Genomic DNA, 55,875 nt, shown 5'->3' on the forward strand with positions numbered 1-55,875 from the left:
CCTTTGTCAGTACAACAAAGGACTCCTCGTTTTTCTCGATCTCTGCAAAAGAAAAGTTCTTCTCAATGCCGCTCGCCGTAGTGATTGCCTGCTGGGCAGCTGCAAAATACTTTTGCTCCTCGGGAGTCAAGGCTGCACTGCTCGTTGATTCTGCCGGTGTAGAAAATGGTTTCATCCAGAAAAAACCGAGCAACAATCCGCAGGTGATCAGTCCTTTTGCCATCCATCCATAGTACATTCTTCGTTTGTTCACTTTTTGAAGTCTACCTCCTTTTTCTCGCACACCCTTTAATATTGCTTGGCTTCGTTCTCGGGAAAGGATTTGCTCCGGGAATTGATTTAATTCTTCCAGGATGATCTGCTCATCACGTGATGGCATCGTTCATCACCTCCGCAATCGAAACATGCATTTTGTTTTGACTCGCCTTCATCGCTCTATGCATCGTGAGATTAACCTTGGCTTCGCTCCAACCCAAAACCTCCGCCGTCTCCTTGCTCGATAACCCCTTGATCCCTCTGAGTATCAACACGTCCCGATATGAACGCTTTAACTGATTGATCATTTCATAGAGCAGACGTTTGTTTTCACTCAACTCCAGTGACTCTTCTGGTGTTTTGTCGTGTGAAACGAGATGCTGCAAGAAGATATCAGGCAACCAGCTGATTAGTTTTGTCTTGCGTCTTTCATCGATGGCTACGTTTCGTGCTATGGCAAACAGCCACGTTTTGGGATTTTCAACCGCTGTTTCCTGCATAGCTTTGAGGGCACGAATAAAGGTCTCTTGAACCAAATCGTCGATATCGGTTCGGCCCGTATAATAGACGAGAAATCGATATACATCCTGGCTGTATGTGAGAAACCATTGCTCAATTCGAGCGCCAGTATGATCATCCACTGGTGTTCCACCTCCTTGTCACTGAATAGACGGAAAAGCTGCTGACAATCTTTCACTTTCCTGATAAAAAAGTAGACACCCTAGTTGATCCTTCAGGTGTCTTAGCGAAATATCAATTGTTCCATACGAACGCTTCTTTGTTCAAGCTTACATATCTGATTTTTTTATTCTGAACGAATAAGAGGAAAAGAATAGCGCCAACAACACGATCAATCCACCTATCCAGCCTAAATTTTGAATGGCTGCGTACTTGATCACCACTCCGCCTAAACCTGCTCCCAATGTCATGCCAATATTCATCAATGCAGTATGGAAGCTCAGGACAATTTCTGAGGATTGTGGTTTTAAAGAAATCAAATAAGACTGGTTTGCGGGAGTTGTTGTCCATGCAGCGGCCCCCCAAATCATAATGGTAAGAAGCGCACCTAGGGTGGAAGCTGCCGTTGCCGTTAATGCGAATAACGCTACTGAATGGACGATTAAGCTAATGGAAATAGTTCGGACAGGTCCCCACTTATCCACTGCATACCCGCCAAAGCGAGAGCCGACGAAAGCAAATACACCTAGCACCAAAAGGGCAGAGCTAATCATTTCTATCGAAAAACCAGCCGAGGTGCTTAAAAACGGAGCAATATAAGTAAAAACCACGGTGTATCCGAGAATCCAAAATACGGTCGTGAGTAACCCGCTGATTACTTGCTTATCTTGGAGAAAAAGCAATTGTTGCTTGAAAGGAATTGGATTGTCACCGTGTGCTTTTGGAATAAATTTGTTTAACAGCATGAGATTGACGAGTGTGACGACAGCGATAATCAGGTAGACAAAGCGCCAGTCCATATATGCTGCTATTAACGTTCCAATGGGGACACCCAACACTAAAGAAACAGAAAATCCTGTAATTACGGTTGCGATTGCATTTCCTCGTTTTGCAGGTTGCGCAAGCTTGGCTGCGAAATTGGTTGCGACGACGATATACAGCCCACCACTCATAGCAAGGACAATACGTGAAAGCATGAGAACATGAAAATGAAAACTGAAAAGGGCAAGGATATTTCCCGCAATAAAAATAATCATAGAATAGAGCAATACTTTTTTTCTTTCAAATCTTGCAGTCAGCATCACTAGTACAAGTGCCCCAAACGCATACGATAAGGAAAAGACGGTGACTAATTGCCCTGCCATAGATATCGACACATTCAAATCAGTCGAGATGAGTTCCAAAATGCCGGATACAACAAATTCTGCGGTTCCAGTTACAAATGCCCCAAGAGCTAGTAAATATATGGCTATGCGATTCATACTCTCTTCTCCTTTTTCATCATCTTGCCCTCATTCTAAAACGTATGGTAACATGAGTAAAATTGATGTTTTTCATTTAGGAGATGAGTAAAAACTCATGACAATTGCTCGTTTCGAGGTTTTCACGAAAATTGTGGAGCTTGGAAGTTTTACGAGAGCCGCCGACCAGTTGAATATGACCCAATCAGCCGTGAGTCATGCGATCGCAAGTCTGGAGTCAGAATGGGGCGTTTCCTTGTTCATTCGGGACAGAAAAAAAGGAGTCCTTCTTACAGAAATAGGACACATGGCTTTGCCTCATATGCGAGAGATTTTGAATAGAATGGAGAAGATCAGTCAGGAGGTAGCTTTAGCATCAAAAATTGAAGTAGGAACGATACGAATCGGTACGTTCGCCAGTGCCTCAGCCTGTCTATTGCCAAAAATTCTTTCAAAATTTCAGAAGAGGCATCCCAAAATAGAGTTTAAGTTTTATGAAGGTACCTATGAGGAAATTACGGAGTGGCTAAAAACAGGAGTAGTCGACATTGGATTTGTTGTGGAACACAATTCACAAGCCGAGTTTGAAATGATTCCAATTAAGAAGGATAAAATGGTTGTAGCCTTTTCTGTCCATCATAAATTTAACGGACAAGAGAACATTTCAATTCAGGATTTAAAAGAGGAACCCTTTATTATGCCAACTGGAATGTATCAATCCCATGTGAATGAGATTTTTCAGGAAGCGAAGCTTAAGCCGTGTGTACGTTTTGAAGTACACGATTGTAACACCATTGCGAATATGGTAAAAGAAGGACTCGGGGTTACGATCGGCCCTGAATTATTTCTCAAATCACAGCCAAATATTCGAGTTGGGAATCTGAATGTATCGAACTGGAGAAATGTAGCGTTAGCCTGCCATTCCATTTCTGATGCTTCGCCTGCCGTAAAAGCGTTTCTTGCAGTGGCCAAGAGTGTTTTTGGGGACGAAGCATAGGCTCAGCAGGGGGAGTGGAAACTCTTTTCATCCCGAATAAAATAAGTAACCGCCAATTGAGCTTCCGACTCTGGCGGTTACTTGAGCATAAGTCTGCTTAATGACTTTAGTTTTTTTTTGCTAGGGGATTTACGTATTATCTCTAGCCCATAAAAGTGATTTGAATTTGCATGTTAAACCGATCGGTAACAACCCAGCCTGCTGGAATCTGTTGATTATACCTGATCCATAGCTTCGCTCCCTTTGGAGCTCTTTGAATACTCGTAATTTCAAATTTGTCAGTTGTACTATCTGTAATTACCCATCCTTGGGGCATGATTTGATTGTTCCGCACCCACAGTTTATCTCCGTAACCAGCGCCTTGCGTATAAATAATTTGAAGAGAAGTACCACTACCATCTATAACCGCCCATCCATCGGGAATCCGTTGGTTGTACTTGATCCAGAGGGTCGATCTGTACGTAGCTCCAATCACGCATGTAATTTCGAATTGGGTACTGTTACTGTCGGTAATCACCCAGCCTTGCGGGACCAGTTGATTGTTCTTGATCCACATTTTCGCTCCATAAGAAGAGCTCGCTGATAGGGATTGTTCGGTCGACTTCGAAAGCGTTGGTTCTGCAGCCTGAGTAGGGAGTACGAGAGACATCACAACGAAGAAAAGACCTAGACTTGAAGCCATACTTTTTTTAAGCATAAACAAACCACCTTTCTTTTAATTTCATCCAATATTTGTAATTTAAATCTGTTTTTGACAATTGTAAAGTGATAGTTTGGTTACAAAATCTATTTTCAATACTCTGTCACATAACGAACAAGACAAACAAAAAAGAGGGCACGAGTCCCTCTTGCGAATAACTAACGGTTATAGGCCAAAAAATTCTTTTGCCGTCTTGGTAGTAGCGCTGGCCACTTCCTCAGGGCTCAATCCCATGCACCCAGCGACCGCATGTAATATATGTCTCAGATACATGGGCTCATTCCGACCGTCCACAGGCTTTTCTTTCAAATCACGAGGGGTTAAAAATGGTGCGTCTGTTTCAATCATCAAACGATTCAAAGGAATCTTTTTGACAAGTTCCCGAAGATGTTTCCCACGTCGTTCATCACAAATCCATCCCGTAATCCCGATATGGAAGTCCATTTCTAAATAGGTCTCCAATTCGTTGGAGGTTCCGGTAAAACAGTGGACAACCGCACGATTGATTTTTGGGCGATGTTCTTTGAGAATCGAGACAAAATCAAGATGAGCATCGCGTTCATGCAAAAACAATGGCAGTTGAAGTTCTGTAGCCAGGGAGATTTGTTCAATAAACCACTTTCTTTGGATATCACGAGGGGAGAAGTCACGGTTATAATCCAGCCCGCATTCTCCAATCGCTACCACATGCGGAAGAGATGCCAGTTCTCTTAGTTTTTTGATAGTCGATTCATCACAGCTTTTTGCATCATGGGGATGAATACCTGCCGTAGTGTATAGCCTTCCTTTGGAGCGACTCGCATAGCGTGAGGCATCCATACTGTTTTTCAAGCTTGTCCCGGTCAAAATTAATGGGTAAATTCCTAGTTTTTCTGCTCTGGCAACGACCTCATCGCGATCTTGCTGAAAGGAGCGGTGCATCAGGTTAACGCCTATATCGATGATCTGTGTATCCAAGCGAATCAATCCTTCCTAATAAAGAGCGATTTTCACTAAAATTCCTATTTTTGGTTGTTTTTCAATATAGCTGATCGAGTTGTTATGTTCTATAGACGAAAAAATCCTCCCTGCGGTAACAGAGAGGACTCATCTTTTTCTATTTTCATGAATGAATGGCATCTAATGCTCGCCTTATTTTTCTTGCAAAAGCAAGAGGCCTATCAACTGCTTCCACATTTACATAAATCAAGCGGGGACGGTCGAATAACCATTCATTATGGATAGACGAGACTTTTATGCCTTGATTCCGAATGGCTGTAATGAACGGATTGACTTCTTTCTGCAAGAACGCAGCTCTTCCTATACAGAGTGCTTTGCCCGTTTTTTGATTGAGGGATTCGAACGAAAAAGAGGACGTCACGCGAAATCTTTTCCCCAAAATGGTCGCTTTTATTTGATTTCGATTGATGGTTGAGACGCATTTTCCGCCGGCAAAACCGGATTGCCCCCTGATTATTCTGGAGAACTGCTCACATAGCGAGACTTTTTTGGGCATTCCTCGTTTCCCCCCTGTTTTTGTTTATCGTATGAAGACAGGTACAGGATGGAAACGGATTATGGCCTACGGGGGCAAAATGAGTAAGGACAGAGCGTCAGAAGACGGCTCCATCCTTTTGCATATCACCCAAAGTGTAAGATTCTATTACTCAACCAAAAATCTGCTTATAAATCAGATCAGCATTCTCTTTCTTTACAAACTTTCGAACCTTGCCTTCTTTATCGATAAATGCCCAACGATAGCCCCATTGTGCATCTTCCTCTGGCGTTGGTTTGTACGCAAACACTCCTTTGTTTGAGCCTTTCCAATCAGAGTCGGGTCCATATTGATTGTATTGCATCAATGCATGTTCTTTATAAACGTACTTTCTAAGAGTCTGTTCTTTATCCAAAAAGGCCCATCGGTAACCCCATTGCGCTTCTTCCGCCGGTGTTGGTGTGTAAGGAAATACTCCTGCTGGATAAAGATTTAAATGACTTGTAGATTCACTTATCTTTGCTTCTGCTGCTGTAGGTGCTGTATAACTCACTACCCCTGTTGCTACCATTGTAGCCAGGAACATTGCGCTCATGGCTTTTTTGTTAATCATATGAATCCTCCTTTGTTCTTTGTTAGTAAATGTAAAATATTGGTCATATGTATAATATAATAGAAATAAAAGGGAATTAAAACAGATCAATCCATATTTTTGAATAAATCACACAGCTCATCTTTTAACATAGATCAGACATTCCCTATAAGGCAGAAAAAAGCTAAACTCCCGTTCGATCAAGGAAGTTTAGCTTTTTTTATCAAAATGATTTCTACTAAGTTCCTTCAAACGCGAAATCCATCATTCTATACTTTTTAGAGATTCAATCATATTGATTTTGGTTACTTTTCGCCACAGTAGCAGGTTAGATAGAACGGTAAGTAAGTAGGCTAAAATAACAGATGCTAACATGGAAGAGATATTTAATTGATCCGGGATTTGTTGATGGGTGCTGGACAGTGCTTTGACAATAATGGCGTATACGTAACTACTTAGCGGTAAAGCGACAATGACCGCAAACGTGGTTAGGATGATGTTTTCAAAAAAGATCAGTCTGTTTATTTTATTTTTTTGATAGCCTAACACCTTAAGTGTTGCAAGCTCACGATTCCTTTCATAAATGTTTATGGAAGAGATCGTATAGATGGCACCAAAGGAGAGGATGACAGCACAAATGATAAACATGATAAATACAAAACTGTTTTGATTCAAAATATATTGAGCTGATTTCTTTCGATCATCTTTATCTGAAATGCTATCTACATGTTGATCTTGGTCAAAGAAGGTACGAACGCTGAAAAGATCTGCCTCGCTATTTGCTTTAACGAAAAGCGAGGTTGGCGTGTAATCTATGCCAACGCTCTGTAAATAGGCTGGTGTGCTATAAAACGACGGATTTGAATACTGTGTAGATATTTGTAAAACCTTCATATCTACCGATTTATTTTGTAGCTCTGGTGCTGTGAAGCTTATTGTGATGGTATCGCCTTCTACAATATGATATTTGTCGGCGTAAGATTTGGGTACCAGTACACCATTATCTTCCAAAGATATCCGATTGTCATTTTCGTCAAAGAAATGAATGAGAGTATTCTCTTTTGAAGTAACAACGAAAGTGGCATTTTCTTTTACATCATCTTTGATGAATTCAACAGGAAAGGTGGATAAATCATAACTATTTTTAACACCGGAGGGGAGTTTTATCTGATCAGGCGTTGTTCCCACTGTATAATCTACTCGTAAATCATACGTATACACATCTTCAATCTGATTAGCGACTTTTAGCAAGGCTGCTTGCGTACCAAAAGCAGTGATCAGCAAAAGAGTGCTTACAAAAACACCAATTGAGCTCGCAAAAGCTTTTTGCTTATTTAAAAATATATTTCTCAATATGAGCTTGTAACTGTAGGAAAGACGACTCCATAGTCCCGGAATTCTTTCGATGAATAGTTTTTTCATCGTCTTTGGTGGTTTTGGACGCATAGCCTGTGCCGCACATTCTTTGAATAGGGTTCGACCACTTAAGTAACATGCCAGGACTCCAAAAGCGCTGGAGAAAATGATGGGAGGAATGATCGAATAAAAAGAAAGGGAGAATTGAATGCCAGGCAGCGAGTAGGCCCTTGCACTCGACGCAATTACGAATGGAATAAAGACAAGGTTGGCAATGACACAACCCAAAATAGAGCCAATTATACCGACTAGCACAGGGTATCCCATGTAATGAAGCATGATGTTTCTGTTTTGTACCCCCAACGCCTTCATAATACCTACTTGATTTCTTTGAGAATCGATTATCCGCGACATGGCAAGAAGTAGGATGATAGCTTCAATCAAAAAGAGAACGAAAGGGATAACCATACTCATCCATTTATTATTCTGTATCGTTTCATTTATTTTAGAATAACTGAAAGTCCGTTCTTTACTTACTTGGTTCACATAAGAAAGTTGTTTGGAGTGGAGTTCAATGGATTTACCTAATTTGTCAATATCGTAACCTTCTTTAGCATCAATCATGATTTCATTATAAGAAGAGCCATCTGCGATTTCAGGTATGGTCTCTTCGGCCATATAAGCAAATCCATAGGTTTTGTGGTCTTGTATTTCGTTCTTTTTTGCATGTTCGACATTCTCGCCTAAGCCGCTAATGATAAAGGTAAAATCTCTTTCATCCACACTTATATGGATTTGATCGCCGACTTGAAAATCATGTTCTTTTGCATACCGGGAATCTAGTAAAATCTCATTCTTTTTTGACGGGATTTTACCCGCTAGGATAGTTGGGGTGTTTATTTCGTTACTGGCAGGGAGGGAGTGGATTTTCAAAGAAGCTTTAGCATCTGTAAAGGCTTGCGTGGCATCAAAGGTATAACGTCCTTCTATTTTATTTATCCCTTCTATTTCGCTTAAATCAGCCAGATCATTTTGGGAGATTTGATTGTAATATACATGTAAGTCACTTAAATTATGTTCTGTAAAGTAAGCCTCCGTATAAGCACTAAGATTATTGCTGTAAGTTACCAGCCCCGCATAGAAAAAAGCTCCTACTGCAACAACCAAAGTAAAGGCTATAAATTGCCCGATCGACTGTTTTATATCCCTTATTAATTTATAAAGCAATTTCATATTTACCACTCAATCCCTTCAACACTTTGTTTTTCATGATTGATGGTAACGCTTTCAATCATTCCGCTTTTCACCTTAATAATTTTGTCAGCCATGGGAGCAATAGCAGAATTATGCGTGACCAAAACGACGCACTTTTTCGTTTCTTTGTTCAAATCCTGAAGAAGCTTTAAGACGGACTTACCTGTTACATAATCCAAAGCTCCGGTTGGTTCATCACAAAGTAAAAGCAAAGGATTTTTGGCAACAGCCCTCGCGATCGCAACCCTTTGTTGTTCTCCTCCAGAGAGCTGAGAAGGGAAGTTTTTGATTCGATTTTGTAATCCTACTTTATGTAAAATCTCTTTCGCATCCAGATGGTTCTTACATACTTCCGTGGCAAACTCAACATTTTCTAGCGCGTTTAAATTCGGAATCAAGTTATAGAATTGAAAGACAAAGCCAACTTTCTCACCGCGGTATTGTGTTAGTTTTTTCTCGTTGAATCTGGTTATTTCTTGATCACCAACAAATACCTGACCTGAGGTAGCCGTATCCATCCCGCCAAGCAAATTCAAAATCGTACTTTTACCAGCACCACTTGCGCCCAAAATAACGACGAATTCTCCTTCTGCTATGGAAAAATCAACACCATTCAGTGCCTTGATTGGTACTTCTCCGATTTTGTATTCTTTCGTTACTTGTTTAAATTCGATTAACGTTTTCACTTCTTACATCTCCTCGTATCTTATTTAGATACCATAATATACCAACCAAGAGTGGTTACATCCCGCAGCCGATGTATTTTGAACTCGGTCTCAAGAAGGAGTTTGCCGCCAGTGGCGATAATCGTTTGTCTGGTAAGGGTGTCGTTACACGTCCAGTATCGCCTGCAAGTTCGCCAAATATTACAAATAGCAGGGCGAAGCCGAATCTTTCACGAGTGAGTCCGGTCAGTCGTCTTTGGACATTCGACTTTCTCGCCAAAAAAAGAGTAGCCTCTAAAGGGCTACTTGTTTTGAATCAATCCGAATGTAGTTAAGCATAACGAGTCAACCAAGGGGATTAACACCTTACATGTTTCCGTTTGAAGCCAAGCTGGCCTTTACTTACTGCCTTTTGAATATTATCGAAAGCGTTTAGGAACTTGCTTTTTGCCTTGTCTTTCTGGACTTCTACCGGACCTACTTCCTTTGCGACTTCGATCGCCTTATCGTGGAGGGGCGAATAGGAAGTCCCCACGGTGTAAATAAAATTATTCATCGCGTATTTTGTTCGTTCGGGAGAATCGTGAATCTTATTTTTCACAGTTTCAAGCATGCTGGCAATTTTGCTTTCGGAAAATTCACGATCCGGGCGATTACCCAAAAGCCAGCAGTAACAACTCCAGCCCGCTGACATTCTGAGCTCTTCGCCGCTTGTGATCCATTGATCGGCAACTTCTTGTGCAATATCTGCTTCCGCTAAGGTTACTGCAACCACATAATCGGACAGCATATAAAAATAAGCCGTATCCATCCACCGATCAAAATCCGCCTTGGTCATTGCTTTTGGGTCTGCAATCACACCGGCAAAGTACATGGCGTCGTAGTTCCCAGTGGCGTAAAGCTGTTCTGCCAAAGGTTGATTGATCTTGATTTTTCTTGCCATGGGCTTCATAGCGCCTGTAGCCACGCCAAAAAGTGGTTCGTGAGCGCCATTGGATAGATAATTTTTCTTGGTTCGTTCCTTGCCGAGAGCTTCAAGCTCTTGCATGACCATTTCTAAATCCATCGTAGATCACTTCTTTCGTTGTTTTCTCTACTATAAATGATTGACTAAATTATTAGTGATTATTATAATAACCACCATAGAACTTAGGGGTTATTGTACTAATCACTAAAGATAAGTATTAAAGGTGGTGGTTTTCTTTGGATGAAATTTATAAAGAACTTCAGAAATTAGGATTTTCACAATATGAATGCAAAGCATATATCGGGCTTTTAAAGCAGTCTCCTATAACTGGCTATGAGATTAGTAAAAGATCTGGTGTACCTCGTTCCATGATTTATGAAGTATTAGGGAAATTATTAGATAAAGGAGCAGTTTATACGGTACCTTCTGAACCTCTGACCTACTCTCCTTTGCCAGCTAAAGAATTAATCACTCGATTGCGTAATTCCTTCGCGCAATCATTTGATTATCTCGAAAAAAATCTATCTGCATTAGAAAGTGAACAGCAAGTAGACGTGGTTCGACGCATTAGTAGTGATGAACTGGTTATCACAGAAATGGTTGACATGATAAACAAAGCCAGAGAAGAATTATGGTTATCGATTTGGCAACCACAGGTTTCTTATATAAAACAGGATGTAGATAAGCGGGTAAAAGAAGGTATCCCTGTATTTTCCATTTTGTTTGGAGCACCCGATACCGAGTTAGGTGTAACCACTCACCATGATTACATGTCTCCTAAAGTAGCAGAGGAACGTATGAGTGGTCGTTTAACCATTGTCTCCCGGGACAATGAAGAAGTATTAATAGCAAATTTCGCTCCAAATACCGCTGCATGGGCTATAAAAACACAAGACCCAGCACTTGTATTAGTAGCAATGGAGTACATCAGGCACGACATTATGTTTGCACAATTAGTTAAGGAAATTGGCCCCGAGAAAGCCGAAGCTGTCTGGATTAATCATCCTGACCTGTTCCAAGTGGTTACAGGAAAACGGTTCAAGTAATTTGAACCGTATTTTCTTTCACTTTTTCATAGTAGTTATGATAATAACTCCCTGAAAATAAATGAGATTAAGGAGGGATAAAATGGGTCTAGCGAATGACCAAATCGAAATCGTAGCAGATTCAAGAGATAAGGATACTTTTTGCCAAGGTATAAAGGATTGTGTCCCTACGTTGCTGGGGTATTTAAGTATTGGATTTGCTGCTGGTGTTATAGAAAGGACAGCGGGTCTTAGTATAGCTGAAATAGCCCTGATGTGTTTAATTCTTTATGCTGGCTCAGCCCAATTTATCGCTGCCGGAATGATGGTAGCAAGTAGTTCGATTACCACCATTATTATTACGATTTTCTTTGTTAATCTTCGGCATCTTTTACTTAGTGCAGCCCTAGCACCATATTTTCGGCATCTTTCTCCGCTTAGGAACATGCTAGTAGGGTCTCTACTTACCGATGAGTCGTTTGGTGTTGCTATCAATGAAGCTGCAAAAAAGAAATACATTAGTGAAAAATGGATGCACGGTCTAAATATAACAGCTTATCTAAACTGGTGCGTAGCCAATATAGCCGGAGCATTCTTGGGACAATGGATTTCAAGTCCTGAAAAATTAGGTTTGGATTTTGCTTTGACAGCGATGTTTATTGGACTTCTGGTACTTTCGATGTTAAGTCGAAGGAAAATCGCACGTGATGTGGTTGTTGCTATAATCGCAGTTGTTATTGCTGTGGGAACCAGTTCAATGTTGTCTGGCAGTATGGGAGTTATTGTTGCTACAATTTTTGCTTCAACGATAGGGATGGTGATGGAAAAATGGAAGTAAGATGGGATGTTTTTTTGATGATTGTAGGAACAGCTATTGTTACATTCATCCCTAGAGTCCTTCCTCTTATGGTACTTAGTCGTTTTCAATTACCAGAGTGGGCAGCACGATGGTTAAGCTATGTCCCCATATCTGTTATGGCTGCTCTAGTAGCTCAAGAGATATTTAAACATGGTGCAAAGATTTCTTTTTCTATAAATAACGTTGAACTTTTAGCAGCCATACCAACCTTTTTCATTGCGATAAAGACACGTAGTTTATTGGCAACTGTACTCGTAGGCATTATTGTCGTGATGGTTTTACGTTTTTTGTTTTCATCTTGATCGCTTCAAGTTGTTCATGTAATTCTGTTTTCTTTCCTGACCATAACTGTCAGTGAAGTTGTTTTACAATTCATTTGTACAAAACAATACAAGGAGGGAATTACTTTGAAGGAAGTGTTCATTTTTATAACGGATGGTTTTGCTGATTGGGAGGCCAGTTACGTCAGTTCGGAGCTAAACAAGCCAGGAACAGGATATCGTGTAAAGACAATCGCTATTGATCAGGAACCGAAAGTTTCGATGGGGGGAATGAGAGTCCTTCCAGATTATAGCGTAAAAGAATTCAATCCGAATTCCGATATCGCCATGTTGATCATACCTGGCGGAACGGGATGGAGAGAAGAAAAGAATCAGCAAGCAAAAGTAATGGTCGACTATTGTGTTAGCAAGGAAATTCCTGTCGCAGCCATCTGCGATGCCACCACTTTTTTGGGGAATCACGGATATTTGGACAATCATAAACATACAGGCAATACGTTACCTTATTTGAAGGAAGGAGCTCCGAATTACAGAGGAGATCAGCATTATGTAGATGGTCAGTCTGTCCGTGACGAGAATCTCATCACCGCGAATGGAAGCGGTGCGTTGGAGTTTTCAAGACACATCTTGGAGAGATTGGGGGTATTAGAAGGCGAGGAATTGAATCAATGGTACGAAATATTTAAAAAGGGCTACTTTCCCTCATAACTTGTTGGTTTGATAGGAAAGCACCAAAGCATATACGCTTGGGTGCTTTCCTATTGATTCAGATACGGAGTATTCAGTGAAACAATAATGGGAATAGCATTTGCCCGCTTCGCTTTCTCCCTCATACCCAAAAAAACTTTACTGCAATACATTGGTAAAGTATTAAGTTCCAGTTAAATGAACACCCGTTGTAACGCAACCTGATTGTGTATTGTCGGCAAATGAAACTTCACCTTCAAGAGTTATTGGTATTTTAATAATTAGATTTTTATTAAAAGAATCTAATTCAGCTTCTAGCTGACACTCTTTTCCCGTTTCTACACAATCAATGGAAGAATCTACAAGCAAGCGAGAGCTTAAATTGTAGGTAAGGGTTAAACAAACCGGTAGAGTTAAACCTTTAAGAATACAAGGCATTTTATCTTCACCTCCACTTTTAAATTCATAATAGGAAATGCAAATAGGAAAAGTTTGGAGACGGCAAATGTAGAGTAATGATAAAAATGTGTTAGTATCTACTCTAACCAGTATGAATCTGTTTACTTTTTTTGTTTTTTTATTTTTTGCACTAAGCCATTCAGCTTTTTCAAAGTATTTTTTATTTCATTGAGTTCATTTGTATGGTTTTCAACCATTTTTTTAATTTCTTCAAGTTCATCTGAATGTTTTGTTTTTAGCAAGTCGTTTAATGGTAATCGAATTGGCTCGTTTAGACTTTTCACTAACCGTTCCTGAAAATTATTTACGGAACTGTTCATATCCATGTAATTCCCCTCGCCTTTTTTAAAGTGATAAAATCTTATACGGACAATAACCCAAAAAGATATACTAACCTTGCTATTGAGTGTTTACTTAAGATTTATTCACTTTAGAGGGGAACGTTACAGCCATAAAAATATTAGTAGAATATCCCGTGTAGAGGGGTCACTGGTTTTCCAGTCCTCTCTCATCAAACCGTACGACCATGTCTTTAGGCGACCCAGTAGAGTAATGCATGCGGTGCTGTTACTTCCTTCAGCTTGGACTGCATCTTCTGGGCTGCCTTTTTAGATGGAAAGCTGCGTAAACTGTACAATGAAAAGGTAATCGACATTACACAATTCAGCGTAGAGAATGAGCATATTCAGGAGGAACAAGGTAGGCTTACTCAAAGAAAGAAATTGAATCCCTGCTTGAAACAAAAAAGACATGGAAGAACAACTCCTCCATGTCTTCAAAAAGCAAATAGCCCACCTTTATCTTTTGGGCATAAGAGAGACATTTAATCCTTTGTCTCTCTTAATTTTAGTAACACTGTACACTCCACATGCGCCGTATGCGGGAACATATCCACGGGCTGCACACTCACAAGCTCATACCGCTGCATCAGCTTCCCAACATCCTTTGCCAGCGTAGAAGGATTACAAGACACATACACAATCTTCTTCGGCTGCACATCCAACAAGGAGCGAATTAGCGCATCATCCAGCCCAGTCCGCGGCGGATCGACTACGACAACATCCGGTCGAGTCCCTTGTTTGGCCCATTTCGGCATTAACACCTCGGCACGACCCACATGAAAGCTGGCATTCGATGCTTGGTTACGCTCTGCATTGCGATTGGCATCCTCGACAGCCTCAGGAATCAGCTCGATTCCACGAACCTCGCGGGCATAAGGAGCGAGCCACAAGCCAATCGTTCCTGTACCACAATACAAATCGAGCACGAGCTCTTTTCCGGTCAGTCCAGCAGCCGTTTTCACCTGATTGTACAGCTTTTGCGTCTGCTCGGGATTCAATTGGAAGAAGGCGCGAGCCGACAAGTCGAAGGACAACTCACCCAGTTTTTCAGCGATGGAAGCCTTGCCCCACAACGATACTGTCTTGTCACCAAAAACAAGAGATGTTTTTTGCGTGTTTACATTTTGCGCGATTCCTACCAGCTCAGGTAGTCTCGTACGGAGCTCCAAAATTAGCTCTTTCACCCGTGGGATTTCTGGGGTAGCCGTTACAAGTGTTAATTGCGTTTCACCTGTAGCAAAAGCGACACGCGCTACGACCGTGCGGATGACGCCCGTCCGTTTTTTCTCGTCGTATACAGGAATTCCGAGCTCCTCGATGATTTGCTTGGCTGTTTGGACGATTTTCGTTGTCGCTTCATGCTGCACCTGACAGCCTTCCAAGTTAACGAGCTTGTGGCTGCCTGTTTGATACAGTCCAGCGATGAGCTTGCCTTTTTCTTTTCCCACCTGAAACTGTGCTTTATTTCGATAAGACCACGGATTATCCATACCAATCGTAGGGGCAACTGGTGGCTGATTCAGTCGAGCATACTTGCGCAGTGACTCTATGACGATTTCTTGCTTGCTCGCGAGCTGCGCGGCATAATCCATGTGCTGCAAGCTGCATCCGCCACACTCCGCATAGACCGGACAGGGAGGCTTCGTGCGAGATGCTGATTTTTCAACAACTCGTAAAAGACGCGCGGTCGCGTATTTTTCTCTTGCCTCGGTCACCTCTGCATGGACGACCTCGCCAGGGAGGGCACCCTCTACGAAAACGATTTTTCTTTTAAAATAGCCGATCCCTTCGCCATTAATGCCCAAGCTCTTGATCGTGAGCGTCATTTGTTGGCCAACACGGATGCTGGCGTCTTGTTCTTTTTTGTGCGTTGTCATCTGGTTCCGTTCTCCTCAAAACAATTCAGTATCTCCCTATTATAGTGCATTACGAAAGACGTTGCATGCATGTGGGAACTTCTCGGGTGCCTCTAATAGTCTCACAGATAATGGCAACTTCCTGTCCAGCTTTGTTTTTGTTATAATAGAGGTTGTTCAAAAAGTCGTCTTTTGATCACGAAGTAGTTCTGAGGGCTAATGCGACATCGAAAGAGGCGTTCACCTTCGAAGTCCGGTGCTCATGTAGGTTCCCCTACACTCCGCTCCTCCTTCTTCAGGTTCTCGCCACTTTCTCGGTGCTGAAAAGACGACTTTTTGAACTCGTATTAAATAGTGCGGAGAATAATGAGGGAGTTGTGACGCTAGATGCAAGATCTATTTGAAAAAATGAAAGAATATCTCAACATGGATACTGAGATTTCTTTTGACGAGTTTGATGGCTACTACAAAAAGGTAACTGCGTTTCTAAACGATAGCTGGGAGACGTTGAACGAGGAAGATACCATGCATATGCTGTTCATCCTCGACAACCTCAAGTCAAACGGTGAAGATCGCTCCAAGCGCAAAGTGAAGGAAGCGAAAAAATACGCAAAAATGGCGCAGCGCACTGAGATTTGGGCAAATGCACTGATTGGCCGTCTGCGTGAAGCTGGTTTGACAGACGAAGAAATCGGCAAGCGTTACGAAGCGATTTACGAAGCAGTATAGGATGTAGCAAATAGAAAAACGGGTACCGTTTTGAGTGCAATGGCTCGAAAGGGAACCCGTTTTTTTGTCGTGTGCCAGTACCTTTTTGGTAACTAACGTACGAAAAAGTGCATTCTTAACGAACCATTCCGTCCGAGTTAGAATGAAAACAGTTCTTGAAATCGTCTAGGATAACAAATAAGGAGGGCGTTCCCCAATGAGTAAAAAAGCATTGCTGATCATTCCGCCAGATCGTTTTAATGAGGATGAATTGAACCATCCGAAAGCAGAATTGGAGCAAGCAGGAGTCCAAGTGACAGTAGCTAGCACGAAAACGGGTGAAATTACAGGTGACAATGCAGGGAAGGCACAGGCTGAAGTCATCTTCACTGATGTTGCCGCTACCGATTACGATGTCGTGGCTGTAATCGGCGGGTCTGGAACCATCACGCACTTGTGGGAGAATGAGGAGCTTCAGGCGTATCTGAAAGATGCACATGATCAAAAAATTCTTGTCGCAGGCATTTGTGCGGGGTCAGTTGTGGTTGCGAAAACAGGTCTGCTCTCAGAACGAAAAGGGACCTGCTACCCTGTTGATGTGATGAAAAATGAACTGGCTGCCAACAACGTCGAGTATGTGGAGCAACATGTGGTTGCACACGATGATGTCATTACCAGTGATGGTCCAGATGGTGCCAAGGAATTTGGACAAAGTATGGTCCGCACTATCGGTTAAGCCCAAAGGCCTTCGGAGCATGTTATCCGAAGGTCTTTTGACGTGAGCTAGCTGGCCAAATAACAAGAAGATTGACAACTTGTGGGTTTCGGCGTAGAATGTTTAACTAATTCGAATAGTTCGTATGTATGAGCGTTGAAAAGGAAGAGTAGAAACAGTAAGCAGCGTGCAGAGAGCCATTCCCCGTGCTGAAAGAATGGCCGCCAGCCTGTTTTGAAAATCACCTTGGAGCATTGTCCTGGAAAATCAGCTTGTCTGGCTAGTGAGTATAGGACAACGAATTCGTCCTCGTTATCGGACGGGAGTTTCATAGTGAACTTCCTAAGTCTGTTTTTCGTGAGGAAGACAGAGAAGCTGAGTGGTACCGCGATGCCCTTGCCTCAGCCAGCCGTGCGCCAATTGTGCGTAGCTGGTTGGGCGGGGGCTTTTTTATTTGGCCTGCACGACAACAATAGAGAAGTTACTTAGGAGGAACATATATGCATACGGTCAGAGTGGAAGATATCGTAGTAGCCAATCACGCATTAAAAGACGTGGTGGAAAAGACGCCATTGCAAAAAAACAAAGTACTGTCAGAGCGCTACGGCTGCAACGTGTATTTGAAAAGAGAAGACTTACAAGTCGTTCGTTCCTTCAAGATCCGCGGTGCTTATCATTTTATGCGGAATCTTTCCACAATGGAGCGGGAGCGTGGTGTTGTCTGTGCGAGTGCGGGCAATCATGCACAGGGTGTAGCCTACTCATGTAACCATTTGCAAATTAAGGGCACGATCTTTATGCCAGCGACCACCCCACGTCAAAAAATATCGCAGGTCAAGCTGTTTGGCGGCTCCTATGTAGAAGTTGTATTGATCGGTGACACCTTCGATGATTCATTCGCAGAGGCGATGAAGTATTGCATCCAAGAAGATCGGACCTTTGTCCATCCCTTTGACGATCCATTGGTGGTAGCCGGACAAGGAACAGTCGGTTTGGAAATTATGAATGACATGGAAGAACCAGCTGATTTCGTCTTTATGAGTATCGGCGGAGGCGGATTGGCAGCGGGTGTGGGAACGTACGTAAAAGGCATCAGCCCGCACACACAGATCATTGGTGTGGAGCCGGCAGGAGCAGCTTCGATGCAAGCCGCTTTGGAACAAAAAGACGTCATTACCTTAGATGAAATTGACAAGTTCGTCGATGGAGCAGCCGTCAAGCAAGTGGGGCAGCTAACGATGAGTATTTGCCAGGAGTTACTGGATGACATCGTGCTGGTGCCAGAAGGCAAGGTGTGTACAACCATTTTGGAGTTGTATAACAGCAATGCCATCGTCGTAGAACCAGCAGGTGCCTTGTCGATTGCTGCTCTCGATTACTACCGGGATCAAATCGCCGGGAAAAACGTAGTGTGTGTCATCAGCGGTGGAAACAACGACATTGACCGGATGCAAGAGATCAAGGAACGTTCCCTGCTGCATGAGGGCTTGAAGCACTATTTTGTCATCAATTTCCCACAGCGTGCCGGAGCCTTGCGTGAGTTCATGGAAAAAGTATTGGGGCCACACGATGATATCACACGCTTTGAGTATACGAAAAAGAACAACAAAGAAAATGGACCAGCGCTGGTTGGTATTGAAATGAAATGCAAGGATGACTATCAGCCATTAGTCAGTCGGATGAAGCAGCACGGTATCCGCTATGTAGAGATTACGCATGATCCGTATTTGTTCAATCTGCTGATTTAGGCCATTGTGTTACAACAGATGTGGAATTTGCAAAAATGTATGAATACAGCGAAAAAAAGAGCAATTAGGAGAGAATGAGCGAGAGAGAAAGATAAATCGGCGTAATGTATTATAACAAACTTTTATAAAACAGATGCTGTTGTAATACAATACAGATAACAACACACGGGGGGTTTTAATCATGACGCCGATCACTACTTTCTTTCGCAATCTCGAAGCAAAATGCTGTGCTGCTTGCGGTCAGATGATCCACGAACAAGCGGAATCATATGCAACAGAATGCGTACCTTGCCAAGAGCAAGCATCCTTTGACGCTTACAAGTACTATCATCAAAAACGGTAAGCCAAACATGAATAGTGGATAAAACAGGTGTACCACATGGCATGAGCCATGGCAGGTATACCTTTTTTTTGCGTTTTAATTGTTCAATTGATCAAGAGCTTGGGCGAAACCTTAAAAACAAACAACATTACATTTAGTTTGCGTTATAACCAACAAAAAGTTAATTTGTTTGTTGTTTTATCTAAAAAATTATTGCGTAACGATGGAATCCAAGATAAACTATGCAGTAATTTCAGAAATGGAAAGAGGGAAAGAAAATGAAAATACCTACTACCTTAAAACATAAGCCTGTTGTTGTGTCGGAAAACTATGATCGGGTTGACGGTCGATTCGCTAGGAACACAGATGTCAAAGGGCTTTCTCTGGGGTTGACTCAGGGGAACGACAGAGGAAAAGTAAATATTTCTGCCAAGGTATGGAGATACACGGGAGAAGACTGGTCAAGTCAATCGGAGGAACTGCCTCTCCATCGTGTTCTTGATATGTCCATTTTGATTTGCCGGTCTTTGACACATTTTCGCGAAGCATACAGATATGAGCATTATTATGATCCGCAAAAACCCGTTATCGACCGGGTTGCCTTGCAAGGCGATGCTATGACTGTTGCGATATGTACGGACAATGAAAAACTTCATGAAGATATGAAGCTGTTCAGCCAAACGCTGAGTAACGATGATGAGATGATTGGCGAACGCCTACGTACATTGTCAAAAATATTAAAGGATATGGGGTATTGAAATGTTTGCGAATCGTTATGTACGCACAATTATCCTCTCCAGAGTGCTGCTGCATTTGGGGATATGGATCCGAAATTTTGCTGTTCTTCTCTTTGTGAGCGAATGGACAAATAATAATCCTGTCTATGTATCACTGATTTCAGTTGCGGAATTCGCTCCGATCTTTCTATTCGGTCTGATTGGCGGGACCTTTGCCGACCGATGGCTGCCGAAGCGGACAATGGTCTGGAGTGATCTACTGTCTGCTTTGTCCGTAGGAGCTGTACTACTGGTACTCATGAATGGTGGGTGGATGGCTCTTCTCATCGGAACGTTTATTTCCGCCAGCCTGTCTCAGTTTTCTCAGCCCTCGGCTATGAAGCTGTATAAGCAGCATGTGCCGGTTGAACAACTGCAGGGCGTGATGGCCATGTCCCAAACGCTTGTCGCTGTCTTTATGGTTTTGGGTCCGGTCGTCGGCACATTTATTTTCTTGCAGTTTGGGATTTTTGCCTCTCTCATTCTGACGGGTGTTCTGTTCTTAGGGTCTTCCCTTATTTTATCGACGCTTCCCCGTGACACAGTGGAGCCGAAGTCTGGCGATACCAATGGGTTTATAGAGGAATTGAAGGCCGGACTGCGCTATATCGGTTCTAATCAAGCATTACGAACACTCTGTTTGACTTTCTCAGCTGTTGGACTGGCGTCAGGGCTGACACAGCCGCTTCAGATCTTTCTTGTCATTGAGAATTTGGGACTGGATAAACAATTTCTGCAATGGTTGGTCATGACCAATGGGGCAGCTATGTTGATAGGCGGAGCGGTCATCATGGGAATAGCCAAAAAGGTGAAGCCGCAGCTGTTACTCATGGTTGGTTTGCTTTTCTCTGCCGTATGCACGATTGCAATTGGCGCTGCAACCATGATTTGGTTGATGATTGTTCTATTGGTGATCAGCGGTTTCTTTTTCCCTTTTATTCAAGGTGGTATTCAGACCCTGCTTGTACGCAATACAGAAGGGGCATTTATTGGTCGAGTATCAGGAACGATCACACCTGTATTTATGGGAATGATGGTGGTCGGTATGTTCATTTCCGGCTATCTGAAAGATACGTTCTCCTTGGCTGCGGTATATGTAGTGAGTGGTGTTTTGATTATGATCGGTGCGTCACTACTGCTCCCTCTTGTGGTTGAGAAGAAACGCAAAGATGTGGAGGAGAAAGGTCATGCTTGAAAACGAAACTTATGCTTTGTCACCGGAAAGACAGCTGACAGATGCAGAAAAAGTGCTCATCTGGAAAAAGCCATTCACTCATAAGGTCAGTGAAGAAGAACGCCGCATTAGTGAGGAAATCAAGCGCAACTGGAATCGCGGGGAAATGAAAATCGCCAATATTTTGTTGGAAGGTGATGCCGGGTCGGGTAAAACACAACTAGCAAAAGCATTATCGGCTAATTTCGGACTTCCGTATACGAAAGTGACTTGTTTTGCTGATATGGATAAATCGGATATTATTGGTGCTATTTTGCCGGTGATTTCTTCTGAACGTTTGGAAAAAATGGAGCCTGCGGAGCAAATCGCATGGAAAGCATTATATGAAAGTGAAGGGTTTCAAAGTATAACGGAAATTTTGACGCACGCGCTGGGGATTACACAGGAACAGGCAGCTTTAAAGATGAAGCAATTACTGAGGCTTGCAGCGGAAAACAACGATGGTGAAGCGGTGGAGTACCGATTTTACCCTTCGGAGATCGTCAGAGCCTATCAAAAGGGTTATCTCCTGGAAATCCAAGAACCAAATGTCATTCGTGATGCTGCTGTGTTAATGGCATTAAACTCTGCTTTGGAGCTGGATGGTAGCATCAATCTCCCCACAGAAATCATTCGCAGGCATCCAGACTTCATAGCGGTTATCACGACAAACCGCAGTTATGCAGGAACCAGACCATTAAACGAAGCGCTGCGCGACAGGGTTCAACATACGGAAAAGATGGACCTGCCGACGAAAGAAGTCATGATCGAACGTGTCATGGCCAAAACAGGTTTTCAGAATGAAAAGGTGCTAGGAATACTAGCAGATATGATTATCATTTTAGACAAAACAGCCCGGGCCAATGCGATCAAGGGCGTGGCTGGAATGCGTTCATTTTTCTACTGGGTAGATGCGATTGCCACAGGAGCTTCCGCAAAAGAATCTCTATATCATAAGGTCATCTACAAGATAACAACCGATTCGGAGGAAATAAAACTTTTGGAAGAAGCACTTAACAATCATGGTTTGTTTGCCAGCTTGGAAGAAGCCCAGATTGAAGGAAAAAAAAACGAAAATCTGACGATGCCATAGAGATCAGGACATGGGGAGATATAGACGACACTGGTTTTGACAAAGACAATCGTCTAGAGGAAAAGGGAATCGCATTGAAAAAATCTGCCGATAGTGACAATAGCTCTTCCCATGTCTCTGATGATTCTACCCATATGGACAGTTCAGGTTTAGGGGGAAATGGTTCTCCCAAATATCATCAGGCAAATCCGGAATCGTTGTCAGAGGAAGCAAAACAAAAGGAACGTGTTTTCCGTAAAAAGCTGAATCAAGATGCCAGAGAGGTTATTTCCCATTCTATTCATAAAAAAGTAAAGCTCATTGTTCATCGCCCAGACTACGATCAGGAAAATCAACAGGAATATGTCCGTCTAAGCAAGGGGCTCATGCCCATCGTACAAGAGATTGCCAGAAAGACACTTCCGTACTTGGAACATGAGGTGTCTTCTGAGTTTGCGAAGAATCGTTACTATGGCAGCAAATTTCAAGCTGACAGCGTTGCTTACAGGGATTACAGATATTTTGCCAAGAAACGTCCTCCAACTGAATCTCCGTCTCTTGTGGTTGGTCTAAGGTTGGATGAATCCGCATCGATGTCAGCTTATGGGAGATTAGAAGCAGCAAAACGAGCAGTAATCGCGGTGTATGAATATTGTCAACTTTGTCAGATTCCGATATTGATCTACGGGGATACTGCGGATGTATCCAAGTTGGAGCAAATGTCGATCTTTGCATATGCCGACTTTGATAAAGCGGATACCAATGATCGGTTCAGGTTCATGAGGATGCATGCCAGAAGTAATAATCGAGATGGAATGGCTCTTAGAATAATGGCAGAACGGTTAGCCGTCTCCCCCCAAAAGACAAAACTGTTGATTAGCATAAGTGACGGACAGCCTAAGGCAATGGACGATTATACGGGAAGTTATGCTGTGAAAGATATACAGCAGACCATACAGGAGTATGAGCGGAAAGGAATTACATTTCTTGCAGCCGCAATAGGTCAAGACAAGGATGTGATTAGTGAAATCTATGGGAAGGAAAGATTTTTGGATATTACTAATTTACATGAGTTTCCTGCAAGGCTAGTTCGGATCATCGCTCGGCATTTGTAGTGTTTCATGAATCACTTAATAGAAAAGGCTTCGAGTGTAATCACTGGAAGCCTTTTCTATTTCGCATGTCAGCGCAGTTTATCGGCGTGCTTTGCAGCTTCCTGCTTGACGTAATCAATCAGCCCCAATTGAAAGCCCTCCTGTGTAAGGAGACGTTTGGCTTCATACGTACTCGCATAGTAGGCTTGGACATGCGGATCGTTGTCCAGAACGTAACGACACGCCTGATCCAGAGACAACTCCTGGTACCAGTCTGCCTGTTTGATTTGGGCGACGAGATCCTCATAGGCCGGTTCTGGCTTTTTCCATGGATTCAAACGATGAATAATTTCACCAAGGATTGCAACAACGATTAGAATTCCGATTAAAAACATGGCTGTCACCTCAAAGGTTGGATCACTCTCATGGTACCACTCTCCTGAAGGCGCCGCCATGGGGAAGTCAGTCTGCTTGCAAAACAAGGAGAAAGCAGGCATGCTATATACTGTAAATAGAAAGGGCCCGATTACGTGGGAAAAGGAGGGCGCGAGATGTTTCATCCGCTTGTTTTTGACAATATCAGGGTTGTGCTGGAAGGTGCGGTATACGACCGAGACTTCGAAGGGGCAATCACGATTACGAGCCGTTCGGATGTCATGGATATGGCTACATTCCATCGACTATTTCAGATCGAGTTCAAGCTAGCTGATCAACATGATCATACTGCAGCTACCCGTGCTGTGATGCAGCTTCGTACCCAGTTAGCTGATATTGCAGCTGAGCAGCTAGAACAGCCGTTGACAGATCATATCGGATGTACGATTTGCATCCATTTTTACTTGCAGATGGAAAATTACAGAGATGTGCCCGCAGAAGCGAGAGAAATCACAGCGATTCTCAATGACATATGGGGGCAGCGTCCGTATATTACACAGAAGGTATCGGCAACGCTTGTGGAGCATCGAATCGATTGGCCACCGAAGGAAATAACCAATCAGGTGACGCTGGACTTTCATCGGAAAATTGATGAAGGTAATATCGATGACTTGAACGAATTAATCGATCATACGGTTCAGTCACTTCAAAAGCTGCAACTATACATGAATCAACAAGCGAAAAGGTAAGCGGATAGAACGGGGATTTACAAAAGGGCAGATGCGTATTATTATTTTGTTAACCTTATAATATTTTTAGTTAACAAAACGGAGGCTAATACGCATGAGAAACGAACGCTTGAGATGGCTATTGCTCTCTGCCATCTTTGCTGCAATGACAGCGGTATTGTCGCAGGTGACTATTCCCTTGCCGTTGATTCCGATTACCGCGCAGACGTTAGCAGTAGGGCTGACAGCGACCATTTTAGGAAGGCGATACGGAACACTGGCTTTGGTTATTTACGTTTTGCTCGGTGCAGTCGGATTGCCTGTATTCAGCGAGGCAAAAGGCGGATTGCAAATATTGGTCGGCAAATCCGGCGGGTACATATTCGGGTTTATTGCAACCGCTTATGTGACCGGACTTTACTTGGAGAAAACAAGATTCAACTTGAAAAATGCTATCATTGCCAATATCATTGGCATGTTTGTCACACTCGCTTTTGGTATGGTACAGCTCAAATACGTCATGGACATTCCATGGGATAAAGCTGTCGCTTTTGGTGTAACGCCTTTCCTCGTCGTAGGGGTTATCAAAGCAGTTCTGGCGTCTCTGATTGGCATCAAGGTACGCGAGCGACTGATTGCTTCTCGTCTGTTGCGCGCAGATCAACCTGTTACACGATAATCAAAATGTTCTCGTAAGCCATCCGAAGTTCGGGTGGCTTTTTTTCGCATAATCTCCTTATCGTGCCGGATACTATCAGTAGGATTTTGCATGTAAAAAGGAGGAGACGCATGAATATCACGCTCACCGGCCCAAAAGGCCTTCCGATCTCAGGGAACTTGATGGCATTTCGCCGATCGCCGCTTCAGTTCATCCGCGAGGCAGTAGAGGAGCATGGGGAAGTCGTCCATTTTCGCTTTGGTCCTTCCCGTCATGTTTACCTGTTAACGAATCCGGATCACATCAAAGAGGTTTTGGTCAGCAAGCAAGCGCATTTTCGTAAAGGGAAAGCACTACAGTCTGCGCGACCTGTCGTAGGGGATGGAATTCTCACCAGTGAGGGAAAAAAGCATCTGCGACAACGGAGGCTTATGCAGCCAGCTTTTCATCGAGAACGTATCGCCAGCTACGGAGAGGTGATGGTTCGGCAAGCAGTTGATCTCATGTCGGATTGGAAAACCGGGGAGCTGCGTGATATTCACTCGGACATGATGAAAGTAACCCTTGCGATCATTACGGAGACCATGTTCGGCAAAACCGTCAAGGAAGGTGCCGATCAAATTGGACATGCCATCGATGTCGGGTTGAAATACGTGGCGAACAAAAGCTCCTCTTTTATCGACATTCCTTTATCCGTACCTACCAAGAGCAATCGGGAGTTCCTAGAGTCGAGTGAGCTGCTGGATAAAACAATCTACTCCTTGATCGAGGCTCGTCGTAATAGTGAAGGAGAAGAGCACAAGGACTTGCTGGAGATGCTATTGGCTGCGCGTGATGAAGATGATGGGCAAGGAATGACAGACGAGCAGGTGCGCGACGAGGTCATGACCATTTTTGTAGCTGGGCATGAGACGACTGCGAATACCATGTCTTGGATTTTTTATTTACTGGCTACTTATCCCGAGGTAGAGAAAAAGCTGCATGACGAGCTATCAACAGTGCTGTGTGAAAAGCTGCCGACAGTCGAGGACCTTTCCCAGCTGAAGTATACGAATCTCATTGTACAGGAAACGCTGAGGCTCTATCCGGCAGCCTGGACGATTAATCGGGAAGTGGTAGAAGAGGTTGAGATCGGCGGTCACACGTACAAGCCTGGTGAAACACTGATGATGAGCCAATATGTCATGCACCGTAACCCATGCTATTATGAGCAGCCTGAGCAATTCATTCCAGAGCGTTTTGACAGCGACCTCTTAAAAAGAAATCCAGCTTATGCTTATTTCCCGTTTGGAGGTGGGCCGCGTGTTTGTATCGGGAACAACTTTGCTTTGATGGAGGCAGCTTTGTTATTGGCGACGATCGCGCAACGATATCGACTACGAATGGCTGAACCGAATCAGGCAGTGGAGCCTGAGCCATTGGTCACCTTGCGTCCCAAGAACGGATTGCCGATGCGACTGGAAAAGAGATAGAAAAAAATGGAAAAAGGGGACAAAAAAAGAGGCATCTTATCAATACGGTTTCGCCGATTGTGTCAGATACCGAACTGGGGGTTATTTATCACTGAAAGCAACATGCTTACAAAAATTATTTTACTCGTAAAATATAAAGAAATAATTAACTGAGAATAAATCTATATAAAAAAGGGTAGCTTTTTCAAGCTACCCGTGGAAGAAGGGGATGGTGAAGGAGAAGCTGCTTCCCATTCCCAATTCACTATTTACCATCAGATCTCCGCCGTGAAGACGGACGATACTTTTGCAAATCGTCAAACCTAACCCTGTACCGCCACTGTTGCGATTTCGTGATTTTTCCGCCCTATAAAACTTGGTAAAAATCTTCGGCAAGTCTTCAGAGGAGATTCCTTCTCCTTTGTCGATCACAGTAAAAAGGACATGTCCTTCTCGCTGATCACATGTAAGATAAATGGAGCCATCCGGTTTGTTGTAGTGAATGGCGTTGTTCAACAAGTTTTCCATGACTCGGCGCAGCTTGGTCTCATCCGCTTCGATGTGTAGCTCATTGGAGATACGCAGCTTCCATTGAAAAGTGAGGCCAGCCTCTTTGATTCTTGGCAAATAGTCCTCAATGATTCCTCTCAAGAAGCTTTTGACATGAATGCGGTTAATATTGAGACGGACTTCGGAGCTTTGGGTGGTGAAGTCCTGTAGCTCATCCAGAAGCTTTTCCAAGTCAGTCGTTTTTACCTCGATTTTACTCATCTGCTTCTGTATTTTGGTCATATCCGTCACACGACCGGAGCCGATATAGGACGCATATCCCTTGATTGTGGTGAGAGGTGTGCGGAAGTCGTGGGCGATCGAAGCAATCATTTCGGCCTGTCTTTCTTCCGCTAATCGAAGCTCATCAACCATATCCCCAAAATATCGAAAAAGTTGTCCAAACTCATCATGCGAGCGATACGTAAATGTCACCAGCCGTTTCCCTTCCTGGATTTCTTGGGTGACGCGCGATAATTCGTTCACGGGCCGCAATATCCAGCGAACGAACAAAGCGAGAAGAACCAATCCCACCAGACTAATGCTTCCGTAAATAAACCAAAGCATCATGGAAACCCCTGTGGTAGCCATCATGTCGTAATCATCTGTATAGAAATAAACAACGATCTCCCCTGTACGCGGTGGCTCCTGCTGAAAATGATACTCAGCTACCACTTTGAGATCATTTTGCTTGGCAGATTCGCCACGATTTGATGGGGAGGAAGAAGGCATTTTCAAATTATAGGCGCGTGATGTTTTACTGTAGATCGTGTTTCCATTGGCATCCTTCACGAGCATGCGGTACATCACGTCGTCTGGCAACTGCTTATCAAGCTCCAAGCGTTCGACCGGGTCCTTGAAATTACTGACGAGAAGCAGTTGATTGAGCATGACCTTCTCTGCGGCTTCCTTCTCAGCCTGATACTGATTATGACGGTCATTTTTGAGTTGACCGACAATAATGTCTTGAAAAACAAATTTGAACAACAAGATGTTGAGTGTGATCAAGGCAATGAAGGAGAGAAAAATTTTATTACGTAAGCTCATTTAAAGCTTCTCCCCGATAAATACGTAGCCTGTCCCCCATTGTGTTTTAATGAACTGACGCTCTGTTTCCAACTTTTCACGGAGGTTTTTGATATGGACGGTCACTGTATTGAGCGAGCCATAACCATATCCCCATACACGGTCATAGATTTGCTCTCTTGTAAAGACGATACCCGCATTTTCTGCGAGGAATGTGAGCAGTTGAAATTCTTTCGTAGAGAGCTCGATCTTTTGATTGCATACATAAACGGAATACGTTTCTTTATGAATTTCCAGGTCCTTGAATTTCAAAACGGTAATCGGAGAAGAGGCTGTTTCCTTCTCAGGCTGCTCTTCGGTATGTTTGCGAATACGCTCATAGCGACGCAGGTGGGCACGAATGCGAGCGAGCAGCTCTTCTGTATCAAAAGGCTTCGTGATGTAGTCGTCTGCGCCGATTTCGAAGCCGACTACCTTATCTACCGCTTTTCCTTTTGCACTGAGAAACAATATAGGCAAATCCCACTCACGGCGAATCTGCGAACAGAGCTCGTAGCCACTCATGTTGGGCATCATAATATCCAAAAGGATCAGATTGGGTCGCTCTCCTTGACTGAGCAGCGAGAGTGCATCTTCTCCGCTCTCCGCGGAGGAAACGGTGAAGCCCTCGTTCTCCAAAATGTCTTCTAGCAGTTCAATAATCTCCAGATTGTCATCGACAATTAAAATGTGATCTTTCACCGGAACAACCCCCAGTTACTTCTATTAATAAGGAATACCATTCAAAGAATGGGTCTTGTCTATCATAACATGGTTTGACCAGATCAGGGGAAGAAACCCCGTAAGTTATTAAGTTGTTCTAATATGTGAGGGTACCTCTTTAGACCAGGTACTAAATTTCGTCAGAAAAAGCCAGAGACGTTGTGTCCCTGGCTTTTATTATTTTGCCGAACGACTATTTTTTAGCTGGTTTTTCCGGCAACGATGCAGCTTGCACCGCTTTTTCTTTTTTCGGAATTTCTGCTTTCGCTAGAACAGGAACGCTGAGACGCTTGGCGCCTACATAACGCTTGCTCCAGTAGTATGGATCGCTCAACTTGGTGTTGACGACTCCACGACCAGATTCCGAGTGCACGAATGTGCCGTCTCCAATGTAGATACCCACGTGAGAAATGCTGCGACCGTTCGTATTGAAGAACACGAGATCGCCTGGCTGCAAATCTTTTCTGGCTACCTCTGTACCTAATTCGTACTGGGAAGCAGAATTGTGAGGCAGGTCTACACCTAACGCATCAAATACGTAGCGCGTGAAACCGGAGCAGTCAAAGCCCTTTTTGGACGTGCCGGAGGATTTGTAAGGGGTACCGTACAAGTCGCTGACTACCTCACCAAGAGTATCTTTACTCTCAGCAGCCTGTGCAGCGCCTGCCCCCATAGCAAGCAATCCAGCCATAAATAAAGATAAAACCACCTTGCGCAAAAGAAACTGCTCCCTTCGTGAGCCTACGAGGTTAGCTGAAGGGTTCGGTCGAAAGGACGCCCTAGGCTGCTAGGAGTAGCAACCATTCACCCCAAAAACGTGGTTCCCCCGTTTCCGCCAAGCGGAATTCGGCTATTTTTCGATGTTTTTTTACACGCACTCTTACGAAGATTCTACGGCAGTCCTTTTTTTCCTTCTTTTTCATCTGTTCGTTCACATATTCGTCACATAAATGCCGTCAAATGCTGTAACGTTTTCGTTCGACAGTGCAAGTTTCCTTTCGACGCGAGCTTGTGCTGCTTTGCGGGACAGCTCGTCCGATTAGGGCAGGAAATTGTCTCCGTCCAAGGACGGAGGGAAAAACCAACCGCACGCCCGTTATGGGAAGCCTATACCGAGGGCTACAATAAGGGCATAACGTTCCACAAGCACCACATGGAAAACGAATGGAGGTAAGCGAGTAATGAGCGAACGGTCTGGTAAAGTTCTACTCGGGCTGGTTCTGCTGCTAGTCGGTGGGTTGGTTCTTCTGGATCTGGTGGGTATCGATATCGGAGATTTGCTCGGGTTCATCATTCCCGGCGTGATCATGATATACGGTGCCAAAAAGATCATGGGACAAACCGGTTCACGCTTTTGGGGAATCCTAGTCTTCCTATTCGGGTTCCTGATGTTGATTGGCAAGCTTGACCTACTGTTTCACGCGCTTCTGGCCATTGGGGTGATTTATCTGGGATATCGCTTATTGCGTCCCAGTCAAGAACCCAAACAAGCGCCACCTACTTGGGAGCGTGAATGGGCACAAAAAGTATTAAAGGAAGATACGCTGGACGCTTGGGAGAGAGATGTAAGAAGACGCCCACAATAACGCCTATGTCGCAAGAGTCTTTTGGATGAACAATATGATGTGATATGATGAGGAGGAAAAAATAATGAGTATCTTTAAACGCTTGCGTGACCTGACAGTAGCTTCGGTGAATGATGCATTGGATTCCATGGAAGATCCGGTAGTGATGCTGAATCAATATATGCGTGACATGGAAGTAGAAATCGGACAAGTTGAAGTAGCGGTTGCCCGTCAGGTTGCACTGGAAAAGAAATTCCGCCAGCAATTGGATGAAGCTAATGCTCTGATCGAAAAACGCGATCGTCAAGTCAAGCTCGCATTGACTGAGGGTGAAGACGAATTGGCTCGTCGAGCACTCGCTGACAAGAAGCAGTACGAAGGCCGTGCAGCAGAATATGAAACTCTCTACCTGTCGGCATCCGAAGCAGCTACGCAAATGCGCGAGAAGCTGGCTGAGCTGAAGGAAGAGTTCTATAAAATGCGTGCGAAAAAGTTCACACTGATGGCACGTGCACAAGTAGCTCGTACACAAAAGCAAGTCAATCAAGCAGTTGTCGGTATTGGCAATCAGTCCGCAGGCCGTGGCTTTACCCGCATGGAAGAAAAAGTTATGCGTATGGAAGCAGAAGCGCAAATGAGTGGACAATGGCGCCAAACGAACCGCGCTTGGGAGAACGCTTTGTCTGATCTGGAAAAGGATGATCTCGATGCAGAACTTGCCAGCATCAAAGCATCCATTAAAGAAGCAAAAACACCAGTAGCCAAACCAGTACAATCCTAATTCGACAGAAACTGGGGGACTAGGTGTAGAATAGATTGTGTCAATTCGGCAGCCTGTGCACATCAGGCTGCTTTTCCCCTAGGAGGTACGATTCTTGCAGGACTTCTTGGTCTTTTTGCGACGGTTTATCGCTGAGCCTGGACGCGTCGGTAGTATCATCCCCAGCTCTCGTTTTTTATGTGAGCAAATGTTGAAAAGCGTCGATTGGGCTTCGACCGATGTGATCTTGGAGCTGGGACCTGGTACAGGGGCATTTACCCAAGCGATATATCAGCGTTTGCGTCCCGGCACACAGTACGTGCTTGTGGAACGAGATTCCCAATTTCGCTCTATGCTTCAATCACGTTTTCCCGATCTTCCTATCAGGGAGGAAGCGACTAAACTTAGGTCTTACTTGGAGGAGCAGAACCTTGTAGGGGCAGATGCCATCATCTCAGGCCTGCCATTCGCCAATTTTCCTCAAGAGCTGCGGGCAGCAATTCTGGACGAAGTTCAATCTGTACTGAAGCCAGGGGGCCTATTTATTACATTCCAATATTCGCTACAACTCCAAGCTGAGTTGCAGGAACGTTTTCTCCGGGTCGAGACAGACTTTACCCTGCTGAACATTCCGCCTGCATTCATCTATACATGTCGTAATGGTCAAAGTGAAAACGATCGGCATGGGGCGTGAGAGAGGAGACTTTTGTGAAACTGTCCCGTTTGCACAAAATGTTGGCTGGTATCCTGATTATTTTTACGGGAATCGGCCTTTTATTAGACAGTTTGGGTATCATTTCGTTCGGTCTGTTTGATCTGTGGCCGATGGTGCTTATTTATTTCGGCCTTCGTTTGTGGGGGCAGAAAAATCGGATTGGCGGAGGAATTTTATTTTCTCTGGGGGCTATCATCTCGATGGATATGTGGTTTGGCGTCGGGATTGATGATTTGTTCCAGGTGGCAGTGCCAATCGTGTTTATTTATTTCGGGTTTCAGTTGATTCGAGGCAAGAACAGCCGACGAGATCAACATGTGAATCAACCATTGGGCGATAGGGGGACTCCATCTGCTGCTGAGACGATTTTGACAAGTGATGCGAGTGTTCCGAGTGACGCAAGTGACGTGAAGGTTTCAAGAGAGGAACGTCCTTGGCAAGATAGCTGGAACAAATGGAAGCATGTAGGTGGCAAAATTCCTCATCACGAAGGAATGTCTTCATCACCTGACGACATGTTGCCAAAAGATTCCCGCAGTTCTCTGATTGGAGACTATCACCTGACCTCAGGGCGTTTTGAACTGAATCACTTGCATGTCTGGCATGGAATCGGGGATGTTGTGATTGATCTTTCCCGGGCAGTGTTGATGCGGGATGAAGCAGTTCTTGTCGTAGAAGGCTGGGTAGGAGATGTGACGATTTATGTGCCTGTCGATCTTCCCATATCGGTAACGGCAGGATTGAGTATCGGTGACCTGGAGGTGCTAAGCCACCGTCAGGGAGGTATCAATCGTAGTGTTAAGATTCGTTCTGATCAGTATGATGAAGCATTGCAAAAAGTAAACTTGCATATCTCGCTGCTTGTCGGCGATATAAAAGTCAAGTACATCTAGGAGGTACTGGCGGATGCGTCGACAGCGATTGGCAAGTATTCAGTGGCAATACGTGCGCTATGGCATGTTACTGGCCGTCAGTGCAGTTACTGCCGCGTTTATTTGTTTCTTTTGGCTATACTTTTTATGGAAAGATCACCCCGGGATTCATCGGTGGTACAACGAAATGATCGGCGACCGTAACTTCGTGTGGTGGCTTGAAGAATATATAGGCATCAATCTGCCTGCCGATCCAGAGGGCTTGATTCAGCTTGCTGCTTTTGTTGTCTCTTTGCCCGCAGGTGTGTTAGTGGCATTGATCATTTCCTATATCATCGGCAATTTGTTGAAAAAGCGACTCAATGTGTTGTGGGAAGCTGCCATGAAGCTTGGGCGCGGGATGCTGTCGTATCGGGTTCCCGAATTGGGCGTCGATGAAGTCGGCGAATTAGGATGGCAGATCAATCGCTTGGCTTCGCAATGGGAAGAGCAAGTGGCATCCTTGCAGCGGCTGTCGAACCACAATGCGGCTCTAGCAGAACAATTGAAGCATGCTGCGGTAACAGAGGAGCGACAGAGATTGGCGCGAGAACTGCATGACGCCGTCAGCCAGCAGCTGTTCGCCATCGCGATGACGACTGCGGCGATGAAGCGGCTTGTAGAAAAAAATCCTCAGCGTGCAGCACAACAGATTGAATTGGTCGAAGAGATGGCAGCGGCTGCACAAGCAGAGATGAGGGCATTGCTCTTGCATCTTCGTCCGGCTACGTTACAAAACAAGTCATTGAAGGAAGCCATCCTGGAACTTTTAGATGAGCTGACGCGTAAAAATACCATGCAGCTGACTTGGGAGATCGAAGACGTCGAAGGCTTGTCGAGTGGAATCGAGGATCATTTGTTCCGCATTTTGCAGGAGTCCTTGTCCAATACATTGCGGCATGCCAGAGCTAGTCAGATTACAGTGAAGCTGTTTACACTGCAAGAGCAGGTTCGCCTGCGGGTATCGGATGACGGTGTTGGTTTTGATCCGGATGGGGAAAAATTGACGTCTTACGGTTTGCGCAGTATGCAAGAGCGCGTAGCAGAGGTCGGAGGCTCCATGGAGATTTACTCGGCAATCGGGAAGGGGACGCAAATTGAGGTGCGTATTCCTCTCATGTCACAGACGGAACGGGAAGGGTGAAGGCTCAGTGATTCGGGTACTACTGGTAGATGATCACGAAATGGTGCGGATGGGTCTGGCTGCTTATTTGTCTACAGAGGATGATATTGAAGTCGTAGCAGAGGCAGGCAGTGGAGAAGAAGGGGTGCGGATGACGCAAGAGCTGCGCCCAGATGTCGTTCTGATGGATTTAGTCATGGAGGGCATCGGCGGTGTGGAAGCGACTCGGCGTATTCGTGAGAGCTGTCCATCCAGTAAGGTTATTGTCTTGACCAGCTTTATTGATGACGAAAAGGTATATCCGGTCATTGAAGCGGGGGCATTCAGCTATCTGCTGAAGACTTCGCGTGCAGCCGAGATTGCAAAGGCAATCCGCTCTGCTGCGGCGGGTGAGCCAGTTTTGGAGTCGAGAGTGGCAGGAAAAATTATGGCCCGTTTCCGTCACGGTCAAGAGTCCCATCCTCATGAGCAACTGACGCCGCGTGAGTTGGAGGTTTTGAAGCTGATCGGTCAGGGCAAGTCCAACCAGGAGATTGCAGATGAGCTGATTATCGGGATCAAAACAGTCAAGACACATGTCAGCAACATCCTTGCCAAGCTGAACGTGGAGGATCGCACGCAAGCGGCCATTTACGTGCACACGCATAACTTAGGATAATCTCATAGCATCATGTATAGGTAAACGCGCCAAAAAGCTCCTCGGTAAACAGGGGCTCTTTCGCGCGTTTACTTGTTTAAACAGTTTTCTTGCACACAAACCGTGAGTTTTTTTCGCAGATGTGGTAAAGATAGTAAGTAACTATTCATTGACGACTTTTTGAAAACCTCTTAACGAAAGGAGGGACGGGCTATGAGGCACAAACCTCAAACACGCTCCAAGGTGCTTTTGGCTGACAATGGTGTGGATATTATTGGCGATGTTCACGGCTGTTACGATGAATTTATGGAATTGCTCCAACGCTTGGGATATGAACAAACTCGAGACGGTACATATCGCCATCCCCACGGCCGAAAGCTCCTTTCCCTCGGTGATATCACAAGTCGTGGACCTTACTCAATCAAAATGCTCCAATTTTTTCACCATCATGTCACGGCAGGCCTGGCTGAGATGGTGGATAGTAACCATGGGTGGAAAGTAGCCCGCTGGTTGGATGGCAGACCAGTGACATTGGCTCACGGAGATGAAAAGGTAGAAGAGGAGATACGGCTTTATCAGCAAGAATACGGACCAAAGAAGGCCTCCTTGCTGCGAGAGCAGAGCCGCAGATTGCTATTTTCCTCGCCTTCGCACATGATCATCAAACGGAATGAACAAATAGTAGCGGTCGCCGTTCATGCGGGGATTCGCGATGATTACATAGGAATGGACTCGCCTGCGGTCTACACGTTTTGCCGATATGGCGATGTGGCAGGGACGGGACCGGATGGGCGCCCGATCCGCAAAGAATGGGCAAAAGAACGGAAAGTGACTTCGCCCATAATCGTGTGGGGACATGATCCACATCCAGAACCAAAACGAAAAAATGGCACCATCAACATCGACCAAGGATGTGTGTTTGGCGGAATGCTAACCGCCTACCGCTACCCAGAGGACGAATTGGTGAGTGTGCCAGCAAAAAGAAATTATTCGGGCTTAACGGATACCCCGCTGACCCGTTTTAAGGCAGACGATTAAATAGAGAAGTTACGTTTTGAGCTTTTCGAATAAACGCTTCAGGATGACAGCCTGTGCCCAGAGCGGCAGAGGTTGGTCAGGCTGCTTACGCCATTGTTCGTCGGTTAATAAGCCTTGATCATACAGCCAATTGACGGCTTCCTGCTTCCAGTCAGGCACATTCCCTCCTCCGTTTCCAGGAGAAGTGGTGGGAGCAAGAGTTGGTGCTGCAGTAGGTTTTGGAGTAGAAGTAGGAGTCGTGGGGGGCTGGTAGGGAAGTTTAGCGTACGTGCAAAATGCCCGGACTACGCCTTCCGCAAGATCTCGCCAATCCTGCTGTAGTTTATTTGCGTCCAAAGTATTGTCGGCAAAGCCATACTCGACGATTACTGTCTCCACGTTGCCAGTCTCTCGATGCATGAAGTAGTAATCGAGCAGCGGATTATCAGGCAGTGTCCGCGTAAAAATGCGTCGATTCGGCATCCCTTCTGCTGCCAGGGCACCCTGGATCAATTGGGGAAAGGTTGGGGAGCCATAAATCGAGTAAAGGACCTCGGAGCCTCGGCCGCCACCTGAGTTAATATGGTTCGATATACAGTAGCGAGCACCGCTGTTTCGAACCAGAGCAGTCCGAGCCTCACTTGTCAGAGTCATATCGGTTGTCCGCGTTATAGCGACAGGAATATTTAGAGCCATAAAGCGAGTATATTGATAGAGCGATATTTGCAAATTCATATCTTTCTCGGTAAACTGCGTGTTGTTTCCTCCGCCTGGATCGCTGCCACCGTGTCCAGCGTCCAGAATCACAATTGGAGCCATAGTTGTTTCACCTCTTGCTATTAGAATATGCTTGAGACAAAGAGATTGTTGAGGGCAGTGTTCTCATTTTCCAAGTTTTCTAATCACAATTTACAGAAGATAGCCCAACTATGGTACAATAAAAGAGTTCATAATTACGTATAGAGGATGGTAATGTATTGATGGCTTGGTACAACTGGGTAATTCCAATTGTCACATTGTTAATCGGTCTCGCTGGTGGATTTTACGGAGGGACTTATTTCTTGAAAAAACAAATGTCCAACATGCAAATGGACGATAAGCAGCTTCAAGCCATGGCCCGTTCAATGGGGATGAATCTTAACCAAAAGCAGCTCAAACAGATGAGCCGTACGATGAAAAACATGAAAATGCCAAATAAATTCGGGAAGTAGCGTGAAAGGGAGTGTCGTTTGATGGGGGCGACCCGGTTGCGCTACACGATGATCGGATTTATTGGCGGGGTGTTTATCGTGTATTTGAAAGACCTGCCGCTTGCTGAAGGAATTCGGTTTGCGGCCCCTTTTTACGGAGCGGGGATTGGACTGCTCATTGACGGCATTATTTTACGTTTGAAACAAAGAAAGCAAGAGTAGGGGAAGAGCCTGGCGAGATAATGCCGGGCTCTTTTCTGTTGGAAGGGGCTTATTTTTCAAGAGACTCAGCAAAATACTCGACGATAAAATCACAGAACTTGCGTGCTGCCAGGGAGAGATATCTTTTTTCGTGCCGAATCATTTGGAAATGTCGCTGGCATATAGGGTGCTCGATCGGAAGCATGACAAGGTGAGGATCTTCCTCTCGATTGATACAGCCGTAGAGGGCGATGCCCAGACCCGCGCGGACCAGCTTTTGGATAGAGCCAGGATCATCTACCCGACAAGCGAATTTGGGGGTAATCCCTGCTTTTTGAAAGAACTGATCGTATAGCATTTGGATGGGAAAGTCCTCCTTGTAGCCGATAAATGACTCTTCACCCAACTCGCTTAGTCGAATACTGGTTTGCTTGGCTAAGTGATGTGTGCGGGGGACAGCTACATGAATATCTTCTTTCAGTATGGGCGTGGTCAAAATATCCGGCAGCTTGATCGGCAAATGCGTGAAGCAAATGTCCACTTCGCCTGACTCCAAGAGGGTTACCATTTCTTCGATGCTGGCTTGGGTGATCTGGAAATGTACATCGGGATGGAGTTCGAGAAACTTGCCCAACGGTTCTGATAACAAATCCAAGGTAGACGTCGCCAAATGAATACGACCATGCTCCATCCCGGCCAGATCGGATACGACTTTCTGACCTTCCTCCAACAGGTTCAGTGCTTTATCTATACGCTCCAGATACGCCTTCCCAAATGTATTCAGCCGAATACGTCCTCGCTCGCGGTCAAATAACGGAACCCCGATATCCTCTTCCAACCGAGCAATGGTTTTACTGAGAGCAGGCTGGGCAATCCGCAGCTCTTGGGCGGCTTTCGTCATATGCTGCCACTTAGCAACTGTTCGGAAATAGTGCAATTGCAACAATTCCATTCGATTCAACTCCATATACTCAGGTATATCAACTACATATAACAAGATATATTTTCGTTTATTTTAAAATCATTATAAACTACAACTAGCAAGTCAAACAATCACCTTCCCGGGAAGAAATCGGTGATAACGAGAGGTGTCTTTCCTATATGCAAACCGAACCACAACAACAATCTGCTGAAAAAGTTCTTCGTGTACTCGTGTTTACCCTCATGATTACGGTGATGAATGCTACGATGTTCAATATCGTGTTACCACAAATCAGGACGGAATTTCATTTATCCTTTAGTCAAGTTAGCTGGGTGACGTCCGCCTTTTTGTTAATCTATGCGGTTGGAACCGTGATGTATGGAAAGCTAGCCGATTCCTACAAGCTCAAACATTTGCTTACATTCGGATTAATTATGTTTGCCACCGGCTCCCTTATCGGTTTTTTCGCTCATAATTTTGGCATGGTTCTCTTGGGGAGAATTGTGCAGGCAGCAGGAGCCGCAGTTGTTCCGGCGACGTCTTCGATTATTCCGGTGCGTTATTTTCCCCAAGAGCAAAGGGGGCGAGCGCTAGGGATCTCGATGACCGGGATGGCGATCGGCAGCGCATTAGGTCCCGTGCTTTCCTCTTTGCTGGTAAGTTTACTCGATTGGAGATGGCTGTTCTGTATGCCGTTGTTCACGCTCATCGCCGTGCCTTATTTCCGCAAGTATTTGGAGGAGGAGGAGCGCGAATCCGTCAAAATGGATTGGATCGGCAGTGGGCTTCTTGCAGTAACGATTACGTTGCTTCTGCTGGCTATTACGAATCAAAGCTTGCTGCTCGCAGTGGGATGCATCCTCTTTTTCCTTCTGTTCTTGGTAAGAATTAAGACGGCAGCAGAACCTTTTATTCGCCCGGGTTTATTCCGGAGCAAACGTTATTCGCTCGGTTTGCTCATTGCCTTTTTGATGATAGGGAGTGGCTATTCGTTCGCTTTCCTTAGTCCGCAGTTGTTGGCCAATGTGAATCATCTGGCACCGGGGCTCATTGGCTTTGTCATGGTACCGGGAGCAATTGTGACCGCGTTTTTGGGGAAAAAGGCCGGGATTCTTGCAGATAAGAAAGGGAATTCTTATTTATTCTACACAGCGTCTGTGCTTCTTTTGAGCAGCTATGTCCTCTTCTCTTCTTTTGCGGGAGTGTCTCCGGTCCTCATTGCCGTTTTTCTGATTTTTGGCAATGTCGGGCTATCGTTTATGATGATTTCGATGTCAAACGCGATCTCGCAGTCGTTACCAAGGGAACAGATCGGCGTTGGTATGGGACTGTTGGCAATGTTGAATTTTATTGCAGGTGCACTTGCAGCTACCTTGTACGGCAAAACGATTGATGGAGGAGCTGCTGTGAGCTGGAATCTGCTCAATAGCTATCCAGGAGCGTCTGTCTATAGCAATATTTACTCTGCTTTAGTGCTCGTGATACTGGGTCTCGCCTGCCTTTATTACATGCAATTCGGCCGCAGCTCGTTGAGAGGGCTCAATTGATTCGTTTATTAAAATTATTTTTATTGATATCCTCCATTGACAACGAGATATAAACCGAATAAAATTTCAAACAATAATAACAATAACGCGAAGAACGGGAACAGTAAGTGGTCTGATCTGTTTAGAGAGCTGCGGGATGGTGCAACGCAGTCAGAGAAGCCAGTGAAGCTCGCCCGGGAGCGGCAGAACTGAACAAGATGTAGCGCTGCATCGAGCAGTAAGTTCTGACGGTTAACCTCCGTGATCGGGTTGTGCTGATCGACTAGGATCAGTACATGAGGTGGACTTCTGGCGAGCAGCTGGGGTCAACGAGAGTGGTACCGCGATAGACAAGGTCTGTCGTCTCTTCGATAGAGGCGGCAGGCCTTTTTGATTTTTGAAAAACGACATACAATAAACGCGAAGAACGGGAGCTAGTAAAGCGAATTTCTTGTCCAGAGAGCTGCGGGTAGGTGCGACGCAGTCAGGAAATGCTCGAATCTCACCCGGGAGCGGCAAGGTTGAAAACGTACAGAGTAGACCTTGACGGATCGTCCCACGTCATCGGGACAGCGAGGTGGATTCTCTTTTGAAAAAGAGAGGATCAACGAGAGTGGTACCGCGGCAGCCAGAAGCCTGTCGTCTCTTGTATATGGAGACGGCGGGCTTTTTTTCATGAACAGATGATAAAAAATGAGGAGGCAATACCCATGACGAAAAGAATCCATATTTTTGATACGACGCTGCGTGACGGAGAGCAAGCGCCAGGAGCGTCTCTTTCGCCTGAGCAAAAAATCGTCATTGCGAAGCATTTGGCAGACCTCGGTGTGGATGTCATTGAACCGGGCTTCCCGATCTCCAGCCCTGGTGACTTCATGGCGGTGCAACGTATTTCGCAAGAGGTGCACGGCGTAGAGATCTGTGGCTTTGCTCGTGCGGTGAAAGAGGACATCGATGCTGCCGTTCGAGCTACACAAGCAGCAGAGCGGCGCAGACTCCACATGTTCCTGTCATCCTCCAGCATTCATCTGGACTTCCAACTGCGCAAGTCGAGAGAGCAGGTGATTAAGATCGCTCGCGAGATGATTGCGTACGGCAAACAGTTTGTAGACCGGATCGAATTTTCGCCGATGGATGCCACACGTACGGGAGATGAGTTCCTGTTTGAGATGATCGAGGCAGCGATCGAAGAAGGAGCGACCATTATCAACATCCCCGATACGGTAGGGTACGCACTTCCTGAAGAGTACGGGGCAATGTTTACTCGTGTCATGAAAAACGTCCGTGGCAGCGACAAGGTAGAGTTCAGTGCACACTGCCACAATGACCTGGGACTCGCGGTTGCAAACAGTTTGGCTGCGATTCGTGCTGGGGTTACCCAAGTCGAGGTAACAGTCAACGGGGTCGGCGAGCGAGCAGGGAACTGCTCCTTGGAAGAGCTGGTGATGGCAATTGAGACGCGCAAAGAAGCACTAGATGCCGAGACTGGCATCAGACCAGAGCACATTTACACCACTTCACAAAAGGTGAGCCGTGCCATGAGCTTCCCAATTGCGTTCAACAAACCAATCGTCGGTCGCAATGCTTTTCAGCACGAAGCGGGAATTCATCAGGACGGTCTTTTAAAAGAGCGCAGCACATACGAAATCATGGACCCGGAGAGCTTGGGCGTGCCTCGCAACATGATCATTCTCGGAAAGCACTCCGGTCGTCATGCCATCAAGCACCGCGTAAATGAATTCGGGGTACAGCTGACCGATGAGCAGATGGAGACACTGTACGTCCAATTTAAAGAGATGGCTGACAAGCAAAAAGTTGTCCAGGATCATCAGTTGCTTGAGCTGGTAGGACATACCGTGAACGCTGTACTGGAGCCGTTCACACTGGTAAATGCGCAAGTGCTCACCGGCACCTCCGGAAGTCGTATGGCTTCCTGCACCATTACGAACAATGTGACAGGAGAAGAACAAGCATACTCTGGCACCGGAGAAGGACCTGTCGAGGCATTGGTGGCAGGCATCAAGCAGGCACTGCCGTTCGACGTGGAGTTTACGGACATGGAGCTGTATTCATTGTCATCGGGAGAACATGCGACAGGCGAAGCGATCGTGACGGTCAGCGCTAACGGAAGTCATTTTAAAGGAGTTGCCGAGCATCGAGATGTACTGATGGCGGTCGCGCAGGCGTTTATGGCGGCGAGCAATCAGGCGGTGCGTGATCATCAGGCCAAGGCTGTAACAGCCGGGGCTAACTAGGTCTCACGAAAAAGTCAGCCTGTAAATGTGAGCAGGCTGACTTTTCTATCAGAATCTGTAGTGGAGAGAAGAATATTTCCAGTCTAGGCTCCAGGCTCCGTCCTGCTGAGGGCTGGGACTGTCCGCTCCGAAGGGATTCGCGGGGAAACGCAAAAGTGATAGACGGAGCATTGCTTTATTTGCCTACTATCGGTATTTTTAGTTCCTTTCCGGTTGTTTATCCTGAGTCCTATCCCTATTAGAACGGAAGTTAAACCATGGAACCTGTAGTTGCCTACACTACAGAATCAAATGGTATCCAGATTGAAAAAATAAATGAGCATTGTTGTACTAATTCATGTAACTTAGGCAATCCAGGTGGAGGCGGCCCCGCACAAACACGAAGAATTTGCAAGTAGCTGACGGTATTCGAAACTAGGGACTTAGGTCAAGAGCTTTGAACTATGAATAATACATTTTAATGATGTCTGACGACACAATCATGATTCTATAAATAAACTCACAAACCCTTGATAATAAAGGGTTTTTATTTATTAGAGATCAAGTTTTTGTCGTTCTAAATTATACCATAACAGCGAAAACGCCTCCGCTGGACAGCGATATAAGTCAACTTTTGATATTCATCATTTTACTGTCTAAGAAGATAGCAATTCTTCAGTCTGTACTAACGTTTCTTAAACAAGAGGGGATGACGGAAAAATGGTATTTTTAATCAATATTGGATTTTATTTACAATATCTGCATAATAAAAAGTATCAAAAAGATTGGAGGGGATAGATGGACTGGCAGACGAGGATAAGTTGAGCATATTTTGAAAATTTATGGGGGGTTGTGCAGACATAAGAAAAAACAGAGTAACTGTTTTATCTACTGCGATAGTTTTATTTTATTCTCGGGTTCTGTGTATGTAGGGTGGATTTAGCCATGTTTGACTTTTCAAGCTCGAAGTAAAAAACTTAACACTCAGAAGAAAATCAAAACTTGCGGGTAACCGTCGAGGGAATGATGTGGATATCTAAATTGCTATCATACGATCATATCCACAGAATGGGATAGGCGTTCCAAACTCTATTCCCGATGCCGGCTTATCTAGAGATCACCTGATATCAAGAGATTCGATGATTAAAATCTTGAAATTGAGTAAGTTTTTGGGAGTAATCATTTCTGTGTAATGGGAGGTTATATGATATGACGAATATCATCCGTGAAAACGACATCAAGAAGAAGCGTTTGATGAGGATGCTTTCAGCAGTGATGACATTGCTAGTTTGTATGAGCGTGTTATGGAATGGAACTGCTGCCAACGCCACCACGCAGCCGACGGTGCCGGACAGCATGCAGCCGATGGAGTTGGGGCCTTTAATGATTCAAACTAGTTATAATCTTTATCTCGACATATGGAGAGGTGAAGTAGGAGATGGAAATAAACTAACTTTATGGCAGAATAGCGGCGGAGACAATCAGAAATGGAAATTAGCTGTAGCTTCGGATGGGACGTTTCAGATTAAGTCCGTCTTGAATCCAGCTTATTGTGTTGACTACGTTTGGTGGTATGATGCTTCGCAAGCTAAGAATAGAAAAGTCACAGCTATTAAGTTTTGTTCGGGCACTGCTAACTCGCAGAAGTTCTTCATCCAACCTACCGGTAATTCTGTCCCAGGTGAATGGGACAAATTTGTTATTCGCAGTGTCGAAGCAGACACGGACTGCTTGGATGTCAAAGGTGGGAATTTTTCTAACGGGGAATGGGCGTTGATATATGGTTGCCACAATCCTGTTACAGAAAACCAAAGATGGTTACTTGTTCCTACGGGAGGTCTGGGAGACATATCGTCTACCTTAAGGAGACTTGCCGATTTCCGCGCATTGAAAATGTATGACGATTCGTCACCGCGAGTCCCTTCAATAACCTATACAAGCTCTACTACACCCCAGACCATACTTTCTCCATTCAAGCCTGTATCTGACATGACTTGGAATGGCACTACCTCGACAACCGATTATACGATTAACTGGTCGACTGCGTTGACAAGTCAATCCACTTTTGGAGTTTCGCAATCGACTAAAATTACGCTAGGGACAGGCAAGGATTCCCCGGTCAACTTCCAAATTGAACAGACAGTAGGGACGAACTGGTCATGGATGTCCTCGACTCAGACATCAACTGGTGGTAGTTATAAAATGACTATCAAACCAAGCACCGGCGGTTGGATGATCCGCAGTCAGCTTGTTAATCAAATTACCGGAAAGTTTACCATCAGTAACGACTTGGGAACTACCTGGACTACTGAAGAGATGACTTCTACGATTCCTCTCACCGATGGTGCGAACAACCAATCGAGTGTTCTGGTAGCGTGCACCACCGACAGCACTGATTCCAAATGCCAAAATAACAGGCCACCATTATAATATATCAACCGAAAGCAGGAGTTTATGAGTTCAAAGGAACTCCTGCTTTCATTTGTATAGACCAGCTTCACTGTCTTCAGAAATTTTAACAGAAGGCAGAATACGAGTTAATGATTCATGAGCAATGGAGAGCTATGCTGAGAAAGCCTAAGAGACGGGGGATTCGCTAATCAAAACGATGGAAGAGAGGGACTATCCGCGAGGAAACGCAAAAGTGGCAGCCGCTACGTAGTGAGGGCACGTTGCGTTTCTTTTGCCCGCTCATCCTTCTGCGAATGGTAGGACTCCACAAGTCGCTACGTCTGGAAATATTCTTCTCTGGCGTAACAGATGAGATTCTTCAATCTTTTAGGGCATTTAAAGATCGGGATTACACGGAAGGTTCGCAGAGGAAACAGGAGAAAACAGCGAAGATCTTAGGGACACCGACCGAGACGGATTGCAAAAAGCGAAACACGCTCTTAAGCGTCCACCTCTGAAAAACTTCTCGAATGGACTACTTTGGACGCGGTTTCGCTTTTTGTATGGAGTCGGGCAGTCAATCCCACAGTGGGTGGCCCTAGAAGCTGAGCGTTTTCTCCTGTTTCCTCCCCACTACTACAGCAACGCATACGTATGTCTATTTAAATCAAGCTGTAAAAATCAACTCATATACCATCTTCACAATCAAGGTAATGGATACGATCAAGAACAACGGACGAACATAACGTACTCCCGTTTTGATGGCCATTTTGGCACCAAGGTTAGCGCCCAACAGCATCGCGATCCCCATGATGAGACCCGTCATGAAGACGACCTTGCCCTCCATCGTGAAGACAAAAAGCGCAGAAATGTTACTAGCCAGATTCAAAATGCGGCCATTGCCGGCTGCTATCACAAAATCATAGCCAAACAAAAGCACCATCAGAAAAACAAAGAACGAACCGGTTCCAGGCCCGAAAAATCCATCGTAAAATCCGATTAAAAAGGTAAAAGGAATCCCGATGCCGAGCGTAAATTTGGTCAGCCCTTTGTAGTTGGAATCTTGACCGAAACGTTTGTTGAAAAGGGTGTAAACAAAAATGAGTGCCATCATGATAACGACAAGGAACTTCAAAAACTCCTGGGGAACGAACAGAACTGTTTTCGCTCCGAAATAGGCGCCGATCAGGGAGACGGGAAATAAGATCAGCATGAGCTTCTTGTCAAATTTACCGTTCTTGATAAAGGTGTAGGAGCTGGTGGCAGATGAAATCGTACCAGCTAATTTATTGGTGCCAAGAGCAAGGTACGGTGGCATTCCTAGACCAAGCAGGGCGGGGAGGGAGATGAGTCCGCCTCCACCAACAGTACTGTCGATGAATGCTGCAATGAATCCAAAGACGGCGAGAAGTACGATCGTTGATAAGTCCATTTCCACTAGTAATCACCTGATTCTCTTCATTTGTAATAATCCAAGTCTAGCACGCTCCGTTTTGTTTGCAAGATGCTAATCTTTGAAATAATAAATAGATTAATATACTTTGCATACCGATTTGTTGAAAAACTGTTTGCCTTGCAGTATAATGAAGGCGTAAGCTTGACCTACATAATTTGAGGAGGAATGTTACAATGGCACATCAACTTCCTGCATTGCCTTATGCACACAACGCTTTGGAACCACATATCGACGCGCAAACCATGGAGATCCATCACGGACGCCACCATGCTACTTATGTTAACAACCTGAATGCAGCTCTGGAAGCACACGCTGACCTGCAAGGTAAAAGCATTGAAGAGCTCATCAGCAATCTGGATGCTCTGCCTGAGTCCATCCGCCCTGCTGTTCGCAACAACGGTGGAGGACACGCTAACCATACACTGTTCTGGGAAATCATGAGCCCGAATGGCGGCGGCGCACCAACTGGTGAACTGGCTGACGCAATCAACGCGGCTTTCGGAAGCTTTGACAACTTCAAAGCAGAATTCGCAAAAGCAGCTACTACTCGTTTCGGTTCCGGATGGGCTTGGCTGACTGCAGAAGGCGGAAAAGTAGCAATCAGCTCTACTCCTAACCAAGACAGCCCAATCATGGAAGGTAAAAAACCTATCCTTGGTCTGGACGTTTGGGAGCATGCTTACTACCTGAACTACCAAAACAAACGCCCTGACTACATCGGCGCGTTCTGGAACGTTGTAAACTGGGATGAAGTTAGCAAGCGTTTCGCAGCAGCGAAGTAATTGCAGCCCTCCTTTTAAAAAAGGCTTGTCGTTCTTTATGAGCGGCAAGTCTTTTTTTGTTAAGATGAAAGAAAAGCATTGCTTTCGTGTACGCTTGTAAGAGCGGGGAATATGAGGTATAATACTTACTAAAAGTAACTAAGTTTAAAAAGTATAGAGGAGTGTGTACACTTATGTTGCCATCCTTTTTCATTGCACATGGTGCCCCGTTGCTTGCGATAGAGAACAATGCCTATACAGAAGCTTTGAATCAATTGCCGAATCTGCTTCCGCGTAAGCCGCGTGCCATCGTTATGTTTTCGGCCCATTGGGAAGCTTTCGAGCAAATGGTAGGAACGATGGATGCTTTCCCCACGATTCATGATTTTGGCGGATTCCCGCAGGAGCTATACGAGATTGAGTACCCTGCCAAAGGAGAGCGTGAAATTGCGGAGGAAGCGTTCCGGCTGCTTCAGGAAGCAGGTGTACCAGTGGCTTTAAACACGACTCGAGGGCTAGACCATGGACACTGGGTTATCCTGCGCCATATGTATCCGGATGCAGATATTCCTGTTGTAGCGCTATCGGTTAATCCGAACCTGACCGTTACAGAGCAATATCAGATCGGTAAAGCACTCAGTCCACTCCGTGAAAAAGACGTTCTGATTTTGGGCAGTGGCGGAACCGTCCATAATTTTTCCTATATGAACCTGAGCGAGTCCGACAGTGCTACTTTTGAGTGGGCGGTGCAATTCGAAGACTGGCTGCAAACGACATTGACTGATTGGAATGTAGAGGATCTCGCCAACTATCGCACACTTGCTCCCCATGCAGAGAAAGCTGTTCCAGCGTATGGAACCGAGCATTTTGTTCCACTCGTGTACGTCATGGGGGCTGCCGACGATGAACGTACAGCCAAGCGCCAGCATATGAGCATCCGCTATGGAAGTCTCAGTCACACCATTTGGCAGTTCGGTGATACGAAATAATGACAGTGCACATGGAGGATGTTTATCGGGAGTATAAAGCATTAATGTTTTCTCTTGCGTACCGGATGACTGGCTCGGTAACAGAAGCGGAGGACATTGTTCAGGATACGTTTCTTGCGTTGGCAGGCACCGACATCCAAGACATTCACCATGTAAAAAGCTATCTGTGCAAAGCGGTGACCAATCGCAGTCTGGACTTGTTAAAATCAGCCCGGTGGAAGCGGGAGCAGTATGTAGGGGAATGGTTGCCGGAGCCGATGGTAGACGCTTCGGCAACGAATGATCCGTTGCACACTGTGATTGCCGAAGAATCGGTCTCGTATGGCTTGCTTGTTTTGCTCGAGAATTTGTCGCCACCGGAGCGGGCCGTCTATGTACTGCGCACAGCCCTCGACTACGAATACAGTGAGATTGCCGCGATGCTGGAAAAGACGGAAGCGGGCTGTCGCAAGCTGTTTAGCCGCGCCGGACAAAAGCTGAAAGACGCAGGGTATCAGGGGGCAGTTCCTCAGTCGAATCGTTCCACACGTTTGGTGGAACAGCTGATGCATGCGATCTCCAAATCAGATGCGAAGGCATTGATCGGGCTCTTAACAAATGATTCCGTGCTTATCAGCGATGGTGGCGGAAAAGTCAAAGCAGCGATTCGCCCGATCTTCTCAGACGAACGGATTGCTGCCTTCTGGCTGGGTGTCTGGCCGAGGTGGGATTCGCATGCTACCGTGCAGATTCGCTCGATAAATGGTCAGGATGGAGTCCTCGTTTTCTCCGAAGGTAAGCTGAAAATGATCCTCCAGATCACCGTCAGTGAGGAAGAAGATCGAATTAAGCATGTGTACATGATGGTCAATCCTGACAAGCTAGCGCATCTACAAAAATAAATTGGATTCTTTGTCACAAGAACACAACATCACTCGTCTTTGAGGTTGAAAGCAAATTCGAGTGGAGAGGACAGATGAATCATGCAAGCTAGATTGAATCATCGTGCAGCAAATCCTGAGGCGTATCAAACCATGCTCAAGCTGGAAAATTTCGTGAATGAGAGCGGCTTGGACAAAAAACTGATTGAGCTGATCAAAATTCGTGCTTCCCAAATCAACGGCTGCGCTTTTTGCATGGATATGCATACACAGGATGCGCGCAAGCTCGGTGAAACAGAGCAACGCATTTATTTAATCAGCCTATGGAGAGAATCTGCGGTTTACACAGAAGCAGAGCGGGCAGTCCTTGCTCTGACAGAAGCTGTCACTGTCATTACGGCTAATGGTGTTTCAGAAGAGCTCTACCAGCAGGTTCGCGAGCATTTTGACGAAAACCAGTACGTTGCCTTGATTATGGCGATCAATACGATCAACAGCTGGAACCGAATCGCGATTTCCACAGGAATGAGTGCTCCGTTTAATAAGTAACAATCAGTCAATCAAAAAGACACGCCTCTTAAGAAAAAAGGAGCGTGTCTTTTTTCGTTGCTATACATCCATCTCGACTTTTCTGCCAACATAGAATTGCTTCTCTTCGGAAAGGGGATTACCTTTGGCGGTCAGCACGGTGGGCGTAATCCGGAAGATGGCGGTTGTACTGCCCATCGAAGAACGATACTTAATGACATGCTGCAAAGGCAGCGGTTCTGAATAGTAGCCGGGGACGTACTTGTCGATCATGGATTGCATCGCATCGCGCATCTCCTCAGGCTCCGAAACACGCTCAATTGTCCCGGAGATAAACACACTCATATAAGCCGTATCAATATGGGCAGGCACAGGTGAGGCGATTGTACCGTACTCCTCGCAAACACTGAAACATACGCGGTTGTTGCCATTGATCATCTCGATTTTTCTGCCAGAATCCGCGCCGTGAAAATAAATACAGCCATTCCACCAAGCAAAATTCAAAGGCAGGATGTACGGCTCGATTTCATTGGACAAGCCGAGATGGCCGACCTTTGCCACTTGCAAAAACTGGTCAATTTGCTCCTGATCGGTAATGGTACGCTTGGAATATCGAATTGGTATCATGTCGAGTCCCCCAGTCTGTCGTTGTTATTCTGATCGTAGTTGGTATTTGACTAGGAGAAAAGGTGCAATTTTGGCAAAAGAGAACAGGTCAGATGACAAAAAAATAACCGCCCTCTACTAGCAGGGGCGGTAGTCTCGTCGATTACGAGCGTTTTGAATCCAATTTTTTGGTAAGCTGTTCTTCTCCGCGATGGATCCAGCCGACGAAGGAATCACGGATGGTTAGATCAAAGTCGAGGTAGACCACGGCGACGAACATGTAATGACTTTTCCCTTGAAAACGGGAGCGGTAGCGCAGATCAATCCATTTGACCTCATAGCCAAAGGAGCGCTCCTTTGTTTCTACATGCACATGATGGGTAAATGCGAGGAAGGATTGGACTTTGTAACTTTTTTTGGCTGCTGCAATCCGCTCATTTTCCGGTTTGATCGAGAAGGTGTCCAGGATGACGACATCCCCTGAAATGACTTCACCTACATACCAATGCTGGTCTGTTTTGGCGACGAAGGTCCAATACGTCCAGGAAAGAGTAGGGATGATGGTGAAGGTACCAGCTTTGCCGATTCGCTGACGAACCAACTCGGTCGTTCGTCTTTGCGCCTGACAACGCCAGTAGTAGTATCCGGCAATAATCACGTATATCCATAAAAAGACGTGTCCAGGATGCGCGCCTGCCGCCCAGAGCATAAAGCCGACGAGATGAGCAGCGAAAATGGACGGATCAAAGATGAAAATGGCGTTGAGCGCCACCCATTTGTCGCGAAACGGGTACAGGCCCTTTGTGCCATAGGAGTTGAACAAGTCAACGAATACGTGTAAACATACGGCCAGGAATATCCAGCCGAGCAAATGCAGCCAATGGAGCTGTGGCATTATGGCCTGGATGAGAACAAAAATGGCTCCAGTCCAGAGAAATAAAGCGGGAACCGAGTGAGAAACGCCTCGGTGGTTGCGAATGTAGGCAGCGGTACCACGAAGGCGGACTAAGCCATCCAGATCAGGTGCCTGCGAGCCAATGACCGTACCAATCATGACGGCTACTGCAAGTGACGGAGTAGAAGCTACAACAGGATCAAGGTAGGCGAGCCCGGCCAATCCAAAGCCCATGGCAAAATGTGTGGCTGTATCCATGGAATCGTTGTCTTCCTCCCTTCCTTCCACTTTTATTGTTTATTATAGCGTTTGCCTAAGATGAATTCTCTCCCCTTCTGAAAATATTTGTGAGCTTGTTCGCATGGGGTGAGAAGGGTATGATGAAAGCGTTGAATCGTTAAAGGAGGAACATGTCGCATGCTAACGGTTTTCATTGAATACAAGCTGGATTCTGAAAAACGGAGTCACGCTCTGCGATTGCTTACCTCCATGGCTGAGCGCATGGAAGCGATGGGTGCACGTCAGTATCGCTCAATGGAGGGCTTGGATCAGCCCGGTCTGTTTGTCGAAGCATTTGATGTCGAGACTGTTCAAGCATATGAAGCGATCAAGGCAAACCGATTGGCAGACCAAGACTTTTGCGACTGTGTTTCCGGCGGAGCTGCGAAACTGCATGTGTGGGCGTTTCGTCCAGCGGAACTGGGATGAAAAGGAGTAGAATAAAAGCAAATGGCAAGAAAAAAAGAAAGCTTGAAATATACACTACCTGAACAATTTCATGTTTTTGGCTTTGCCCAGGATTTGCTGGCCTGGTACGACTCACAAAAGCGGGATTTGCCTTGGCGGATCAACAAAGACCCATATCGAATCTGGGTATCGGAGATCATGCTTCAGCAAACACGCGTAGAGACTGTTAAACCTTATTATGCGAATTTCATGGGAAAATTTCCGACGGTGAGTGATTTAGCACAAGCTCCCGAGGAAGATGTGTTAAAAGCGTGGGAAGGACTCGGTTATTACTCCCGCGCGCGCAATCTTCAAGCCGCAGCCCGCGAGGTAACGGTACGCTACGGAGGAGTTGTGCCAGATACACCAGAAGAGATCGCTACACTAAAAGGTGTGGGGCCATACACAGCAGGAGCCATTCTTAGCATCGCCTATGAAAAGGCGGAGCCAGCTGTGGATGGAAACGTTATGCGTGTCTTTTCACGTCTGCTGTATTTAACTGACGACATCGCCAAGCCTGCCACGAGAATCAAAATCGAGCATCTCGTACGACAGGTCATTCCGGCGGGGAGAGCGGGAGATTTCAATCAGGCATTAATGGAGCTGGGAGCGATGGTCTGTGTACCACGCACTCCGCAATGCTTGACCTGTCCGGTGTTTGACTACTGTATGGCGCGTCAGGAGGGTGTGGCAGAAGAGCTGCCGGTCAAAGGCAAAGCCAAACCTCCACGTCCTGTTGATCTGCAAGTAGGCATTATCATTCGCGACGGCAAAGTATTGATTAACAAACGGCCCGATCAGGGGCTTCTCGCCGGCATGTGGGAATTCCCTACTGTTGAAACCGAACAAGAAAGTGATGCTGCCAAACAGGAGGCACTTGCAGTTGGTTTGCGTGAACGATTCGGAATCGATGTAGAAGTCATGCAGCTATTAGGTACGGTTCAGCATGTTTTCTCCCATTTGCAGTGGAACATGCAAGTATGGTCCTGTGACTGGATCGAAGGGGACGAGCTCCCAGCTCATGCAAGATACGCGGTTTGGGAGGAATTAGATGCATACACCATCCCGATGGCGCATCAAAAAATTCGCGAGCTGTTGAGACAAAAATAATGATTAGACAAAGCTGTCGAGCATTTCTCGGCAGCTTTTATTTCATCAGACCGATGTGACGCAAGCCGTGAGATATCCCGCCATCATCGACGTGTCTCGTTACGTAATTGGCATGCGGCAACAAAGCTTCATGCGCATTGCCCATCGCGATCCCCATCCCGACATAAGAGAGCATTTCTTTGTCATTCAGACCGTCTCCAAACGCAACTGCCTTGCTTGGGGCAAGCCCGATATGCGAGAGGATCGCTTCAATACCAAGTGCCTTTGAACCGCCTTTCGCAAAAACATCCATACAATACTCATGCCAGCGTATAAACGAGAGAGCGGGAATCTCTTCTCTGTACTGTTGTTCATGTGCATCTGGTGTAAACAACAGCGCTTGATAAATATTTTCAGAATGGGCGAAGTCCGTATTTTGATCAGGGGAATCAAGCTTCAATTGCTGAAAGGTCCAATCCAGATAAGGATGCTGCTTATGGGTAGAAAAGCCCGCCTTACTGCCTTGAAACACGATGGGATGGTCGTGCAGGGCCGCGATCTGCTGTAATTGTTCGAGTGTTTTGGTCGGGATGGGGCGGTCATAAATAGTTTTTCCTTGATAGACGACATATGCACCATTGCAACTAATATACGAGTCGATGCCGCACTGCTGGGCCAGCTCGTCAAAATAATAATGAGCTCTGCCTGTTGCTAAGACGACCTCGATCTTGTTGTTTTGCAGCTCTTGAATGGCTTCGAGTGTATCCGGTGGTATGATTTTCTCTTCGTTGACGAGTGTTCCATCAATGTCTAAAAAGACGATTTGATACTCCATGATTTCACTCCCCACTTTTCTCTTTTGAATCCATTATAAAGCTTCGAGAGAGGGGAAGAGCAGTGGAAAATAAAAAGATCATGCCCCCGCAGACATGATCTTTGTGAAACTGCTTCTTTTTATCGAATCAAAAACTCTGGAAATTGTGTGACGATCTGATGCTTTTGTTCTTCGATGCGTTTCAGCGCTTGCTGTTGCATGTATTTTGCTTCAATTTGCTTCGGTGTCAATTTCCGTTTCTCAATAATGATTGTGAAGAAAATCATTGGAATGTACATGAGTGTATCCCTCCCATCCCGTTAGTTTGGTGCAGTCAGCTGCCATCTATCGCTTTGACTCCTGTAAACCTCATCATCTGACGCCGTTGTTTGTTTTTCATACCAAAATCCCTCCTGTAGTCACGTAATCGTGTTTCGTCCATTAAATGCGGCTCACAAATTGTGCTGCTTCAATAGCATGTTCTTCGGCGCGTTCTTCGAGATAGCGACAGCGAGCAGATTCTGCGAAAAGCTTCTCCGCTTGTTCTTTATTGCGTTCAATCTTGACTGTGAAAAGAAAAAAGTTCAGTACCATTACCAATCACCCCCTTTCAAGGAGAAAAATGTTAATTGATGAGAAAGAAAAAGACCACGGGCGAAAGCCTGCGGTCTTCTGGCAACCAAAACGGACATGCCGTTTTGGAGGACATAGAAAGACCACAAGCAACAACGCCTGTGGTCGGTATTAGACGAAATGGAAATGTTGAAGAGTACGAATACTACTGGAATTCGTCGACCCAGGAGGCGCTGCTATATTCAGTTAGAACATTCACAAGACGATCAGTAAGAGCTGGATTTGGATTCATTGCTATCATCATCATTGTGCTGCCTCCTTTCTTTCCGTAGTAGTAGTGTGTGGAACGTAATCTAAGAATATGGCATTTTTTTCTTGTTGTAAAGCGATTTTTTACCTATTTCTAGAAGAAAGTATATTCTGAATATAATAAAAAATAATAAAGAATAAACTTATGTGCAGTTTTGTGAGCAAATGAAGGTTTATCATTAGGCATATAGCGGGTATCAATATAGGACAATCATGACACGCAGAAAGGTGATGCTAGCGAATGAAAACACCCAGACTCACTGTAAAATCCAAGCTAATCGCTACATTTTCCACGATATTGGTGGTCCCCATGCTTTTACTCGGGTTGCTCTCTTATCAGAGTGCCAAGGCAGAGCTGTCAGATGAATTGCTTACGACTGCCTCTGAGAATGTTCGGCTGATAGACGAGCTTTTAAATCATACATTGCTGGAGCAATCAAGGAATGTAGAATGGATTGCTTCTGATATTGTACGCCAAGACAATTTGGAAGAGACCAAAATGGGCACGAAAAAGCAATTGCAGCGTTTTCTCGCGATAAATCCAGAGGTGAGTGAAGCGTATATCGGGGACGAGACTGGAGCCATGCTGACTGCGAGTGATTCAAAGCTTCCGGATGGATTCGACCCGAGAAAAAGGGATTGGTACATAGCAGCCATGAAGCAGCCAGGGAAAAGCATCATTGTAGACCCGTACATTGATGCCATAACCGGAAAAGTCGTGTTGGGAATAGCGATGACCTTGCCAGATAAATCTGGTGTTCTGGGAATTGATATTCAATTGACAGCGTTGGACGCGACGGTCAAGCAAGCGAAAATCGGTACCCAAGGATATATGGCAATTTTAGATAAAAACCGAAAAATGTTGGTGAATCCAAATGGAGAGTCTGGTGTTGAGGTTGTAGAGTCTTGGGCGGATACTGTATATGCAGAAGAGTCTGGGCGTTTACAATTTCTCCACGAAGGAAATCCCGTCCAAGCCGTGTTTACTACTAATGAAAATACGGGCTGGAAGCTGGTAGGCGTGATGTATGAGAGTGAAGCAGCACAAGCAGCAAATCCGATTTTTTACACGATGCTCGTGATTATAATAGCAGCGCTGGTGGTGGCTAGCGGAGTCATTTACGTGATTTTGCGCTCCTTACTCCGGCCTTTGCGTATGTTGACAGAAGCAGCTGAAAAAATGAGCCAGGGCGATGTGACACAACAAGTAGATATACGGAGTGACGATGAATTGGGGACGTTGGGCAAAGCCTTCAATCATATGGCGGAATCTCTTCGTTCCTTGCTCCTCTCTGTGAGCGATTCCGTTCAGCAGTTGGCTTCTTCAGCAGAGCAGCTCTCAGCAAGCGCGGACCAGACAAGCAAAGCGACAGAACAGATCGCAGAGACCATGCAAGAAATGGCGGAGGGAACAGAGCAGCAAGTCTCTCATTCGCAAGAGGGTAACGCAGCGGTCGAACAAATGTCGGCAAGAATCGGTCAGATCGCAGAGCATACACAAAATGTATTCACCGCAGCCAAGCAATCATCGGACTTGGCAGTGACCGGAAACAAATCCATTCAATCAGCTGTGCTGCAAATGAACGCATCCAGCGAATCGATTCACAGTCTGGCAAAAGTCGTGGATAATCTGGGCACGCGTTCCCAAGAAATCGGAAACATTGTGGATGTGATTACTGCCATTGCAAACCAAACCAACTTGCTCGCACTCAATGCGGCAATCGAAGCGGCTAGAGCAGGGGAGTATGGACGTGGCTTTGCTGTGGTGGCCGATGAGGTACGCAAGCTGGCAGAGCAATCTGCAAGCTCGGCACAACAAATTAGTCAGCTGATCACCGCGATTCAAGCGGAGACAAATCATGCTGTGATTGTCATGGATCAGAGCAAGCGTGATGTAACGGAAGGGATTGAAAAAGTGAACGAAGCTGGCCAGTCCTTCGAACAAATTCAGTCAGCTGTCAATGAAGTGGCAGAGAAAATCGGTCAGGTATCTGAGGCAACGCGTGATTTCTCCACAAGAGCACAGCAAGTGGTTGAGATCATTGGTCATATTTCAGAGGTGACACTGCAAGCGTCTGATGGAACACAAAGTGTATCCGCAGCTGCACAAGAGCAGCTTGCCTCCATGGAAGAGATCGCTTCTTCAGCAGTTTCTCTCGAACACCTCGCGGAGGAATTGCAAAACCAGATCGG

At 45.3% G+C, this 55,875-nt stretch carries 62 protein-coding genes, 1 riboswitch and 3 other annotated features (2 of these 66 running past the window's edge); of the genes, 36 read left to right on the top strand and 26 right to left on the bottom strand.

What is annotated here, in order from left to right; genetic code table 11:
• The 3 genes from C7R93_RS07960 to C7R93_RS07970 all read right to left on the bottom strand — a co-directional run.
• Window positions 1–379: the start of a hypothetical protein gene (locus C7R93_RS07960; RefSeq protein ID WP_106838318.1), read on the bottom strand. The gene continues 701 nt to the left of window position 1, outside the view; only the first 379 of its 1,080 coding nucleotides appear in the window; its start codon is at window positions 377–379; the stop codon falls past the left edge of the window.
• Window positions 366–896, bottom strand: a complete 531-nt coding sequence (locus C7R93_RS07965) for an RNA polymerase sigma factor (RefSeq protein ID WP_106838319.1) — start codon at window positions 894–896, stop codon at window positions 366–368. Before C7R93_RS07965 ends, C7R93_RS07960 begins: the two co-directional genes overlap by 14 nt.
• A 147-nt stretch (window positions 897–1,043) precedes the next feature.
• Complete coding sequence (locus C7R93_RS07970) at window positions 1,044–2,195, bottom strand: MFS transporter (RefSeq protein ID WP_106838320.1); 1,152 nt, start codon at window positions 2,193–2,195, stop codon at window positions 1,044–1,046.
• Window positions 2,196–2,292: 97 nt separating this feature from the next.
• On the opposite strand from C7R93_RS07970, the gene C7R93_RS07975 reads away from it, so the two are divergent.
• Entirely contained in the window at window positions 2,293–3,171 is an 879-nt protein-coding gene (locus tag C7R93_RS07975) for a LysR family transcriptional regulator (RefSeq protein WP_106838321.1), read from the top strand.
• Window positions 3,172–3,313: 142 nt separating this feature from the next.
• Here C7R93_RS07975 and C7R93_RS07980 read toward each other — a convergent pair whose 3' ends face one another.
• The 7 genes from C7R93_RS07980 to C7R93_RS08010 all read right to left on the bottom strand — a co-directional run bounded on the left by C7R93_RS07980 (window position 3,314) and on the right by C7R93_RS08010 (window position 10,278).
• Window positions 3,314–3,868 carry a hypothetical protein gene (locus tag C7R93_RS07980; RefSeq protein ID WP_106838322.1) on the bottom strand — a complete coding sequence of 185 codons (555 nt, stop codon included), beginning with the start codon at window positions 3,866–3,868 and terminating at the stop codon, window positions 3,314–3,316.
• Window positions 3,869–4,036: 168 nt separating this feature from the next.
• A complete protein-coding gene (locus tag C7R93_RS07985; protein WP_106838323.1) occupies window positions 4,037–4,837 on the bottom strand; it encodes a TatD family hydrolase in 801 nt (266 codons plus the stop codon).
• Window positions 4,838–4,973: 136 nt separating this feature from the next.
• Window positions 4,974–5,366: a DUF1259 domain-containing protein gene (locus tag C7R93_RS07990; RefSeq protein ID WP_106838324.1), complete on the bottom strand. Its 393-nt coding sequence runs from the start codon at window positions 5,364–5,366 to the stop codon at window positions 4,974–4,976.
• Window positions 5,367–5,517: 151 nt separating this feature from the next.
• The gene (locus tag C7R93_RS07995) at window positions 5,518–5,958 is read right to left on the bottom strand and encodes a hypothetical protein (RefSeq protein ID WP_106838325.1); all 441 of its coding nucleotides are present in this window, start codon (window positions 5,956–5,958) and stop codon (window positions 5,518–5,520) included.
• Window positions 5,959–6,201: 243 nt separating this feature from the next.
• Window positions 6,202–8,526 carry an ABC transporter permease gene (locus C7R93_RS08000; protein WP_106838326.1) on the bottom strand — a complete coding sequence of 775 codons (2,325 nt, stop codon included), beginning with the start codon at window positions 8,524–8,526 and terminating at the stop codon, window positions 6,202–6,204.
• Window positions 8,527–8,528: 2 nt separating this feature from the next.
• The gene (locus C7R93_RS08005; RefSeq protein WP_106838327.1) at window positions 8,529–9,233 is read right to left on the bottom strand and encodes an ABC transporter ATP-binding protein; all 705 of its coding nucleotides are present in this window, start codon (window positions 9,231–9,233) and stop codon (window positions 8,529–8,531) included.
• Window positions 9,234–9,570: 337 nt separating this feature from the next.
• The gene (locus tag C7R93_RS08010) at window positions 9,571–10,278 is read right to left on the bottom strand and encodes a DNA alkylation repair protein (RefSeq protein ID WP_106838328.1); all 708 of its coding nucleotides are present in this window, start codon (window positions 10,276–10,278) and stop codon (window positions 9,571–9,573) included.
• A gap of 137 nt (window positions 10,279–10,415) precedes the next feature.
• Here C7R93_RS08010 and C7R93_RS08015 point away from each other — a divergent pair, with 137 nt between their 5' ends.
• From C7R93_RS08015 to C7R93_RS08030, 4 genes are all read left to right on the top strand, one after another.
• Complete coding sequence (locus C7R93_RS08015; RefSeq protein WP_106838329.1) at window positions 10,416–11,225, top strand: TrmB family transcriptional regulator; 810 nt, start codon at window positions 10,416–10,418, stop codon at window positions 11,223–11,225.
• Window positions 11,226–11,307: 82 nt separating this feature from the next.
• Entirely contained in the window at window positions 11,308–12,042 is a 735-nt protein-coding gene (locus C7R93_RS08020; RefSeq protein WP_106838330.1) for an AzlC family ABC transporter permease, read from the top strand.
• Complete coding sequence (locus tag C7R93_RS08025; RefSeq protein WP_106838331.1) at window positions 12,033–12,365, top strand: AzlD domain-containing protein; 333 nt, start codon at window positions 12,033–12,035, stop codon at window positions 12,363–12,365. The genes C7R93_RS08020 and C7R93_RS08025 overlap by 10 nt, the downstream gene beginning before the upstream one ends.
• 105 nt (window positions 12,366–12,470) lie before the next feature.
• Window positions 12,471–13,052: a type 1 glutamine amidotransferase family protein gene (locus C7R93_RS08030; RefSeq protein ID WP_106838332.1), complete on the top strand. Its 582-nt coding sequence runs from the start codon at window positions 12,471–12,473 to the stop codon at window positions 13,050–13,052.
• Window positions 13,053–13,214: 162 nt separating this feature from the next.
• Here the strand turns inward: C7R93_RS08030 and C7R93_RS08035 are convergent, their stop codons facing one another.
• The 4 genes from C7R93_RS08035 to rlmD all read right to left on the bottom strand — a co-directional run bounded on the left by C7R93_RS08035 (window position 13,215) and on the right by rlmD (window position 15,708).
• On the bottom strand, window positions 13,215–13,469 hold the full coding sequence (locus tag C7R93_RS08035) for a hypothetical protein (RefSeq protein WP_106838333.1): 255 nt from the start codon (window positions 13,467–13,469) through the stop codon (window positions 13,215–13,217).
• 122 nt (window positions 13,470–13,591) lie between these two features.
• Window positions 13,592–13,816 carry a hypothetical protein gene (locus C7R93_RS08040; RefSeq protein WP_106838334.1) on the bottom strand — a complete coding sequence of 75 codons (225 nt, stop codon included), beginning with the start codon at window positions 13,814–13,816 and terminating at the stop codon, window positions 13,592–13,594.
• A 282-nt stretch (window positions 13,817–14,098) separates the two neighbouring features.
• A complete protein-coding gene (locus C7R93_RS30015) occupies window positions 14,099–14,242 on the bottom strand; it encodes a hypothetical protein (RefSeq protein WP_158264012.1) in 144 nt (47 codons plus the stop codon).
• A gap of 71 nt (window positions 14,243–14,313) precedes the next feature.
• Window positions 14,314–15,708 carry a 23S rRNA (uracil(1939)-C(5))-methyltransferase RlmD gene (gene rlmD, locus C7R93_RS08045; protein ID WP_106838335.1) on the bottom strand — a complete coding sequence of 465 codons (1,395 nt, stop codon included), beginning with the start codon at window positions 15,706–15,708 and terminating at the stop codon, window positions 14,314–14,316.
• Window positions 15,709–16,074: 366 nt separating this feature from the next.
• Here rlmD and C7R93_RS08050 point away from each other — a divergent pair, with 366 nt between their 5' ends.
• The 8 genes from C7R93_RS08050 (at window position 16,075) to C7R93_RS08085 (ending at window position 23,356) form a co-directional block, all read left to right on the top strand.
• The gene (locus C7R93_RS08050) at window positions 16,075–16,416 is read left to right on the top strand and encodes a hypothetical protein (RefSeq protein WP_007721585.1); all 342 of its coding nucleotides are present in this window, start codon (window positions 16,075–16,077) and stop codon (window positions 16,414–16,416) included.
• A 196-nt stretch (window positions 16,417–16,612) separates the two neighbouring features.
• Window positions 16,613–17,131: a DJ-1/PfpI family protein gene (locus C7R93_RS08055; RefSeq protein WP_106838336.1), complete on the top strand. Its 519-nt coding sequence runs from the start codon at window positions 16,613–16,615 to the stop codon at window positions 17,129–17,131.
• A 126-nt stretch (window positions 17,132–17,257) separates the two neighbouring features.
• Window positions 17,258–17,517: a binding site (T-box leader), on the top strand.
• Between the two features lie 93 nt (window positions 17,518–17,610).
• On the top strand, window positions 17,611–18,858 hold the full coding sequence (ilvA, locus tag C7R93_RS08060) for a threonine ammonia-lyase IlvA (RefSeq protein WP_106838337.1): 1,248 nt from the start codon (window positions 17,611–17,613) through the stop codon (window positions 18,856–18,858).
• 181 nt (window positions 18,859–19,039) lie between these two features.
• Window positions 19,040–19,201: a protein YhfH gene (gene yhfH / locus C7R93_RS08065; RefSeq protein ID WP_082195876.1), complete on the top strand. Its 162-nt coding sequence runs from the start codon at window positions 19,040–19,042 to the stop codon at window positions 19,199–19,201.
• A 257-nt stretch (window positions 19,202–19,458) separates the two neighbouring features.
• Window positions 19,459–19,938: a DUF6530 family protein gene (locus tag C7R93_RS08070; protein ID WP_106838338.1), complete on the top strand. Its 480-nt coding sequence runs from the start codon at window positions 19,459–19,461 to the stop codon at window positions 19,936–19,938.
• A 1-nt stretch (window position 19,939) separates the two neighbouring features.
• Window positions 19,940–21,151 (top strand): MFS transporter, encoded by a 1,212-nt coding sequence (locus tag C7R93_RS08075; RefSeq protein WP_106838339.1) that lies wholly within the window; start codon window positions 19,940–19,942, stop codon window positions 21,149–21,151.
• On the top strand, window positions 21,144–22,262 hold the full coding sequence (locus C7R93_RS08080) for an AAA family ATPase (RefSeq protein ID WP_106838340.1): 1,119 nt from the start codon (window positions 21,144–21,146) through the stop codon (window positions 22,260–22,262). The genes C7R93_RS08075 and C7R93_RS08080 overlap by 8 nt, the downstream gene beginning before the upstream one ends.
• A gap of 74 nt (window positions 22,263–22,336) precedes the next feature.
• Window positions 22,337–23,356: a vWA domain-containing protein gene (locus C7R93_RS08085; protein WP_106838341.1), complete on the top strand. Its 1,020-nt coding sequence runs from the start codon at window positions 22,337–22,339 to the stop codon at window positions 23,354–23,356.
• Window positions 23,357–23,424: 68 nt separating this feature from the next.
• Here C7R93_RS08085 and C7R93_RS08090 read toward each other — a convergent pair whose 3' ends face one another.
• Window positions 23,425–23,790, bottom strand: a complete 366-nt coding sequence (locus C7R93_RS08090) for a hypothetical protein (RefSeq protein WP_244191474.1) — start codon at window positions 23,788–23,790, stop codon at window positions 23,425–23,427.
• Window positions 23,791–23,886: 96 nt separating this feature from the next.
• Between C7R93_RS08090 and C7R93_RS08095 the strand changes: the two genes are divergently transcribed.
• The 3 genes from C7R93_RS08095 (at window position 23,887) to C7R93_RS08105 (ending at window position 26,568) form a co-directional block, all read left to right on the top strand.
• Entirely contained in the window at window positions 23,887–24,459 is a 573-nt protein-coding gene (locus C7R93_RS08095; RefSeq protein WP_106838343.1) for a hypothetical protein, read from the top strand.
• Window positions 24,460–24,553: 94 nt separating this feature from the next.
• Window positions 24,554–25,117, top strand: coding sequence for a biotin transporter BioY (locus tag C7R93_RS08100; protein WP_106838344.1), 564 nt, complete (start codon window positions 24,554–24,556; stop codon window positions 25,115–25,117).
• A 110-nt stretch (window positions 25,118–25,227) separates the two neighbouring features.
• Window positions 25,228–26,568, top strand: coding sequence for a cytochrome P450 (locus tag C7R93_RS08105; protein ID WP_106838345.1), 1,341 nt, complete (start codon window positions 25,228–25,230; stop codon window positions 26,566–26,568).
• 189 nt (window positions 26,569–26,757) lie between these two features.
• Here the strand turns inward: C7R93_RS08105 and C7R93_RS08110 are convergent, their stop codons facing one another.
• The 3 genes from C7R93_RS08110 to C7R93_RS08120 all read right to left on the bottom strand — a co-directional run bounded on the left by C7R93_RS08110 (window position 26,758) and on the right by C7R93_RS08120 (window position 29,602).
• Window positions 26,758–28,143 carry a sensor histidine kinase gene (locus tag C7R93_RS08110; RefSeq protein WP_106838346.1) on the bottom strand — a complete coding sequence of 462 codons (1,386 nt, stop codon included), beginning with the start codon at window positions 28,141–28,143 and terminating at the stop codon, window positions 26,758–26,760.
• On the bottom strand, window positions 28,144–28,863 hold the full coding sequence (locus tag C7R93_RS08115) for a response regulator transcription factor (RefSeq protein ID WP_007721564.1): 720 nt from the start codon (window positions 28,861–28,863) through the stop codon (window positions 28,144–28,146).
• A 214-nt stretch (window positions 28,864–29,077) separates the two neighbouring features.
• Window positions 29,078–29,602: a C40 family peptidase gene (locus tag C7R93_RS08120; protein ID WP_106838347.1), complete on the bottom strand. Its 525-nt coding sequence runs from the start codon at window positions 29,600–29,602 to the stop codon at window positions 29,078–29,080.
• Window positions 29,603–29,606: 4 nt separating this feature from the next.
• A riboswitch (cyclic di-AMP (ydaO/yuaA leader) is annotated at window positions 29,607–29,746 on the bottom strand.
• Between the two features lie 319 nt (window positions 29,747–30,065).
• Here C7R93_RS08120 and C7R93_RS08125 point away from each other — a divergent pair.
• The 7 genes from C7R93_RS08125 (at window position 30,066) to prpE (ending at window position 35,633) form a co-directional block, all read left to right on the top strand.
• Window positions 30,066–30,470: a LiaF transmembrane domain-containing protein gene (locus tag C7R93_RS08125; RefSeq protein WP_106838348.1), complete on the top strand. Its 405-nt coding sequence runs from the start codon at window positions 30,066–30,068 to the stop codon at window positions 30,468–30,470.
• Between the two features lie 64 nt (window positions 30,471–30,534).
• Window positions 30,535–31,230 (top strand): PspA/IM30 family protein, encoded by a 696-nt coding sequence (locus tag C7R93_RS08130; protein ID WP_106838349.1) that lies wholly within the window; start codon window positions 30,535–30,537, stop codon window positions 31,228–31,230.
• A gap of 94 nt (window positions 31,231–31,324) precedes the next feature.
• Window positions 31,325–31,903 carry a class I SAM-dependent methyltransferase gene (locus tag C7R93_RS08135; RefSeq protein ID WP_106838350.1) on the top strand — a complete coding sequence of 193 codons (579 nt, stop codon included), beginning with the start codon at window positions 31,325–31,327 and terminating at the stop codon, window positions 31,901–31,903.
• Between the two features lie 14 nt (window positions 31,904–31,917).
• Window positions 31,918–32,817, top strand: a complete 900-nt coding sequence (gene liaF, locus C7R93_RS08140) for a cell wall-active antibiotics response protein LiaF (RefSeq protein ID WP_106838351.1) — start codon at window positions 31,918–31,920, stop codon at window positions 32,815–32,817.
• Window positions 32,818–32,830: 13 nt separating this feature from the next.
• A complete protein-coding gene (locus C7R93_RS08145) occupies window positions 32,831–33,979 on the top strand; it encodes a HAMP domain-containing sensor histidine kinase (RefSeq protein ID WP_106838352.1) in 1,149 nt (382 codons plus the stop codon).
• A 7-nt stretch (window positions 33,980–33,986) separates the two neighbouring features.
• A complete protein-coding gene (locus tag C7R93_RS08150; protein WP_106838353.1) occupies window positions 33,987–34,616 on the top strand; it encodes a response regulator in 630 nt (209 codons plus the stop codon).
• Window positions 34,617–34,808: 192 nt separating this feature from the next.
• Window positions 34,809–35,633: a bis(5'-nucleosyl)-tetraphosphatase PrpE gene (gene prpE, locus C7R93_RS08155; protein ID WP_106838354.1), complete on the top strand. Its 825-nt coding sequence runs from the start codon at window positions 34,809–34,811 to the stop codon at window positions 35,631–35,633.
• A gap of 9 nt (window positions 35,634–35,642) precedes the next feature.
• Here the strand turns inward: prpE and C7R93_RS08160 are convergent, their stop codons facing one another.
• Complete coding sequence (locus tag C7R93_RS08160) at window positions 35,643–36,431, bottom strand: N-acetylmuramoyl-L-alanine amidase family protein (RefSeq protein ID WP_106838355.1); 789 nt, start codon at window positions 36,429–36,431, stop codon at window positions 35,643–35,645.
• Window positions 36,432–36,592: 161 nt separating this feature from the next.
• Between C7R93_RS08160 and C7R93_RS08165 the strand changes: the two genes are divergently transcribed.
• Complete coding sequence (locus C7R93_RS08165; RefSeq protein WP_007721554.1) at window positions 36,593–36,823, top strand: YneF family protein; 231 nt, start codon at window positions 36,593–36,595, stop codon at window positions 36,821–36,823.
• 21 nt (window positions 36,824–36,844) lie between these two features.
• A complete protein-coding gene (locus C7R93_RS08170; RefSeq protein ID WP_106838356.1) occupies window positions 36,845–37,024 on the top strand; it encodes a hypothetical protein in 180 nt (59 codons plus the stop codon).
• 49 nt (window positions 37,025–37,073) lie between these two features.
• On the opposite strand, the gene C7R93_RS08175 is transcribed toward C7R93_RS08170, so the two are convergent.
• Window positions 37,074–37,955 carry a LysR family transcriptional regulator gene (locus C7R93_RS08175; RefSeq protein ID WP_106838357.1) on the bottom strand — a complete coding sequence of 294 codons (882 nt, stop codon included), beginning with the start codon at window positions 37,953–37,955 and terminating at the stop codon, window positions 37,074–37,076.
• 149 nt (window positions 37,956–38,104) lie between these two features.
• Here C7R93_RS08175 and C7R93_RS08180 point away from each other — a divergent pair, with 149 nt between their 5' ends.
• The 3 genes from C7R93_RS08180 to C7R93_RS08190 all read left to right on the top strand — a co-directional run bounded on the left by C7R93_RS08180 (window position 38,105) and on the right by C7R93_RS08190 (window position 44,115).
• Window positions 38,105–39,472 carry an MFS transporter gene (locus C7R93_RS08180; RefSeq protein ID WP_106838358.1) on the top strand — a complete coding sequence of 456 codons (1,368 nt, stop codon included), beginning with the start codon at window positions 38,105–38,107 and terminating at the stop codon, window positions 39,470–39,472.
• 81 nt (window positions 39,473–39,553) lie between these two features.
• Window positions 39,554–39,822: a binding site (T-box leader), on the top strand.
• Between the two features lie 43 nt (window positions 39,823–39,865).
• Window positions 39,866–40,101: a binding site (T-box leader), on the top strand.
• 60 nt (window positions 40,102–40,161) lie between these two features.
• The gene (locus C7R93_RS08185) at window positions 40,162–41,706 is read left to right on the top strand and encodes a 2-isopropylmalate synthase (protein WP_106838359.1); all 1,545 of its coding nucleotides are present in this window, start codon (window positions 40,162–40,164) and stop codon (window positions 41,704–41,706) included.
• Window positions 41,707–42,894: 1,188 nt separating this feature from the next.
• A complete protein-coding gene (locus tag C7R93_RS08190) occupies window positions 42,895–44,115 on the top strand; it encodes an RICIN domain-containing protein (RefSeq protein WP_106838360.1) in 1,221 nt (406 codons plus the stop codon).
• 628 nt (window positions 44,116–44,743) lie between these two features.
• On the opposite strand, the gene C7R93_RS08195 is transcribed toward C7R93_RS08190, so the two are convergent.
• Window positions 44,744–45,514, bottom strand: coding sequence for a sulfite exporter TauE/SafE family protein (locus C7R93_RS08195; RefSeq protein WP_106838361.1), 771 nt, complete (start codon window positions 45,512–45,514; stop codon window positions 44,744–44,746).
• Between the two features lie 191 nt (window positions 45,515–45,705).
• On the opposite strand from C7R93_RS08195, the gene C7R93_RS08200 reads away from it, so the two are divergent.
• From C7R93_RS08200 to C7R93_RS08215, 4 genes are all read left to right on the top strand, one after another.
• Window positions 45,706–46,314: a superoxide dismutase gene (locus C7R93_RS08200; protein WP_106838362.1), complete on the top strand. Its 609-nt coding sequence runs from the start codon at window positions 45,706–45,708 to the stop codon at window positions 46,312–46,314.
• A 173-nt stretch (window positions 46,315–46,487) separates the two neighbouring features.
• Complete coding sequence (locus tag C7R93_RS08205; protein WP_106838363.1) at window positions 46,488–47,282, top strand: dioxygenase family protein; 795 nt, start codon at window positions 46,488–46,490, stop codon at window positions 47,280–47,282.
• Window positions 47,282–48,163: an RNA polymerase sigma-70 factor gene (locus tag C7R93_RS08210; RefSeq protein ID WP_106838364.1), complete on the top strand. Its 882-nt coding sequence runs from the start codon at window positions 47,282–47,284 to the stop codon at window positions 48,161–48,163. Before C7R93_RS08205 ends, C7R93_RS08210 begins: the two co-directional genes overlap by 1 nt.
• Window positions 48,164–48,244: 81 nt before the next feature.
• The gene (locus C7R93_RS08215) at window positions 48,245–48,691 is read left to right on the top strand and encodes a carboxymuconolactone decarboxylase family protein (protein WP_106838365.1); all 447 of its coding nucleotides are present in this window, start codon (window positions 48,245–48,247) and stop codon (window positions 48,689–48,691) included.
• A gap of 60 nt (window positions 48,692–48,751) precedes the next feature.
• Here the strand turns inward: C7R93_RS08215 and C7R93_RS08220 are convergent, their stop codons facing one another.
• Together C7R93_RS08220 and C7R93_RS08225 are read right to left on the bottom strand one after the other, a co-directional pair.
• Window positions 48,752–49,297, bottom strand: coding sequence for a pyridoxamine 5'-phosphate oxidase family protein (locus C7R93_RS08220; RefSeq protein ID WP_106838366.1), 546 nt, complete (start codon window positions 49,295–49,297; stop codon window positions 48,752–48,754).
• Between the two features lie 142 nt (window positions 49,298–49,439).
• On the bottom strand, window positions 49,440–50,429 hold the full coding sequence (locus C7R93_RS08225; protein ID WP_106838367.1) for a metal-dependent hydrolase: 990 nt from the start codon (window positions 50,427–50,429) through the stop codon (window positions 49,440–49,442).
• A 159-nt stretch (window positions 50,430–50,588) separates the two neighbouring features.
• Here C7R93_RS08225 and C7R93_RS08230 point away from each other — a divergent pair, with 159 nt between their 5' ends.
• The gene (locus C7R93_RS08230) at window positions 50,589–50,879 is read left to right on the top strand and encodes a hypothetical protein (protein ID WP_106838368.1); all 291 of its coding nucleotides are present in this window, start codon (window positions 50,589–50,591) and stop codon (window positions 50,877–50,879) included.
• A 21-nt stretch (window positions 50,880–50,900) separates the two neighbouring features.
• The gene (mutY, locus tag C7R93_RS08235; RefSeq protein ID WP_106838369.1) at window positions 50,901–52,007 is read left to right on the top strand and encodes an A/G-specific adenine glycosylase; all 1,107 of its coding nucleotides are present in this window, start codon (window positions 50,901–50,903) and stop codon (window positions 52,005–52,007) included.
• A 37-nt stretch (window positions 52,008–52,044) separates the two neighbouring features.
• Here mutY and C7R93_RS08240 read toward each other — a convergent pair whose 3' ends face one another.
• The 3 genes from C7R93_RS08240 to C7R93_RS30220 all read right to left on the bottom strand — a co-directional run bounded on the left by C7R93_RS08240 (window position 52,045) and on the right by C7R93_RS30220 (window position 53,394).
• Window positions 52,045–52,821 (bottom strand): Cof-type HAD-IIB family hydrolase, encoded by a 777-nt coding sequence (locus tag C7R93_RS08240; RefSeq protein WP_106838370.1) that lies wholly within the window; start codon window positions 52,819–52,821, stop codon window positions 52,045–52,047.
• 119 nt (window positions 52,822–52,940) lie between these two features.
• Window positions 52,941–53,099, bottom strand: coding sequence for a hypothetical protein (locus C7R93_RS08245; protein ID WP_007729792.1), 159 nt, complete (start codon window positions 53,097–53,099; stop codon window positions 52,941–52,943).
• A 142-nt stretch (window positions 53,100–53,241) separates the two neighbouring features.
• Complete coding sequence (locus C7R93_RS30220; protein WP_167402447.1) at window positions 53,242–53,394, bottom strand: hypothetical protein; 153 nt, start codon at window positions 53,392–53,394, stop codon at window positions 53,242–53,244.
• 35 nt (window positions 53,395–53,429) lie between these two features.
• On the opposite strand from C7R93_RS30220, the gene C7R93_RS30225 reads away from it, so the two are divergent.
• Together C7R93_RS30225 and C7R93_RS08250 are read left to right on the top strand one after the other, a co-directional pair.
• Window positions 53,430–53,705, top strand: a complete 276-nt coding sequence (locus tag C7R93_RS30225) for a hypothetical protein (RefSeq protein ID WP_167402445.1) — start codon at window positions 53,430–53,432, stop codon at window positions 53,703–53,705.
• A 218-nt stretch (window positions 53,706–53,923) separates the two neighbouring features.
• Window positions 53,924–55,875 carry the 5' portion of a methyl-accepting chemotaxis protein gene (locus C7R93_RS08250; RefSeq protein ID WP_106838371.1) on the top strand. Its footprint extends 16 nt past the window's final position, so only the first 1,952 of its 1,968 coding nucleotides appear in the window; it begins with the start codon at window positions 53,924–53,926; its stop codon lies beyond the right edge, outside the window.

Origin of the sequence: Brevibacillus fortis (assembly GCF_003013395.1) — a bacterium.
Classification (GTDB): Bacteria; Bacillota; Bacilli; order Brevibacillales; family Brevibacillaceae; genus Brevibacillus; species Brevibacillus fortis.

What these genes read in the sequence shown, in the direction of transcription:
- C7R93_RS07970 (WP_106838320.1), bottom strand. Translation starts at nt 2,195, where the DNA reads ATGAATCGCATAGCCATATATTTACTAGCTCTTGGGGCATTTGTAACT.
- C7R93_RS07975 (WP_106838321.1), top strand. Translation starts at nt 2,293, where the DNA reads ATGACAATTGCTCGTTTCGAGGTTTTCACGAAAATTGTGGAGCTTGGA.
- C7R93_RS07980 (WP_106838322.1), bottom strand. Translation starts at nt 3,868, where the DNA reads ATGCTTAAAAAAAGTATGGCTTCAAGTCTAGGTCTTTTCTTCGTTGTG.
- C7R93_RS07990 (WP_106838324.1), bottom strand. Translation starts at nt 5,366, where the DNA reads ATGCCCAAAAAAGTCTCGCTATGTGAGCAGTTCTCCAGAATAATCAGG.
- C7R93_RS07995 (WP_106838325.1), bottom strand. Translation starts at nt 5,958, where the DNA reads ATGATTAACAAAAAAGCCATGAGCGCAATGTTCCTGGCTACAATGGTA.
- C7R93_RS08000 (WP_106838326.1), bottom strand. Translation starts at nt 8,526, where the DNA reads ATGAAATTGCTTTATAAATTAATAAGGGATATAAAACAGTCGATCGGG.
- C7R93_RS08010 (WP_106838328.1), bottom strand. Translation starts at nt 10,278, where the DNA reads ATGGATTTAGAAATGGTCATGCAAGAGCTTGAAGCTCTCGGCAAGGAA.
- C7R93_RS08020 (WP_106838330.1), top strand. Translation starts at nt 11,308, where the DNA reads ATGGGTCTAGCGAATGACCAAATCGAAATCGTAGCAGATTCAAGAGAT.
- C7R93_RS08025 (WP_106838331.1), top strand. Translation starts at nt 12,033, where the DNA reads ATGGAAGTAAGATGGGATGTTTTTTTGATGATTGTAGGAACAGCTATT.
- C7R93_RS08035 (WP_106838333.1), bottom strand. Translation starts at nt 13,469, where the DNA reads ATGCCTTGTATTCTTAAAGGTTTAACTCTACCGGTTTGTTTAACCCTT.
- C7R93_RS08040 (WP_106838334.1), bottom strand. Translation starts at nt 13,816, where the DNA reads ATGGATATGAACAGTTCCGTAAATAATTTTCAGGAACGGTTAGTGAAA.
- C7R93_RS30015 (WP_158264012.1), bottom strand. Translation starts at nt 14,242, where the DNA reads ATGTCTTTTTTGTTTCAAGCAGGGATTCAATTTCTTTCTTTGAGTAAG.
- rlmD (WP_106838335.1), bottom strand. Translation starts at nt 15,708, where the DNA reads ATGACAACGCACAAAAAAGAACAAGACGCCAGCATCCGTGTTGGCCAA.
- C7R93_RS08050 (WP_007721585.1), top strand. Translation starts at nt 16,075, where the DNA reads ATGCAAGATCTATTTGAAAAAATGAAAGAATATCTCAACATGGATACT.
- C7R93_RS08055 (WP_106838336.1), top strand. Translation starts at nt 16,613, where the DNA reads ATGAGTAAAAAAGCATTGCTGATCATTCCGCCAGATCGTTTTAATGAG.
- ilvA (WP_106838337.1), top strand. Translation starts at nt 17,611, where the DNA reads ATGCATACGGTCAGAGTGGAAGATATCGTAGTAGCCAATCACGCATTA.
- yhfH (WP_082195876.1), top strand. Translation starts at nt 19,040, where the DNA reads ATGACGCCGATCACTACTTTCTTTCGCAATCTCGAAGCAAAATGCTGT.
- C7R93_RS08070 (WP_106838338.1), top strand. Translation starts at nt 19,459, where the DNA reads ATGAAAATACCTACTACCTTAAAACATAAGCCTGTTGTTGTGTCGGAA.
- C7R93_RS08075 (WP_106838339.1), top strand. Translation starts at nt 19,940, where the DNA reads ATGTTTGCGAATCGTTATGTACGCACAATTATCCTCTCCAGAGTGCTG.
- C7R93_RS08080 (WP_106838340.1), top strand. Translation starts at nt 21,144, where the DNA reads ATGCTTGAAAACGAAACTTATGCTTTGTCACCGGAAAGACAGCTGACA.
- C7R93_RS08090 (WP_244191474.1), bottom strand. Translation starts at nt 23,790, where the DNA reads ATGGCGGCGCCTTCAGGAGAGTGGTACCATGAGAGTGATCCAACCTTT.
- C7R93_RS08095 (WP_106838343.1), top strand. Translation starts at nt 23,887, where the DNA reads ATGTTTCATCCGCTTGTTTTTGACAATATCAGGGTTGTGCTGGAAGGT.
- C7R93_RS08100 (WP_106838344.1), top strand. Translation starts at nt 24,554, where the DNA reads ATGAGAAACGAACGCTTGAGATGGCTATTGCTCTCTGCCATCTTTGCT.
- C7R93_RS08105 (WP_106838345.1), top strand. Translation starts at nt 25,228, where the DNA reads ATGAATATCACGCTCACCGGCCCAAAAGGCCTTCCGATCTCAGGGAAC.
- C7R93_RS08110 (WP_106838346.1), bottom strand. Translation starts at nt 28,143, where the DNA reads ATGAGCTTACGTAATAAAATTTTTCTCTCCTTCATTGCCTTGATCACA.
- C7R93_RS08125 (WP_106838348.1), top strand. Translation starts at nt 30,066, where the DNA reads ATGAGCGAACGGTCTGGTAAAGTTCTACTCGGGCTGGTTCTGCTGCTA.
- C7R93_RS08130 (WP_106838349.1), top strand. Translation starts at nt 30,535, where the DNA reads ATGAGTATCTTTAAACGCTTGCGTGACCTGACAGTAGCTTCGGTGAAT.
- C7R93_RS08145 (WP_106838352.1), top strand. Translation starts at nt 32,831, where the DNA reads ATGCGTCGACAGCGATTGGCAAGTATTCAGTGGCAATACGTGCGCTAT.
- prpE (WP_106838354.1), top strand. Translation starts at nt 34,809, where the DNA reads ATGAGGCACAAACCTCAAACACGCTCCAAGGTGCTTTTGGCTGACAAT.
- C7R93_RS08160 (WP_106838355.1), bottom strand. Translation starts at nt 36,431, where the DNA reads ATGGCTCCAATTGTGATTCTGGACGCTGGACACGGTGGCAGCGATCCA.
- C7R93_RS08165 (WP_007721554.1), top strand. Translation starts at nt 36,593, where the DNA reads ATGGCTTGGTACAACTGGGTAATTCCAATTGTCACATTGTTAATCGGT.
- C7R93_RS08170 (WP_106838356.1), top strand. Translation starts at nt 36,845, where the DNA reads ATGGGGGCGACCCGGTTGCGCTACACGATGATCGGATTTATTGGCGGG.
- C7R93_RS08175 (WP_106838357.1), bottom strand. Translation starts at nt 37,955, where the DNA reads ATGGAATTGTTGCAATTGCACTATTTCCGAACAGTTGCTAAGTGGCAG.
- C7R93_RS08180 (WP_106838358.1), top strand. Translation starts at nt 38,105, where the DNA reads ATGCAAACCGAACCACAACAACAATCTGCTGAAAAAGTTCTTCGTGTA.
- C7R93_RS08185 (WP_106838359.1), top strand. Translation starts at nt 40,162, where the DNA reads ATGACGAAAAGAATCCATATTTTTGATACGACGCTGCGTGACGGAGAG.
- C7R93_RS08190 (WP_106838360.1), top strand. Translation starts at nt 42,895, where the DNA reads ATGACGAATATCATCCGTGAAAACGACATCAAGAAGAAGCGTTTGATG.
- C7R93_RS08200 (WP_106838362.1), top strand. Translation starts at nt 45,706, where the DNA reads ATGGCACATCAACTTCCTGCATTGCCTTATGCACACAACGCTTTGGAA.
- C7R93_RS08205 (WP_106838363.1), top strand. Translation starts at nt 46,488, where the DNA reads ATGTTGCCATCCTTTTTCATTGCACATGGTGCCCCGTTGCTTGCGATA.
- C7R93_RS08210 (WP_106838364.1), top strand. Translation starts at nt 47,282, where the DNA reads ATGACAGTGCACATGGAGGATGTTTATCGGGAGTATAAAGCATTAATG.
- C7R93_RS08215 (WP_106838365.1), top strand. Translation starts at nt 48,245, where the DNA reads ATGCAAGCTAGATTGAATCATCGTGCAGCAAATCCTGAGGCGTATCAA.
- C7R93_RS08220 (WP_106838366.1), bottom strand. Translation starts at nt 49,297, where the DNA reads ATGATACCAATTCGATATTCCAAGCGTACCATTACCGATCAGGAGCAA.
- C7R93_RS08225 (WP_106838367.1), bottom strand. Translation starts at nt 50,429, where the DNA reads ATGGATACAGCCACACATTTTGCCATGGGCTTTGGATTGGCCGGGCTC.
- C7R93_RS08230 (WP_106838368.1), top strand. Translation starts at nt 50,589, where the DNA reads ATGCTAACGGTTTTCATTGAATACAAGCTGGATTCTGAAAAACGGAGT.
- mutY (WP_106838369.1), top strand. Translation starts at nt 50,901, where the DNA reads ATGGCAAGAAAAAAAGAAAGCTTGAAATATACACTACCTGAACAATTT.
- C7R93_RS08240 (WP_106838370.1), bottom strand. Translation starts at nt 52,821, where the DNA reads ATGGAGTATCAAATCGTCTTTTTAGACATTGATGGAACACTCGTCAAC.
- C7R93_RS08245 (WP_007729792.1), bottom strand. Translation starts at nt 53,099, where the DNA reads ATGTACATTCCAATGATTTTCTTCACAATCATTATTGAGAAACGGAAA.
- C7R93_RS30220 (WP_167402447.1), bottom strand. Translation starts at nt 53,394, where the DNA reads ATGGTACTGAACTTTTTTCTTTTCACAGTCAAGATTGAACGCAATAAA.